Source organism: Janthinobacterium sp. GW822-FHT07A03 (genome assembly GCF_058798815.1).
In genome coordinates, this window is record NZ_JBXAKW010000009.1 from 1 (window position 1) to 55,858 (window position 55,858).

The following is a 55,858-nucleotide window of genomic DNA, read 5'->3' on the forward strand; positions in this document are numbered from 1 at the left end:
GGTTGCGGGGACAGGATTTGAACCTGTGACCTTCGGGTTATGAGCCCGACGAGCTGCCAGACTGCTCCACCCCGCACAAGAATTATAAGGGCAAACGGGTGGCTTAGGCAATAGCTATCTCAACTTAGACTGCAATAGAGCTATTAAATTGAAAAGTGCGTGAAAAAGCGCGGCCAATTGCCGGTTGGCATTGTGTCCGCCCGTCACGCCACGCCGCACGCAATCGGTGTACAGTAAGCGTTACACTAACGTCTTGTCCGATGCCATCCCTACTCCAAGCCTGCCCATGAAATTCTGCTCCGAATGCGCCCACCCTGTCAGCCTGTCCATTCCGGAAGGCGACAACCGTCCGCGCTATGTCTGCGCCAACTGCGACGCCATCCATTACCAGAACCCGAAAATGGTGGTCGGCTCGATTCCCGTCTGGGAAGAGGATGGCCAGTTGCAGGTGTTGCTGTGCAAGCGGGCCATCGAACCGCGCCTGGGCTACTGGACCCTGCCGGCCGGCTTCATGGAAAACGACGAAACGACGTCCGACGCGGCCGAGCGCGAAACGGTGGAGGAAGCGGGCGCGAATATCGAGCTGGGGCCCCTGTTTTCGCTGCTCAACGTGCAGCGCGTGCACCAGGTGCACCTGTTCTACCTGGCGCGCCTGCGCGACCTCGATTTCGCGCCGGGCATCGAAAGCCTGGACGTGCAGCTGTTTACGGAAGCGCAAATTCCCTGGGATGACCTGGCCTTCCCCACCATCCGCGCCACGCTGGAACTGTTCTTTGCCGACCGCGTGAAAATCCGCGAAGGCGGCAGCTACGGCGTCCATACGGGCGACATCACGCGCCCGATGGCGCGCGCGGATGCAGAGTAAGCCCCTATCACCTGCCACCCTTGACGCCGCATGATTCCCTGGCTCGACATCCACACCCCGTTCCCCGACGTCTCGCGCGCCCTCACCGACGAAGCGCCCGGCCTGCTGGCGGCCGGCGCCGACCTGTCGCCCGCGCGCCTGCTCGACGCCTACAAGCACGGCATCTTCCCCTGGTTTTCCGAGGGCCAGCCCATACTCTGGTGGAGCACCGATCCGCGCATGGTGCTGATGACGGCGGACTTCAAGGTGTCCGACAGCCTGGCCAAGGCGATCCGCAAGGTCGAGCGCAGCGCCGCCACGGACGGGCGCTGGCAGCTGCGCTTCGACGGCGATTTCGACGCCGTCATGCGCGCCTGCGCGGCGCCGCGCAAGGATGGCCCGGGCACCTGGATTTCCGACGAGATCATCGCCGGCTACACGGGCTTGCACAAGCTGGGCTACGCGCACTCGTCCGAGCTGTGGCTGGACGGCGAACTGGTGGGCGGCGCGTATGGCGTGTCGATCGGGCGCATGTTCTATGGCGAATCGATGTTCGCGCGCGTTTCGGATGGCTCGAAGATCGCGCTGGCGCACCTGGTGCGCTTTTTGCAGGCGCGCGGCGTGGCCATGATTGACTGCCAGCAAGAAACAAAACACCTGGCCTCGCTGGGCGCGGCGCCCATTTCGCGCGCGCGCTTCCTGGCCCATCTGCGCGTCGCTATTGAAGCAGCGCAAATCACCGACTGGCATGCTGCGCCACCGGCGTAAAAAAGCTATGATATCTCCAGGCACACTTCCATTGCCGCGGACAGACCAGACAGGACCAGCATGACGCACCTGAACGAACTACCGTTTGCCACCCTGCAGTTCTACACGACGGCCCCCTATCCGTGCAGCTACCTGGACGACCGCCAGGCCCGCTCGCAGGTGGCCACGCCCTCGCACCTGATCAACAGCGACGTGTATTCGGAACTGGTGCGCAACGGCTTTCGCCGCAGCGGCATCTTCACCTACCGCCCGTATTGCGACGGCTGCCAGGCCTGCATCCCCGTGCGCGTGGTGACCGGCGAGTTCACGCCCAACCGCAACCAGCGCCGCGCCTGGAGCCGGCATGCCGACCTGCAGGCGGGCGTGGCCACCCTGTCCTTCCTCGACGAGCACTACGAGCTGTATCTGCGCTACCAGAGCACGCGCCACGCGGGCGGCGGCATGGACCAGGACAGCCGCGACCAGTATGCGCAATTCCTGCTGCAAAGCCGGGTCAACACGCGCCTGGTGGAATTTCGCGATGCCGAAGGCACGCTGCGCATGGTCAGCATCATCGACGTGCTGGCCGATGGCCTGTCGTCCGTCTACACCTTCTTCGACCCGGACGTGCCGGGCGCCTCGTACGGCACCTACAACGTGCTGTGGCAGATCGCCCAGGCACGCGAACTGGGCCTGCCCTACATCTATCTGGGCTACTGGATAGAACAGAGTCCGAAGATGGCCTATAAAATCAACTTCAAGCCGCTGGAAGCGCGCGTCAAGGGGCAGTGGGTCGTCCTGTAAAATCGGGTAGGTCGGATTAGCGGCGGTACGCCGCGTAATCCGACGCTGCAAAGCCAACAATGGTGTCGGATTACGCTGCGCCTCGGCGGCGCCGCTAATCCGACCTACGCCTTGTTACCTGCTCTTGTCCGGAAACGCCGGACGCGGCGGCCGCACGGGCGGATTCTTCGCCAGTTCGGCCTGGATCACCTCGATCGCCTTTTCCAGCTGCGGATCGCGGCCGGCGATGACGTCGGCCGGCGTTTGCTCGACTTCGATATCGGGCGGCACGCCTTCGTTTTCCACGCCCCAGCCATTTTCGCGCGTCCAGAACGCCAGGTTCGGCGCCGTGATCGTGCCGCCATCCATCAGCACGGGGAAGCCGAGGATGCCTACCAGGCCGCCCCACGTCGCCTTGCCGATCAGCGGGCCCATGTTGTTCTTGCGGAACATCCACGGCAGCAGGTCGCCGCCCGAGCCGGCCGTCTCGTCGATCAGCATGGCGCGCGGCCCCTGGATCGAGGCGGACGGCGTCTTCATGTCGGCGCCGTAGCGCATGGTCCACCAGGCGATTTCCTTCTTCTGCAGGATCTCGATGTAGTAATCGGCCACGCTGCCGCCGCCATTGAAACGCTCGTCGACGATGATGGCCTGCCTGTCCGCCTGCGGGAAGAAATAGCGCTTGAAGTAGGTGTGGCCCAGCCCCGCCGTATTCGGCACGTACACGTACGCCACCTTGCCGTTGGTGGCCGCATTGACCTTGCGCATATTGCCTTCGATCCAGTCGCGGTTGCGCAAGGCATCTTCCGTCGGCACGGGCACCACGGTGATCGTGCGCGCGCCCTTGCCGTCGGCAGAGGGCCCCACGGTCAGGTCGATGGCCTTGCCGGCCGTGTTCTCGAAGGCGCTGTAGATATTCGTCGGCGGCGCCAGCGGGCGGCTGTCGACGGCCAGCAGGTATTCGCCCGCCTTGACGTTCAGGCCCGGCTCCGTCAGCGGCGCGCGCAGGGCCGGATTCCAGTTCAAGCCGCCATACACCTTCTTGAAGCGGTAATGGCCGTCGCTGACCTCGTAATCGGCGCCCAGGAGTCCCCCCGGCACCTTCTTGGCCTCGATGAAATCGTCGCCGCCGCCGCCGCGGTGGTGGCCCACGGCCAGTTCGCTGCACATCCATTGAATCAGGCGGTTCAGGTCCGCGCGGCTCGACAACTCGGGCAGGAAGACGGCGTACTTGTCGCGCATGGCCTTCCAGTCCACGCCATGCATGCCCGGGTCATAGAAGTAGTCGCGGTTGATGCGCCACACTTCATTGAAAATCTGCGCCCACTCGGCGCGCGGATCGGCCTTGACTTCGATGGCGTCGACCTTGATCTTGCCTTCGCCCGGCGCCAGCAGCTTGCCCGTGGCGCTCCCCATGGCCCAGTTGTCCTTTTGGCGGTACAGCAGCTTCTTGCCGTCGGCCGAGACGTCGAAATCGTCCGCTTCCGCCACCACGGTTTCCGCCTTGCGCTCCTTCAGGTCGAAGCGCTGCACGGCCTTCTTGCCATCGCTTTCGCGCAGCAGGAAGATCTGCCCGGCGGCGCCGGCGGTGAGGCTGGAGAACTGCGCGGCCGGCAGCGGCAAATCGACGATGCGCGTGGCGATGCCGTCGAAATCGATGCTGATCGGCGCCACGGGGGCCACCGTCACTTTCGGGTCGTCGCGGCCCGTCTTCGGATCGATCTTCGGCTCGTTCTTCGGCTCCGCTTCCGCCTTCGCCGTGTCTTTCCTGCTCTCCGCGCTGGCGGCCTTTTCCTCGTCGCTTTCCTTGATCAGCGGCGACGGCAAGTCGCGCCGCAGCACGGCCATCCACACGGTGCGCGTCACCAGGTTGTCTTCGTTCTGCTGCGAGAACCAGTTGTTACTGGGGCCCGCATTCGTCGAGGCGAAGAAGTACAGGTATTTGCCGCTCTTGTCGAACACGGGCTGGGCCACGTCGGACAAGCCATCGGTCACGGGCATGGACTTGTTCTGCTCGACGGAATAGATGTAGGCGCTGCGCGTGTAGGTGGGCGAATTGAGCGTGTAGGCCAGCCAGCGCGAATCGGGCGCCCACGAGGCGCGCATGCTCTTGTCGACGCCATACATCGGCTCCGTGGCTATTTTTTGCACCTTGCCGTTGCCGATATCGATCACATACATGCTCCAGCCATTGTCGGCAAACGCGATCTTCCTGCTGTCGGGCGACCAGACGGCATTGTCATAGAAGCCGCTGCCATTGAGTTTGAACTTGCGCACGGCGCCCTTGCCATCCTGCGCCCGCACATGCAGCTCGTATTCGCCCGACTCGTCCGAGAAATACGCGACCGAGCGGCCATCGGGCGACCAGATGGGCGTGCGCTCGTGGGCGCCGGCCGTCTGCGTCAGGTTGCGCACGTCGCCCTTGTCGGCGGGGATGGTGACGATCTCGCCGCGGTATTCGAAGGCGATGCGTGCGCCCGACGGCGAAATCGACGCATCGCGGATGTATTTCGCGTTCTTGACCCAGCGGGCGCGCGCCTGCCCCAGGTCGCTGGCCACGCTGATGGTGAGCTTGCGCGCCTGGCCGCTGGCGATGTCAAACGAGTGCAGATAGCCGGCCTGCTCGTAGACGATGGTGCCGTTCGCGGCCGACGCGTTGAGCACGGGGAAATCCTTGTGCTGCGTCAACTGGCGCACGGCCTTCGTCTTGACGTCGTAGGCAAACAGGTTGAATTCGCCGTTGCGGTCGGAGCGGAAGTACACGGTATCGCCTATCCACATCGGGTCGACGTCGTTCGAGCGCGTCGTCGGCTGGGGGATTTTTTCGATGGATTTGTCGCTGGACGAAAACAGCCACAGCCAGGAATTGGTGCCGCCCCGGTAGCGCTTCCACTGTTTGAAGGCGGGCATCAGCGGGTTGTAGGCGATGCGCTTGCCATCGGGCGAATACGTGGCGCGCGACGCATTCGGGATCTCCAACTGCGTTTCCACGCCGCCCGCCACGGGCACCGTGAACAGCTTCTGGAAGCGGTTGTTGAAGGCGGCGCGGGGCGACGTAAACATCACGGCCTGGCCATCGGGCGTGAACGATTGCGCCAGATCAATACCGGGGTGGAAGGTCAGGCGGCGCGGCACGCCGCCCGCCGCCGCGATCACATACACGTCGACATTGCCGTCGATGTTGGCGCTATACGCGATCAGGCTGCCGTCGGGCGAGAACACGGGATTCGATTTGTCGCCCAGGTCGGACGTCAGGCGCCGCGCGCCGCCGCCGTCGAGGTTCGACAGCCACAAATCTCCCGCATAGATGAAGGCGATGTGCCGGCTGGAGACGGCCGGTTCGCTCAGCATGCGGGTGTCCTGGGTATTGGGCAGGGCCAGGGCCGGGTGGCTCAGCAGCAGTGCGCTGGCGGCCGCGATGGCGGTCAGGATGCGTGTCTTTTTCAATCGATGTCTCGCTTATGTAGTAAAGGGAACAGGGAAGAAACAGGAAGGTCCGCGACCGGATGCAGATTATCAAGGGATCAATATTGCATTAGGCCAACAAGAACTATACACCCGTCCGCCGCGCGGAACACGGTAAAATACGGCACTTATTTCGCGCGCCGCCAGCCCTTCCCGGTCGCCCGCACACCTACTCAAAGCGCCCCATGTCTGAAAAATTCCTGTACTCCCTCGCCCGTCCCCTGCTGTTTTCGATGGATGCCGAAGCGGCCCACCATTTCACCCTGCCCGCCCTGAAACGCGCCAGCGCGCTGGGCCTGACAAAGCTGGCCGGCAAACCGGCGCTTGATCCGCGCACGGTGATGGGCATCACCTTCCCGAACCCGGTCGGCCTGGCCGCCGGCCTGGACAAGGATGGCGCCTACATCGATGCGCTGGCCGACCTGGGTTTCGGCTCGATCGAAGTGGGCACCGTCACGCCGCGCGCGCAGGCGGGCAATCCGCAACCGCGCATGTTCCGCCTGCCGCAGGCGCAAGGCATCATCAACCGCATGGGCTTCAATAATGGCGGCGTGGACGCCTTCGTGGCCAATGTGCAGGCGTCGAAGTTCTACCAGAACCACGCCGGCGTGCTGGGCCTGAACATCGGCAAGAACGCCGATACGCCCATCGAGCGGGCCGCCGACGATTACCTGCTGTGCCTGGAAAAAGTCTACCCCTACGCAAGTTACGTGACGGTGAACATCTCGTCGCCGAACACGAAAAACCTGCGCCAGCTGCAGGGCGCGTCCGAACTCGACGCCCTGCTGTCGCAACTGAAGGATGCCCAGGCGCGCCTGGCGGACAAGCACAAGCGCTACGTGCCGCTGGCCCTGAAAATCGCGCCGGACATGGATGGCGAACAGGTGAAAAGCATCGCCGAGTCGCTCACGCGCCACCAGATCGACGGCGTCATCGCCACCAACACGACCCTGTCGCGCAGCGCCGTCGAAGGCATGCCGCACGGCGCGGAAGCGGGCGGCCTGTCGGGCGCGCCCGTGTTCGAGCTATCGAACAATGTGATCCGTTTGCTGAAGGCGGAACTGGGCGACGCCCTGCCCATCATCGGCGTGGGCGGCATCATGCAGGGCAAGGATGCTTTGGCCAAGTTCGAGGCGGGCGCGCAGCTGGTGCAGCTGTACAGCGGCCTGATCTACGCCGGTCCCGCCCTGATCAAGGATTGCGCGCGCGCGCTGCGCGGCAAGCAGCCAGCATGATAGACAAGGTCAGACTCGGTTCCAGCGGCCTGGAAGTGAGCCGGATCTGCCTGGGCACGATGACCTTCGGCGAGCAGAACAGCGAAGCCGAAGCGCATAGCCAGCTCGATTACGCGCTCGAACGGGGCATCAACTTCGTCGACACGGCGGAGATGTATCCCGTGATGGCCAGCGCACAGACGCAGGGCAGCACGGAGCGCTACATCGGCAGCTGGCTGAAGAAAAGCGGCAAGCGCAGCCAGATCGTCCTGGCCAGCAAGGTGGCCGGGCCGAACTCGCGCATGCACTGGATACGCAAGGGCAAGACGGATCACGACACGGTCAACATCCGCGCTGCCGTCGAAGACAGTTTGCGCCGGCTGCAGACGGAGCATATTGACCTGTATCAATTGCACTGGCCCAGCCGCAATCTGCCCATCTTCGGCGCCAGCGTGTACAACCCGCGCAAGGAACACGCCTCGGTCGCCATCGAGGATACGCTGGCCGTGCTGGGCAAGCTGGTCGACGAGGGCAAGATCGGCCACATCGGCGTGTCGAATGAATCGTCGTGGGGCGTGTGCGAATACATCAAGCAGGCCGAGCTGAAAGGCTTGCCGCGCATCGTTTCGATCCAGAACCTGTACAACCTGACGGCGCGCCATTTCGAGACGAGCCTGCTCGACGAAACCTGCCACCGCGAGAACGTCGGCTTGCTGGCCTACAGCCCGCTGGCGTTCGGCCAGCTGACAGCGAAGTACCTCGACAATCCACAAGCCAGGGGCCGCCTGACGATCTTCCCGGCCGGCTGGAGTCCCCGCTACGTGCGCCCCGCCACCATCGAGGCGGCCAGCCAGTATGCGGCGCTGGCCCGCGCGCATGGCCTGACGCCGGCGCAGCTGGCACTGGCCTGGTGCTACTCGCGCTGGTTCGTCGCCTCGACCATCATCGGCGCCACCAGCGTGGCGCAGCTGCAGCAAAATATCGACGCGCATCACCTCACCTTGTCGCCGGAGCTGGTGGCGGCCGTCGACGCCATCCACGCCGGAGCGCCCAATCCGGGGCAGTAATTCCTGCCGTCTGGCGGCGCATGCCGCCGCCAGGCTCCCCACGCCCATCGCAGATAGTCGTATTTATACAACAGCCGGCAATTTACTGCTGTGCAGCATTGCGGCCTTGCCGTGCCCGGTCGTATGCTGGAAACGAGGCCATATGCGCTACGCGCACCATGTTGACGTCTTTCAGATATTTATTGCATATCGATAGACAGAACGATTCGTAAGCACGCCGCGTGCCCACTGTTAATCTGATTGCATCACCGGACCGCCATGGTCCGCGCAACCACAACCGAAGAGATATCGTCGATGAGTTCAAGCACCGCCCGCTCCCAGCTTCCCGCCCTCCCCGTCAAAACCGTGATCGCCGCCAGCCTGGTCGCCTGCTTCAGCCTGCCGATGCAGGCGCAAGCGCAGCAAGAGCTGCCGGCCGAAGGCGAATTGCAATCGGTGGTCGTCACCGGCACCTTCGCCAAGAACCGCCGCACCATCGATTCCGAATCGCCGATCGACATCCTCACCTCGCGCGACCTGCAAAGCACGGGTTCGGGCGAACTGGCTACCGTGCTGGCGCGCCTGCTGCCCTCGCTGAACTTCGCCCGCGCCACGGGCGCCGACGCCAGCGACGCCGTGCGTCCGGCCCAGTTGCGCGGCCTGTCGCCGGACCAGACCCTGGTGCTGGTGAACGGCAAGCGCCGCTATACCTCGGCCGTCGTCAACGTCAACGGCTCGCTGGGCCGCGGCTCGGCGCCCGTCGACCTGAACGCCATTCCCCTGGCCGCCATCGACCACGTGGAAGTGCTGCGCGACGGTGCGGCGGCCCAGTACGGCTCCGACGCGATTGCCGGCGTGATCAACATCATCCTGAAAAAAGGCGCGGCCGGCGGCGATATCGAAGTGGGCTATGGCCAGACACAGGAACGCGACGGCAAGCAGAAATCCATCAAGGGTTCGGCCGGCTTCGCCCTGGGCGATGACGGCTGGGTGCGCGTCTCGGCCGAAGTGGCGGAACGCGACCCGACCAACCGCGCCGGCGCCGACTTCCGCAATCCGCTGGAGCCGCGCTACGGCAAGGTCAACCAGCGCTACGGCGACCCGGAAAGCAAGCCGGCGACGATTTTCCTCAACAGCGAATACCGCATCAGCGACAATATCGACTGGTATGCCTTCGGCAACTATGGCAAGCGCGATACGTCGGCCGCCGCGACCTGGCGCACGGCGCTGATCCAGGATTCGGTCACCAAGGCGTACTCGCAGCGCACGCCGATCTACCCGGAAGGCTTCTTGCCGCTGCAAAACAGCACCCTGACCGACCAGTCCATCGTCACGGGCTTGCGCGGCGACGCGGCCGGCTGGCGCTGGGATGCCAGCCTCAATTACGGCAGCAACAAGTTCGAGCTGGACCTGGACAACACGGTCAACCAGTCGCTGGGCGCGAACAGCCCCACGCATTTCTATGCCGGCTCGCTGAAAAACGAACAGACGGTGTTCAACCTCGATGCGGCGCGCGAATTTCCTGTCTCTTTCTTTACGGGCCCCCTGACGGTGGCCGTCGGTGCCGAAGCGCGCCATGAAAAGTACAGCATTGGCGCCGGCGATGAAGCGTCGTACACGGGCGGAGGTTCGCAAGGCTTTGCCGGCTTCCGTCCTGCCAACGCCGGCAGCCACTCGCGCCACAACGAGTCGATCTATGTGAACCTGGAAGCGGAAGCGACGAAAAAGCTGTCGGGCGGCGTGGCCCTGCGCCATGAGCGCTACAGCGATTTCGGCAGCACCACCTCGGCCAAGGGTTCGGCCCGCTATGCGTTCACGGACGCGCTGTCCCTGCGCGGCACGGTGTCGAGCGGCTTCCGCGCGCCATCGCTGGCGCAGCAGTACTACACCATCACCACCACCAACTTCCAGGTCATCAACGGCAACAATACGGCCATCGAGACGGGCACCTTCGCCGTGAATACGCCGCAGGCGCGCGCCCTCGGTGCGCAAGACCTGAAACCGGAAAAGGCGCGCAACTACAGCCTGGGCCTGCAATTCCAGCCCAGCCGCAACTTCACGACGACGGTGGACGCCTACCGCATCGACATCGACAACCGCATCCTGTTCTCGGCCAACCTGGCGCTGAACGACAAGCTCAAGGCCCAGCTGGCGACGCAAGGCTCGACCGTGGGCGCGGCGCGCTACTTCACCAACGCCGTCGACACGCGCACGGAAGGCGTGGACATCGTCAGCACCTACCGCATCGACCTGCAGGACAAGGACCGCCTGGACCTCACCGTGGCGTACAACCACAACAAGAGCACGGTACAGAAAATCGCCGACAATCCAGCCATCCTGACGGCCAACAACCTGAAACTGATCGATCGCCAGAGCATCGACCGCATCACGGTGGCGTCGCCGAAGGACAAGTTCAGCCTTGCCGCCGACTACGGCTTCGGCATCTGGAATGCGCACGGCGTCGTGACGCGCTACGGCAGCTTCACCGTGCCGCAGAACGACGTCAAGCTGGACCAGACGTATGACCCGCAATGGGTGCTGGACGTGTCCGGTTCCGTGAAACTGGGCAAGAACTGGCGCCTGGTGGCCGGCATCGACAACGTTACCAATCGCTACCCGGCGCAAGTGACGAGCGCGGGCAACCTGAACGTCAACGGTACCCAGCCCTACAGCATCTTCGCGCCAAACGGCTTCAACGGCCGCTATTACTATGCCAAGGCTGGCTATAGCTGGTAAAGAGCGCCCTGCCATGCAAAAAGCCCGGAACGCATCGCGTTTCCGGGCTTTTTTTCATGCGTTAGCGCAAGCGCCCGCAGGCGCGGCAGGCTCAGGCGTGACGGCGGCGCGCGACAAAACCGACCAGGCCCAGGCCCAGCATCAGCATGCCGTAGGTCGCTGGCTCAGGCACGGCGGAGACCGAACTGTAGGCGCGGAAATTGCTCAGGCCGCGCGGCAGGTTGGCAATGCTGAAGAGCGTATTGGCAGCCAGCGGCGTGTCCCAATGGAACAACAGTTCGCCACGGCCATAATGCACGGCCAGGTAGTCGAAGCTGGAGTTGACGGTGAACGAACCGGACTTGCTGCTGGCCAGGTCGCCCTGGGCGGCAAAGACCAGCGAACCGGTACCGCTGGATGGCAAGCCAAACTTGCTGCTGACCAAGCTCTGGATGGCGGCCGCGCTTTGCGCGCCGGGCGGGTTGGCGCCGTCATAGACCCAGACCGAGTCCGCTGCCACGCTGCCATAAGTGACGGTATTGCCGCCCACCAGGAAGCCGCTCTTGGCGGGATCGGTGATTTCCACCCAGCTCGCCGCCTGGGCCAATGGCGCCAGGAAAGCCGAAACGCTCAGGCACAGACCCAGCAGCGCATGTTTAGTCGTGTTCATAATTTCCCCTATTGATAAATTTCAAAAATTACAATGTTGATTATATTTTTGTTATATTTCTTTGCGATTGGACAAAAGATATCATCCGGGAAATCAAAGTGCAATAAAAGAAACAAATTTTACCATTGGCATTTTTAATCGATCTCATCAGTTTCTTGCAGAGTCCGGCTATCACGGGGCGTGCCGCCATCCTTGCCGCGACCGGACGCCGTTTCAGGAAACAAGATTGTTGTAGATCAGCACATGCCAAGCGGCGGCTTAGCCCTGCGGCAATAGCAAGCCTGCAGGTATGCGTGGTCATCCTGGCACGCAATCGGCTACCATGGGCTTTCTTTCCTGATGACGGATCACCATGCCCAGCTGGCACCTGGCCGACGCCGCCGAACTGGCGGCGCGCCATCCCTACACCTTCTATAAATCGCCGCCCGAGGCCATCGCCCAAGTGCGCCCCGGCGAGGTGGTCAAGCTGATCTTCGCCTTCCACAGCGACGACCCGCAGGCGCCGGGCGCCGAGCGCATGTGGGTGCTGGTCGATACGGTGGACGCCGGCGGCCATTTCACGGGCAAGCTCGACAACATGCCCGGCTATATCGCCGATTTGCATGCCAAGGACCCCATCGCCTTCGCGGCGCGCCACATCATCAATACCCAGCACGACGATGACGATAACCTCGTCAACCGCTATGCGGGCCTGTGCTTCGTCACAAAACGCGTGCTGGAAGACGGCGCGCCCGTCGGCTATCTGTACCGCGAGGAGCCGGACAACGAAGACGACAGCGGCTGGCGCTTCACGGCCAACGACGAGAGCGACGACTACATCAACGACAGCGCCAACGTGGCCCTCGTGTCGCTGGGCGCCGTGCTCAGCGTGGACGACCGTTTCATTGCGCTGCTCGATTCTCCGGCCGGCGCGGCGTATGCCTTCGACCACAACACGCAACAATTCATGGCGGTTGACGAATGACAACAGATGAACTGAAGGAATTTTGCGCGGCCCTGCCCGGCGCGCAAGCCGTGCTGTACGGTGCGCCGTCGAACATCCTCGTGTATGAAGTGGGCGGGAAGAAATTTGCGTATTTCAAGACCAGCATGCCCGAGCAGTGGCGCTTCAGCCTGCGCGTCAGCGCGGAACGGTTTGTCGAACTGACGGACATGCCGGGCGTCAAACCGGCCCGCTACATGGGCCGCTTTCACTGGGTCACCATCGTCGACGTGGCGCGCTTTCCCGCCGATTACCTGGCGGAATTGGTGCAGGATAGCTACGCGCGCGCCGTGGCCAGCCTGACGCGCACGCAAAAGGCGGCTATCGCCTAGAGGGCTTCTTCGCCCGCCATGGCGCGGTCGATGTCTTCGCGCGTCAGGTCCGGCGCCAGCTGCAGGATGAACTCGTAGGCGTAGGCGCGCAGGTAGGCGCCGCGTCGCACGGCCAGGCGCGTCGTGTTGGTGGCGAACAGATGCGACGCTTCCACCGCCCGCAACCCCTTGTCGCGGCCATGGTCGAAGGCCATCGAGGCCACGATGCCCACGCCCAGGCCCAGCGCCACGTATTGCTTGATGACGTCGGAATCCATGGCCGTGAGGATGATGTCGGTCGTCACGCCCGCCTTGGCGAATGCATCGTCGATATGGCCGCGGCCCGTGAACCCCTTGTCATAGGTAATCAACGGATACTTGGCCAGGTCTTCCAGGCGGATCGGCGAGTGCTCGAGCAGCGGATGGCCGTCCGGCACGACGATCAGATGGCTCCAGCGGTAGCACGGGAACGACACGAGGTCGGGGAACTGGCTCAGGCCTTCCGTGGCGATGCCGATATCGGTCTTGCCCGACAGCACCCATTCCGCGATATGTTCGGGTGCGCTTTGTTGTAGCGCAATACGCACGTCGGGGAAGGCGGCGCGAAAGCCCTGTACCACTTTCGGCAACGCATAGCGCGCCTGCGTGTGCGTGGCCGCCACGGATAACGTTCCGCTGGTCTGGCCGCTGTATTCGAGGCTGGCCTGCTGCAGGTTTTCCGCCTCGATCAAGAGGCGGTCGACGATCTTCAAAATGCCCTTGCCCGGCTCCGTCAAGCCCGTCAAGCGCTTGCCGTTGCGCTCGAAAATCACCACGCCCAGCTCGTCCTCGAGTTCGCGGATCTGCCGGCTCACGCCCGGCTGCGACGTGAACAGGGCATTCGCCACTTCCGTCAGGTTATAGCCGCGGCGGGCCGCTTCGCGGATCGAACGCAGTTGTTGAAAGTTCATATATTTTCAGCCTTTAGGTTCTTGTCGGTTCGACGAACACATGTAAACGTTTCGGACGGACAACTAAAGTCTCGCCTTCCTTCAGCTGCAGATGGCTGAAGCGCTCGTTCGACATCACCGCTTCGATCAGTTCGCTGTTATCGACGCGCTGCAAGTCCAGCTGGGCCAGCGGGCCGATCGCATGGGCGCGGCTCAGTTTCACGACGATGCCTTCCGCGCCCTGCGTGTAGCGGTCGATTTCCAGGTCGTGCGGGCGCACATAGGCCGTGCCCTTGCTGTCGCTCACGCCCGCATAATCGGGCACCTCGAAGCTGGCGTCGCCCGTCGCCATCACGCCGTCATGCACGCGGCCGTGGAACAGGTTGACGTTGCCCAGGAAGCCGTAGACGAAGGGCGACGCCGGGTGGTTATAGACTTGCTCTGGGGAACCAAGTTGCTCGACGGTACCCTTGTTCATCAGCACGACCTGGTCGGCCACTTCCAGCGCCTCTTCCTGGTCATGCGTCACAAAAATGCTGGTCACGTGCAAGTCGTCGTGCAGGCGGCGCAGCCAGCGGCGCAATTCCTTGCGCACCTTGGCATCCAGGGCGCCGAACGGCTCGTCGAGCAGCAGCACGCGCGGTTCGACAGCCAGGGCGCGGGCCAGGGCGATACGCTGGCGTTGTCCGCCCGACAGTTGCGGCGGATAGCGGTCGGCCAGCCAGTCCAGCTGCACCAGCTCCAGCAAATCTTTTACCTTGCGGCGGATCTGGTCTTCCGACGGGCGCTCGCTGCGCGACTTCACACGCAGGCCGAACGCCACGTTTTCGAACACCGTCATGTGCTTGAACAGGGCGTAATGCTGGAACACGAAACCGACCTGGCGTTCGCGCACGTGGCGGTTCGACGCGTCTTCCGCGTCCAGCAGCACCTGGCCGCTGTCCGGATGTTCCAGACCGGCAATGATGCGCAGCAAGGTGGTCTTGCCGCAACCCGACGGGCCCAGCAGGGCCGTCAATTCGCCGGCGGGAAAGTCCAGCGAGATATTGTCGAGGGCGACGAAATCGCCGAAGCGCTTGTGGATGTTTTTAACTGCGATGGTCATATCAGTGCTCCGTAGAACGTAAGGCGGAATCGTCGGCGTCGCTCTCGTTCAAACGCCACTCAATAAAGGCTTTCAGGGCCAACGTCACCAGCGCCAGCAGGGCCAGCAGCGAGGCGACGGCAAATGCGGCGGCGAAGTTGTACTCGTTGTACAGAATCTCCACCTGCAAGGGCATGGTGTTGGTTTCGCCGCGGATATGGCCGGACACCACCGAGACGGCGCCGAACTCGCCCATGGCGCGGGCGTTACACAGGATCACGCCATACAGCAGACCCCATTTGATATTTGGCAAAGTCACGCGGCGGAAGGTGTTCCAGCCCGAGGCGCCCAGCACGATGGCGGCCTCTTCCTCTTCGCTGCCCTGCGACTGCATCAGCGGGATCAGTTCGCGCGCCACGAACGGGAAGGTGATGAAGATGGTGGCCAGCACGATGCCGGGCACGGCGAACAGGATCTTGATGTCGTGCGCCTGCAGCCACGGGCCGAACCAGCCCTGGGCGCCGAACATCAGCACGTAGATCAGGCCGGAAATCACGGGCGAGACGGAAAACGGCAAGTCGATCAGGGTCAGCAGGATGCTCTTGCCGCGGAAGTCGAACTTGGCGATGCACCAGGAAGCGGCCACGCCGAATACCAGGTTCAGCGGCACGGCGATGGCGGCCGTGATCAGGGTCAACTTGATGGCGGAAATCGCGTCCGGATCGATGATGGCGGCGATATACGCTTCCCAGCCCTTCTTGAACGCTTCCGCAAACACGGCCACCAGGGGCACGATCAGGAAAGCCGTCAGGAACAGCAAAGCGATGGTGATCAATACCGTGCGCACCCACAAGGGTTCCAGCACGACGGGACCGACATTCGGTTCGAAGCGGCGCGCTGTCGGCCGCGCAGTGTCCACGCCAGCGGCGGCAGTCGTATTCGTACTCATGATTTCTTCGCCTTTCCGCGCGTCCATGCTTGCAGCAGGTTAATCGTCAACAACAGCAGGAAGGACACCACCAGCATCACCACGGCGATGGCCGTGGCGCCTGCGTAATCGTATTGCTCCAGCTTGGTAATAATGAACAGCGGCGTGATTTCCGACACCATCGGCATATTGCCGGCGATAAAGATCACGGAACCGTACTCGCCCGTGGCGCGGGCAAAGGCCAGTGCAAAGCCCGTCAGCAATGAGGGCAAGATCGTCGGGAAGATGACGCGGATGAATGTTTGCAGCGAATTGGCGCCCAGGCTGGCGGCCGCTTCTTCGAGTTCCTTTTCCGCGTCTTCCAGCACCGGTTGCACGGTGCGCACGACGAAGGGCAAGCCGATGAAGGTCAGCGCCACCACCACGCCCAGCGGCGTGAACGCCACCTTGATGCCCAGCACGCCTTCGATGAACTGGCCGAACCAGCCGTTCGACGAATACAGGGCCGTCAGGGTGATACCGGCCACGGCCGTCGGCAAGGCGAACGGCAAGTCGACGAGCGCGTCGATGATGCGCTTGCCGGGAAACTTGTAGCGCACCAGCACCCAGGCCAGGATGCCGCCAAACACCACGTTCAGCAGGGCGGCGATCAGCGAGGCGCCAAACGTCAGGCGGTATGACGCCATCACGCGCTCGGACGTGACGGCGCTGAAGAAGGCGTCCCATGTCATGGTGAAGGTCTTCAGGAACACCGAGGACAGCGGGATGAGAACGATCAAGGCCAGGTAAAAGAGCGTGAAGCCCAGTGACAGCTTAAACCCCGGCATGACCCGAAACGGCGCTCCGCGCGCCTTGAGCGGCGCTGCTGATGCTGATGCTGCAGACATAGAAACCCCTTCTTATTACATTTTTGAGTTATAGAGCGCAATAATCACATGCAATCGTTATAAAAAGAACTAACCATTTCTCATTTGCTTAGATGGATTTTGCATACTTGCCGGCAGAATCTATGGACGAAAAAAAACGCACCGGCGAGGTGCGTTTTTTAGGAACAAGAGTGCCGAATAAAACGTTCAGGGCTAGGCGCGTTGCCGAAGACAGTACGAATGTACGGCGAGGCAATGCAACAACGCCATGGACGTTTTTTCGGTGCTCTTACTTGTTCGGCTGCGGCGTCAAGCGCAAGTATGGCTTGGCGGCCGTAAAGCCCTTCGGATATTTCTGCTTGATCACGTCCGGGTCTTGCACGGTCAATGGAATGATGACGTCGTCGCCATCGTTCCAGTTGCCGGGCGTGGCTACCGTGTAGCCGTCCGTCAGCTGCAGGGCGTCGATGACGCGCAGGATTTCATTGAAGTTGCGGCCCGTACTGAGCGGATACGTGAGGATCAGCCGTACTTTCTTGTTCGGGTCGATGATGAAGACGGAGCGCACGGTGGCCGTGACGGACTGTTCCGGGTGGATCATGTCGTACAGCACCGACACTTTCTTGTCGACGTCGGCGATGATGGGGAAGCCCACCACCGTGTTTTGCGTCTCTTCGATATCCTTGATCCAGCTCTTGTGCGACTCGGCCGCGTCCACGGACAGGGCGATGGCCTTCACGTTGCGCTTGTCGAATTCCGGCTTGAGCCTGGCCGTCAGGCCCAGTTCCGTCGTGCACACGGGCGTAAAATCGGCCGGGTGGGAAAACAGCACCACCCAGGAATTGCCCGCCCACTCGTGGAACTTGAGCGGGCCGATCGAGCTGTCTTGTTCAAAATCAGGGGCGACATCGCCCAGGCGTAAAGTCATCGTGATCTCCTTGAGAGGTTGTGTGGCGAGGATGTTCGTCGTATCAGGCTGCCTGACGGTGGCGCTTGTCGCTTTGCGCCAGATCAAACAGCGTTTGCAGTTGCGCCTGGCCGTAGACCCAATCGCCAAGGCGCGACTCGGCGTTGATATGGCCCAACGCACCGCCATCAATATACTTGCAATTCCAGCGCCGCGCCCACTGCGCCGCGTGTTCGGCCGTCATCCACGGATCCGTCTGGCTGGCGATCAGGATGCCGGGGCAAGGCAGCCGCTTTTGCGGCAATGCCTTCGCCACGCCAAACTTGTCGGGATCGGCCGGCCCCACCAGCAGCACGCCGGCCACGCCCTGCGGGTCGCGCGCCAGGCTGTGCGCCGTCGTCAGGCAGCCGAAGCTGTGGGCGACGATCAGGGTCGGACGCGCATCCTGCCGCCGCACCTGGTCCAGGCGCGCCGACCAGGTGGCCAGGTCGGGCGTGTTCCAGTCATCCTGCTCGACCCGCTCGAATTGCGGATACAGGCGCTGCCAGCGGCTCTGCCAATGCTCGGGACCGCTGTTATGCAAGCCCGGCACGATCAGTACCCGGTAATCGGAAAAGCTGCGCAGCGCCATGATGGTTCCTTTTAGTAACGGTCTGGCAATCGTGCCATCCGGTATTACTTAGGCTGGTAGATCTGGTCGAAGATGCCGCCGTCGGCAAAGTGCGCCTTCTGTGCCGCCGTCCAGCCGCCCGCCACCTGCTCGATGGTGAACAGGTTGACCTTGGCGAACTGCGACGCGTATTTCTTTGCCGCCTTGTCCGTTGCCGGACGGTAGTAGTTCTTGGCGATGATGTCTTGCGCTTCGTCCGTGTACAGGTAGTTCAGGTAAGCCTCGGCCACCTTGCGCGTGCCATGCTTGTCGGCAAACTTGTCGACGACGGCCACGGGCGGCTCGGCCAGGATGCTGACGGACGGCGTGATGATGTCGAACTTGGTCGGACCCAGTTCCTTGACGGCCAGATACGCCTCGTTTTCCCAGGCGATCAGCACGTCGCCGATACCGCGTTCGACGAAGGTGGTGGTGGCGCCGCGCGCGCCGGAATCGAGCACGGGCACGTTTTTATACAGTTTGCCGAGGAAATCCCTGGCCTTCGCTTCGCTGCCGCCCGGCTGGCGTAGCGCGTAGCCCCAGGCTGCCAGATGGTTCCAGCGGGCACCGCCCGAGGTTTTCGGATTCGGCGTGATGACGGACACGCCCGGCTTGATCAGGTCGTTCCAATCCTTGATGCCTTTCGGGTTGCCCTTGCGCACCAGGAAGACGATGGTCGAGGTGTAAGGCGAGCTGTTGTGCGTCAAGCGCTTTTGCCAGTCGGCGGCCAGCAGCTTGTGCTCGGCCAGCGCATCGATGTCATAGGCCAGGGCCAGCGTCACCACGTCCGCTTCCAGGCCGTCGATGACGGCGCGCGCCTGCTTGCCGGAACCGCCGTGCGATTGCTTGATCTTGACGTTGTCGCCCGTCTTGCCTTTCCATTCCTTGGCAAATGCCGTATTCACATCCTGGTACAGCTCGCGCGTCGGGTCGTACGACACGTTGAGCAGGGTGATATCGGCAGCCTGCGCCGTTTGCAGAATGGCAAACGCGCTGATGGCGGCGGCAATGATGATTTTTTTCGACAGCATCTAAGATCCCCGTATGGTTGAACTTTCAGAGCCACCAGATTACGGCGCAACGGCCGCAAAGAGAACGAAGCGTTTCGCCGTTTGATATGCGATTTTCGCATATGGACGGCGCGCAACGGGGATTTAGTGCTTAATAAAAACGGTTGAACAGCACCACAGCCCACGTGGCGAAAGCCAGGATACACGTGAGCAGCACGGCGGCGCTGCCGAAGTCCTTGGCGTTTTTCGACAGCGGATGGCGCTCGAGCGAAATGCGGTCGACCACGGCTTCGATTGCCGAATTGATCAGTTCGACGATCAGCACCAGCAGCAGCACGCCGATCAGCACCAGCTTTTCAAAGGCGGAAATGCGCAACAGCAAAGCGATCACGGTGCCGACGACGAACAAACCGAGTTCCTGGCGGAACGCGTGTTCATGGCGCCAGGCCGCCTTCAAGCCATCGAGCGAGTAGAAAAAGGCGGAAAATATCCGTTTCAAGCCGCTTTTGCTCTTGAATTCATTTACAGGTTGCATAGTTTTCCATGGTTCAAAGTCCATCCGGTTGCCAATTATGACGGGCAACATGAGAATTGTGACAATTTATTCGCTGAATATCTCGGAACATTTCACTATTTTTTCACATCATGGTATAAAGATGCATGAATACTGCATTGCACCAAATCCATCATGAAAATTGAACCGGTCGCAGCCCCGAAGACGACGATCCAGGTGATCGAACGCATGGTCGCCCTGCTCGATGCCCTGGCCAAATATTCCGACCCGGTCAGCCTGAAGGAATTGTCGAAAGTGTCCGGCCTGCACCCCTCGACGGCGCACCGCATCCTCAACGACATGGTACTGACGCGCTTTGTCGACCGCATCGAACCGGGCACCTACCGCCTGGGCATGCGCCTGCTGGAACTGGGCAATGTGGTGAAAAGCCGCCTCAGCGTGCGCGAAGCGGCGCTCGATTTCATGCGCCAGCTGCACAAGAAAACCCAGCAAACCATCAACCTGTCCGTGCGCCAGGGCGACGAGATCGTCTACATCGACCGCGCCTTTTCCGAACGCTCGGGCATGCAGGTGGTGCGCGCCATCGGCGGCCGCGGCCCGCTGCACCTGACTTCGACGGGCAAGCTGTTCCTGTCCGTGGACGAGCCGAAAGCCATCCGCGCGTATGCCACGCGCACGGGCTTGGCCGGACACAACAAGAATTCCATCACGGATCTGCAAAAGCTCGAGCGCGAGCTGAGCCTGGTGCGCGAACGCGGCTATGCGCGCGACAATGAAGAGCTGGAACTGGGCGTGCGCTGCATGGCCGCCGGCATCCGCGACGACTCGGGCAAGCTGATCGCCGGCCTGTCGATCTCCGCCCCCGCCGACCGCCTGCAGGATGAGTGGCTGGTGGACCTGGTGGAAACGGCGAACCAGATTTCCGTCACACTGGGATTCATTCCCCAGGAGTAAAGAGACAGGGCAGCAACGCTGCCCTGAATACCTTACCCGCCGGGCAAGCTCATGTTGGCAGGTTTTAAAGCCTCCAGCCACTTGCGCATGCGCCCTGCATCGGCCGTACGCGATTGTTTCCCCTTGGAATCGAGAAAGACCATGATCACGGCCCGTCCTTCGATGACGGCCTGCATCATCAGACAACGTCCCGCCTCATTGATGAAACCCGTCTTTTGCAAGCCGATTTCCCAGCCCGGATTGGCCACCAGGTGATTCGTATTGCCAAATTGCATGGGTTGGCCGCTGGCTTCGACGATGGCTTTCGGGTCCGTCGAATATTCGCGCAGCAGCGGATGGCGGAAGGCGGCCATGGCCAGCTTGCCCAGGTCGCGCGCGCTGGCCACATTCATTTTCGACAAGCCGCTGGAATCGACGTAATGCGTATCCATCATCCCCAACTGGCGCGCCTTGCTGTTCATGGCATCGACAAACGCCGGCAAGCCGCCCGGATAATTGCGGCCCAGCGCAGAGGCGGCGCGGTTTTCCGAGCTCATCAGGGCGATGTGCAGCATATTTGCGCGCGTCAATTGCGAACCCACTTTCAGGCGTGAGCTGCTGAACTTGGCGCGGTCGACGTCCTCGTCCGTAATCGTCAGCAATTCATCCATGTCCTGGCGCGCTTCGACCACCACCAGGCCCGTCATCATCTTGGTGATGGAGGCGATGGGCAGGGCGACATTCGAATTCTTTTCAAACAGCACTTCCGAGTTGTTCTGGTCCAGCACCAGCGCCACGCTCGACTTGAGGTCGAGCGGATCGCGCGTGAGGTTCAGGCCCGCCAGGTCGCCCATGGTGGGCATCGGTGCGGCCATCGGCACGGCCACGCTGCTGACTTTCTGATAGATGACCTTGCGCTTGCCGCGCACCATGACGACCCGGCGCACGCTCTTTTCGCGCGGCGCGGCCGTCGCGCCCTTGCGCAGCACGACCTTGATTTTCTTGATGTTGTGTTTCTTGGAGGCTGAGGATTTGCCGTTCGCGTCCCTGGCGTGCACGGCCGCAGCCGGCGCCAGTGCAAACAGCAGGGAAGCCAGGACACCCAGCGCAAGTTTAAACTTAGCCATTCGATAATTCCCCGTGAAGCTGTTGCCTTATTGCAGTGTAGCGAAATGCAGAGCAATCGCAAGCCAATTTAACAGTTAGGACAGTATTTATTGCAGTACTGAAATACAAACCGTTGGCGATCAGCAAACAAGCTCATCCTTGATCGGCTGTTTGCCGGTGCAGATCGCCAGCAATGTCTATTTGTCCATGAATTTAACAAAGCCGGCCAGCGGCTCGCGTTCCGTGCTCAGGCGGTTCTCGATCTTGTCCGGGTCGGCATAGCCGAGGGCCATGCCGCACACCACCATTTCGCTGGCCGGTATGCCCAGCTCGTCGCGGATGATGTCATGGTAGTGGATGAAAGCGGCTTGCGGGCAGGTATCGAGGCCCCGCGCGCGCGCCGCCAGCATGATATTTTGCAAGAACATGCCGTAATCGAGCCAGGAACCCTGTTCCAGCACCCGCTCGATGGTAAAGATCAGGCCGACGGGCGCATCGAAGAACTGGAAATTGCGTCCATGCTGGGCCGCCATGCCGGCCGTGTCGCCCCGTTCCAGGCCCAGCAGCTGATACAGGTCCAGGCCGATCTTGCGGCGGCGTTCGATGAACGGCGCCGTCCACTGGCGCGGGTAATAGGTATACGACGCCGTGCGCGCGGGCGCATCGGGCGCCTTCGGCGCGTCGTAGGCGGCCAGGATGCGGCGCGACAGCCGCAGCCGCGCCTCGCCCGACAGCACGTAGACTTTCCACGGCTGCATGTTGGCGCCCGAAGGCGCGCGCGCCGCCACTTCCAGGATGCGCGCGATCTCGTCCTGCGCCACCGGCGTGGGCAGAAAGGCGCGGATCGAACGGCGCGACAGGATGACGCTATCGACGGCTTGCTGCGCCGACGGTGTTTCAGATGCTTGCTTGCTCACTGCCCTGCTCTCCCGCTATAGCTATATCTATTTCTTGACCACGAACACCACGCCGACCACGGCCACCAGCATGCCGGCGATGCCCAGCATATTAAATGCTTCGCCAAACATCAGCCAGGCCATCACGGCCGTCGTGGGCGGCGTCAGGTACAGCAAGCCCGTCACTTTCGTCGCGTCGCTGCGGCGGATCAGGGCAAACAGCAGGAAGATGGCACCGATGGACAGCACGAGTACCGACCACAGCAAGGCGCCGATGAAATTCGCCGTCCATTGCACGTTGCTGAAATGCAGGTCCAAGCCTTCGTAATACAGGGCGAATGGCAACACCACGACGATGGAAGCGGCAAACTGCACCACCGTACCGGTGCGCAAGTCGAACTGGGGACAGTGGCGTTTTTGATACATGGTGCCGGCCGTCATCGACAGCAGGGCAAATACGCACAGCAGCACGCTTTCCACCGTCAGCCCCACGAGGTTGATCTTCGCATACACGACGAGGGCCACGCCCAGCAAGCCGAAGAACAGGCCCAGCCACTGGCGCGGGCGCACGGATTCGCCGATCAGCGGGGCGGCGCAGGCCGTCAGCACGGGCTGCATGCCGACGATCAAGGCGGACAGGCCGGCCGGCATGCCCAGCTTGATGGCGCACCAGACGCCGGCCAGGTAGCCGGCCTGCATCAGGATGCCGGCCACGGCGATCTGGCGGAACTGCCCCACGGGCCACGGCGCGCGCAACAGCAGCACGAGGGGCAGCAGGATCACCAGCACGCCCAGGAAGCGCAGCAGCAAAAAGGTCAGCGGCGGCGCGTACGGCAGGCCGAACTTGGCGACGATAAAACCTGTGCTCCATAACAACACAAAGAAGCCTGGCAAGGCCATCGGCGCCAGGGTCGTCAGGAAAGAGGCTTTGGGGGCTTTGCCGCTGGCGCCAGCCGCGGCGGGAAGATTGGACATGGTATCAACTCGGGAAACGGGGTCGGCACCGGGGCGCTGCGCCAGTGCGGGAGGCAAAGTCTAGCATGCTGCGCCGCGATCGTCCCCGCAGCCCCTGGAAACGATCGTTTAAGCTCAAACCATTGACACGTAGAAATCAAACATTTCTCTTTAGAAACAACAGCTTTTGATGCAAATCTATTCAATTGTTGCATCGCACAAGAATCGCTTGACTTCGTTTTTTTTCGCCGTAGAATAGGGTTTGTTGCGTTGCACAATTCTTGTTCAGCTTGAAAAATTTAGATTCACCTGCTTTCCCAAACGGTACACGCAGCATCAAATTAACCAGATTTCGAATTTTTTGGAGATTTATATGTTTTCAATTCCTGAGCAATTTTCGTCCGCTACCAAAGCCAACCTGGAAGCCCAATTCGCCCTGTTCTCGTCGCTGACGGGCAAAGCCTTCGAAGGCATCGAAAAGATCGTCGAACTGAACCTGACCGCTGCCAAGGCAACGCTGGAAGAATCGACCGCCGCCGCCAAGCAATTGCTGTCGGCAAAAGATCCACAAGAATTCTTCTCGCTGAGCGCTGCTCAAGCCCAGCCTAGCGCCGAGAAAGCCATCGCTTACGGCCGTCACCTGGCTGCCATCACGTCGGGCACCCAAGCCGAGTTCAGCAAAGCTGCTGAATCGCAGATCGCTGAAACCAACCGTAAAGTCCTGTCCCTGGTGGAAGAAGTCACCAAGAACGCGCCAGCCGGTTCGGAAAACGCCGTCGCCATCCTGAAAAGCGCCATCGGCAACGCCAATGCTGGCTACGAGCAGTTCTCGAAAACCAGCAAGCAAGCTGTCGAAGCGATCGAAGCGAACCTGACCTCGGCCGTGAACCAGTTCACGCAAGCGGCTGAAAAAGTCGTGCCGCGCGCTGCCGCCAAGTAATTCCTGCGCGACCGCCACGGCGGTCCGCTAAGTAATCCTCGGGGATTACTTTAGTACCAGCTCCTCCAGGCATCCATCCCGCACTTCCCCGACGGATGCCATTATGCCCCAGCCCAGCTGGGGCATTTTTTATGCGCTGTTACTTTCCCGCCCTTACTCTCCCAGATACGCCGCCTTCACGCGCGGGTCGTCGAGCATGGCCGCCGCGTTGCCGCCCATGGTGACCAGGCCGGAATCCATCACATAGCCGCGGTGCGCCGCCTGCAGGGCCAAACGGGCATTCTGTTCGACCAGCAAGATCGTGATGCCTTCGGACGACACCTTGCGGATCACCTCGAAGATTTTCTCGACCATGATGGGCGACAAGCCCATCGACGGCTCGTCGAGCAGCAGCAGCTTCGGATGGCTCATCAGGGCGCGCGCCATGGCCAGCATCTGCTGCTCGCCGCCCGACAGGGTGCCGGCCATCTGCGCCGCCCGTTCCTTCAGGCGGGGAAAGACGTCGAACCACTTGGCGATGTCATCCTCGACACCGGCCTTGTCCGTGCGCGTGTAGGCGCCCATCATGAGGTTTTCGCGGATCGACATGCGGGTAAACACGCCCCGCCCTTCCGGCACCATGGCCAGCTTCCTTTCCACCAGGTGAAACGATTTCGTGCCCTTGAGCGATTCGCCCAGGTAACTGATCGTGCCTTCGATCTTGCATGCAGGCAAGGTGCCCGTGATGGCTTTCAAGGTCGTCGTCTTGCCGGCGCCGTTCGCGCCGATCAGGGCGATCAGCTCGCCCTGGTTGACTTCCAGGTCGATGCCTTTCACGGCCTTGATGCCGCCGTAGGCCACGTGCAAGCCCGCCACTTTCAATACGGTATTACTCATGCGTGCGATCCCCCCAGATAAGCCTCGATGACGGCCGGGTTTTGTTGTATTTCGGCCGGCAAGCCTTCCGCGATGCGCTTGCCATACTCGAGCACAGTGATGCGGTCGCACAATCCCATCATCAGTTTCACGTCGTGCTCGATCAAGAGCACGGTCTTGCCTTCAGCCTTGATTTTCACCAGCAACTCGCGCAAGGCCAGCTTTTCCGTGGCATTCATGCCGGCCGCCGGCTCGTCGAGCGCCAGCAGTTGCGGATCGGTGGCCAGCGCGCGGGCGATTTCCAGGCGCCGCTGGTCGCCATACGACAAGAAGCGCGCCGTGCGGCTGGCGAACTGGGCGATGCCGACGAAGTCGAGCAGTTCCATCGCCCGCCGGCGGATGGACGCCTCTTCCTCGCGAGCCGCCTTGTGGCGGAAGATGGCGCCGAACACGCCCTGGTGCGAGCGCACATGGCGCCCCACCATGACGTTTTCCAGCGCCGTCATGTCGCCAAACAGGCGGATGTTCTGGAAGGTGCGCGCAATGCCCGCCTTGGCCACCTTGTGCGGCGCGGACGGCGAATACGGCTTGCCGGCCAGCTCGAAGGTGCCCGTGTCGGGCTGGTACAGGCCCGTGATCACGTTAAAGAAGGTCGTCTTGCCGGCGCCGTTCGGGCCGATCAAGCCATAGATCTGCCCCTGGCGGATGGTAATGCCCACGTCCGTCAACGCCTGCAGGCCGCCGAAACGTTTATTTACGCCGGCAATATTGAGGATGATCTGTTCGCTCATGGTGCTTCCTTCCCTTAAGCGGACACGACGCCGGTGGATTTGTTGGGTTGATCTACATCATGGTCGGGCCGCTCTTCGTGCTTCGGCGATGGCCACAGGCCGGCGGGACGGTTGAGCATGATCAAGACCATGGCCAGGCCGTACAGCAACTGGCGCAGCACTTCCGCCTCGATCACCACGTGGCCGAACAGCGCCTGCTGGGCCGGCTCCACCACGTGGCGCAGCACTTCGGGAATGGATGCCAGGATCACGCCGCCCAGGATCACGCCGGGAATGTGGCCGATGCCGCCCAGCACCACCATGGCCAGCACGGCGATCGATTCCGTCAAGGAAAACGATTCCGGCGAGACAAAGCCCTGGAACGAGGCAAACATGGCGCCGGCCACGCCGCCGAACGAGGCGCCCATGGAAAAGGCCAGCAATTTGACGTTGCGCGTATTGATGCCCATGGCCTTGGCGGCGATCTCGTCTTCGCGGATGGCGACCCAGGCGCGGCCCAGGCGCGAATGCTGCAGGCGCTTGGTGACGAACACGACAGCGATGCACAGGAAGAGGAACAAAAAGTAATAGGCGTTCACGGACGGCATGGAAAAGCCGCCCAGCATCACCGTGCTGTTGGTGCCCGCCTCGCCCGCCAGGTTGACGCCGAAGATGCGGATCGGGTCGATCAAATTGATGCCTTGCGGCCCATTCGTGAAATTGATCGGGTCGTTCAAATTGTTCATGAAGATGCGGATGATCTCGCCAAAGCCCAGGGTCACGATGGCCAGATAGTCGCCGCGCAACTTCAAGGTTGGCGCGCCCAGCAAGGCGCCGAACAGGCCCGCCACGGCAGCGGCCAACGGCACGATGAGCCAGATCGACAAATGGATGCCGTGCTCGCGGATTTCCGGCCCCATCAGCTGCACCAGGGTTTCGCCCAGCACCGGATACTGGTTCACCACGGATTCGAGCAGGATGGCGAACTGGGGCGACGCCAGCAAGGCCGTCAGGTAGGCGCCCACGGCGTAGAAGGCGATGTAGCCCAGGTCGAGCAGGCCGGCAAAGCCGACGACGATGTTCAAGCCGAGGGCCAGCATGATGTACAGCAAGGCCATGTCGATGATGCGCACCCATGAATTGCCGAACTGGGCGGCAAAAAACGGGAACACCATCAGCAGCGCGGCCAGGCCCAGCATGCCCGCGTAGGCTTTGATCGGATTTTTCTTAGCGTCGAAATCGAGTAGTGCCATGATTTAATCTCCCAGTGTCACATCAGGCACGGTCGGCCACGCGTTCGCCCATGATGCCGGACGGGCGCAGGGTCAGCACGATGATCAGCACGACGAAGGCAAAGATATCCTGGTAGTGGCTGCCCAGGAAGCCGCCCGTGATGTCGCCGATATAGCCGGCGCCCAGGCTCTCGATAATGCCCAGCAAGATACCGCCCAGCATGGCGCCATAGATATTGCCGATGCCGCCCAGCACGGCCGCGCAGAAGGCTTTCAAGCCGGGGATGGCACCCATGGAAAATTGAATCGAGGCATAGTTGGCGCCCCACATCACGCCCGCCACGGCCGCCAGCGCGGCGCCGATGGCAAAGGTGGCAACGATGACCTTGTCGGAATCGACGCCCATGAGTCCGGCCACGCGGGGGTTTTCCGCCGTGGCGCGCATGGCGCGGCCCATGCGCGTTTTTTCCACCAGCAATACCAATCCGCCCATCGACAGCGCGGCCAGGGCCAGCAGCAATACTTGCGTTTGCGAAATCACGGCGCCGCCTATGTTGATGGGGTCGGTCGACAGCAATTGCGGGAAGGGCAAGGGATTGCGCGTCCAGATCATCATGGCGAAGGTTTGCAGCAGGATGGAGACGCCGATGGCGGTAATCAGGGGGGCGAGGCGGGGGGCGTTGCGCAGGCGGCGGTAGGCGACCCGCTCGATGATGATGTTGACCAGAATACAGATGGGAATGGCGCCGAGAATGGCGGTGGCCAGTTTCAGATAGCCGGGCCAGTCCGGCACATAGATGCCCAGCAGCTTGAGAATGGTCAAGCCCACCATGGCGCCGATCATGAGCACGTCGCCGTGGGCGAAGTTGATCAGGTTCAACACGCCGTACACCATGGTGTAACCGAGGGCGACTAAGGCATACATGCTGCCCAACACCAAGCCGTTGATGATCTGCTGGATGAATGTATCCATGATTGCCCTATCAAATATGCATTTTTCGGGAACAACTTCCGCCGGAACATGCCGCTGATACAAAAACGGCACCGGAGGAAGAATTCCTGCAGTGCCATCCCTGGACCGTTCTCACCAGCACGGTGCACGCACTCAAAACGGGCGTGACCTTGCTTAGTCATAACGACAACATATTCAAGCTTGAGGCAATCATAACGATCTTTTGCAAAAACTAAGCTTGGAATAAAACGATCATTTCCGAATTAAATTCGGTTTTGAGGTAACTATTTCATCGATACTCAGCAACCTTGCAGACTCAGGCGACGTCGCGCTTGATGCCGTCGAGGCCTTTCGGCATCGGGAATGTGACGGCTTCCTGCACGCCATCGAGGGGGCGCACGCTCTTCACGCCGCACTCCTTCAGGCGGTCGATGACGGCTTGCACCAGCACCTCGGGCGCCGAGGCGCCAGCCGTCACACCCACGCGCAGCTTGCCTTCCAGCCAGGCGGGGTCGATCTGCGAGGCATTGTCGACCATGTAGGCGGGCGTGCCCATCTTCTCGGCCACTTCGCGCAGGCGGTTCGAATTCGAGCTGTTCGGGCTGCCCACGACGATCACCACTTCCACTTGCGGCGCCATGAATTTCACGGCTTCCTGGCGGTTCGTGGTGGCGTAGCAGATGTCGCCTTTTTTCGGCTCGGCGATGTTCGGATATTTCGCTTTCAAGGCCGCAATAATGTCGCTGGTGTCGTCAACTGACAACGTTGTTTGCGAAACATAGGCCAGGCTGTCCGGATTGGCGACCTGCAATTTCGCCACATCGTCGAGCGTTTCCACCAGATGCATGCCCATATCGGCCTGGCCCATCGTGCCTTCTACCTCGGGATGGCCGTCGTGGCCGATCATGATGATCTCGCGGCCTTCGCGGCGCATCTTGCCCACTTCCATGTGCACCTTGGTGACCAGCGGGCAAGTCGCATCAAAAATGCTCAGGCCGCGCGATTCCGCCTCGGCGCGCACGGCTTTCGACACGCCATGCGCGGAAAACACGAGCGTATTGCCCGCAGGCACGTCATCGAGGTCGTCGATGAAGATGGCGCCCTTGTTACGCAAATCGGCCACCACATAGGCGTTGTGGACGATTTCATGACGCACGTAGATCGGTGCGCCAAATTGCTGCAAGGCACGTTCGACGATTTCGATCGCCCGGTCGACGCCAGCGCAGAAACCGCGGGGCTGGGCCAGTAACAGTTCTTTATCCATCGCTATTCCTTACAGGACCGAAATGAGCTTGACTTCAAAACGCAGCGGCTGGCCAGCCAGCGGATGGTTGAAGTCGAACAGGGCCGAGTCCTCGCGCATTTCGCGCAGCACGCCGGCAAAGCGGCCGCCGCCCGGCGCCGCGAAGTCGACCAGGTCGCCGATCTTGTAGTCGGCGCCCGGCACGGAGTTTTCGTCCAGGGTCGCGCGCGAAACGGACTGCACCAGCTCGGGATTGCGCTCGCCAAAGCCTTCGCCGGCCGCCAGCTCGAAGGTCTGGTGCGTGCCTTCAGGCAAACCCAGCAAGCGCTGTTCGAGGAATGGCGCCAACTGGCCCTGTCCCAGCATCAAGGTCGCGGGATTTCCGCTGAAGGTAGTGACAATATCAGTACCGTCAACAGTAGCAAGACGATAATGCAGGGTGAGGTAAGCCGCTTCGGTGACGACTGCTGGTTGCTCGTTGGACATAGTAGTTTTCAGGTAACTGGTGCAAAACGATATTGTAAGCCACACTGGCCGCGCCTGCCCCATGGCTTCGTCAAAGAAGGCCACACTGGGGCGCGCGCCGGTGCCAAACAGGAGAACAACATGGGCATCAAGGATTGGCCGGCCGGCGAACGGCCGCGCGAACGCCTGATCGAGGATGGCGCGCAGTCGCTGTCGGACGCGGAATTGCTGGCCGTGTTCCTGCGCACGGGCGTGCGCGGCAAGAGCGCCGTGGAGCTGGCGCGCGACACGGTCGAGCACTTCGGCTCCTTGCGGGGCCTGTTTGGCGCCAGCCTCGTGAGTTTTTCCGCCGTGCATGGCATGGGCAGCGCCAAATTTGCCCAGCTGCAAGCCGTGCTGGAGCTGGCACGGCGCGCCATCATCGAGGACTTGCAGGCAGGGCAAGCCCTGAATTCGCCGCATGCGGTGAAGGACTATCTGCGCCTGACCCTGGGCCACCTGGCGCATGAAGCATTTCACGTGTTGTTTTTGGACGTCAAGAACCGCCTGATCACGACGCAGGAAATGTTTCGCGGCACCCTCACCCACACCAGCGTCTATCCGCGCGAAGTGGTGAAACAGGCGCTGCTGCACAACGCGGCCAGCGTCATGCTGGCCCACAACCACCCGTCCGGCTCGCCGGAACCGAGCGAATCGGATTTATTGCTGACGCGCGCGCTGACGCAAGCGTTGTCGCTGGTGGACGTGCGCATCCTCGACCATTTCGTCGTGGCCGGGCGGCAAGTGCATTCGTTTGCGGAACACGGCCAGATCTAGCGCAGATGCGGCCCGGCAGCGGTCAATTGTCAGTTAACCATGTGTAAACAAGGACATACGTGAAAACATCAGGCTGCTTATCTAGCAGTAAACACACTGGTTTACAAGCAGACGCCCCATAAAAACACGAGCAAGTCTAATTGTTAAATTTTTTCAATACAACATGACACAATTGTTTTTCGCAAGTCATTGATAAATCTGCTTATTTTGGATATACTCTCGTTTTTCCAATTTGGAATATCTTTAAGGAGTGCGCCATGGCACGTGTTTGCCAAGTCACTGGGAAGAAGCCGATGGTCGGCAACAATGTTTCCCATGCAAACAACAAAACCAAACGTCGTTTTTTGCCTAACTTGCAGAATCGTCGTATTTTTGTTGAATCTGAAAACCGCTGGGTCTCCCTGCGTTTGTCCAACGCCGGTCTGCGCGTCATCGATAAAGTCGGCATCGACGCCGTATTGGTCGATATGCGCGCTCGTGGCGAAAAAGTCTAATTAGCAGAATAAGGGAGCTATCATGGCAAAATCAGGCCGCGACAAAATCAAGTTAGAATCGACCGCCGGTACGGGTCACTTCTACACGACTACCAAAAACAAGCGTACGACGCCTGCGAAAATGGAGATCATGAAATTCGATCCTAAAGCACGCAAGCACGTAACGTACAAAGAAACCAAGATCAAGTAATTGATATTGTGTTCTGTAAAAAGAGCCGCTCCGATGAGCGGTTTTTTTTCGCCCTGATTTTCACACCCTCCTCCTCCCCTTGTGCCGGGACGAAAAAAAGGCCCTGGAATCCAGGGCCTTGATGTGACGCAACAGCTTAGTTATGCATAGCTGCGCAGGCGCAAGGAAAAGTCTTGCAGCGACTTGATGCCCGACGCTTCGGCGCGCGTGCACCAGTCCTGCAGCTTTTGCAGCAATTGCTCGCGCGTAAAGTGCGAACGCTCCCAGATGGCGCCCAGCTCCACGCGCATGTGGTGCATGGTTTCCAGCGCTTTGCTGTGCTGGAACAGTTCCGACAGCTGCTCATGGTGCGCATCGGCCAGCTTGCCCGGCTCGCGCTGCATCAGCTTGCGCGACGATTTCAGGAAGCGCTTTTCCAGTTCCGCCTTGTGCTTCAGGTGCTCCAGCTCTTCCTTCCAGGCATGCTTGATCGATTTCGCGTACTTGGCCATCACGTCGTAGCGGTTGGCAATGACGGACTGCAAGGTTTCGAAGTCCGCTTCCAGCTTGCCGTGAGAGAACTTCGGCGCCGGCGCCAGCTTTTTGACCTTGGCCAGGCCCAGCATTTCCAACGCGCGGATATACGCCCAGCCGATATCGATTTCATACCATTTCGACGACAGCTTGGCAGACGTGGCATACGTATGGTGATTGTTGTGCAACTCTTCGCCGCCGATCAGGATGCCGAACGGAATGATGTTGGTGGCCGCGTCGGCGCAATCGTAGTTGCGGTAGCCCCAGTAGTGGCCGATGCCGTTGATGATGCCGGCCGCCGTGATGGGGATCCACATCATTTGCACGGCCCACACGGAAATGCCGATCACGCCGAACAGCACGAAATTGATGACGAACAGCGACACCACGCCCAGCCAGCTGTATTTCGTGTACAGGTTGCGCTCGATCCAGTCCGTCGGCGTGCCGTGGCCGTACTTGGCCATGGTTTCCATGTTCTTCGATTCAGCGCGGTACAGCTCGGCGCCTTCCCAGAACACTTTCTTGATGCCGCGCGTCACGGGGCTGTGCGGATCTTCTTCCGTATCGCACTTGGCATGGTGCTTGCGGTGGATGGCGGCCCATTCCTTGGTGACCTGGCCCGTCGTCAGCCACAGCCAGAAACGGAAGAAGTGGCTGGGAATCGCATGCAATTCCAGCGCCCGGTGGGCCTGGTGGCGATGCAGGTAAATCGTGACGCTGGCGATGGTGATGTGGGTGACCACCATGGTGTATAGAAAAACTTGCCATGCGGACAGATCGGTAATACCAGTGGCCATGAACTGCAAAACGTCGTGTAAAACGGAACTCAATGTCATTACTGCTACTCCAAGTGGACAGGGCGTGCGCACGGTCGCTCCAGTGACTCTGGAGGTCCGGCAGAGTTAATTTTAGGCGTGATTGTACGCCCTAATGGGTGCTATCAGGCAAAATCGGAGGCAGGCAGCGAGGTTAAGGCTGGGTGCCGGATGGCGCGGACTCACCGTCTGCCGCGCTGGCGAGCGGGGCAGGAGGCGTACCAACAATACGCAATTCGCGTTGCGGAAACGGTACAGTGACCTTATGTTCCTGCAAGGTGCGCCAGATGGCGCGGTTCACATTCGACTTCACGCCGCCCGTGCCGTTTTCCGGATCCGCGATCCAGAAACCGATCTGCACGTCGAGGCCGTCGGCGCCGAAACGCACGAGGGTCGCCGAGGGCGGATTGCTTTGCGACACACGCGGCACCTTGGCCGTTGCCGCTTCCAGCAAGGGGAAGATGACATCGAGATCCGTTTCATAGCCCACCGACACGGCCGTCGACAGCCAGACCATGCGGTTGCTCAGCGACATGTTCTGCACGCCGCCGGAAATCAGCATTTCATTCGGCACGATGGATTCCACGCCATCGCCACCCAATAACACAGTATAGCGCGTATTGATCTGCGTGACTTTGCCCGTAAATTGACCCACCGTAATCATGTCGCCGATGGTGAGGCTGCGGTCGAGCAGGATAATGAAACCAGACACAAAGTTCGCGGCGATCTTTTGCAAGCCGAAGCCCAGCGCCACGCCGAAGGCCCCGCCGAACACGGACAGCACCGTCAGGTCGATGCCCACCAGCGACAGGCTGACCAGCACGGAAACGAGGATCAGCACGGCGCGCCCCATGCGCGACAGCACCACGCGCAGGGAAGTGTGCAGACCCTGCATTTTCATCAGGCGCTCGTCGAGCGAGGTGCCGGCCCACATGGCCAGCACCAGCAGCACGGCGACGGAAATAGCGGCTTGCAAGATGGCAGCCACGGAGACCTTGTTGCGTCCCAGCGGCACGACGATGCCTTCCAGGAAGGTATGCAATTCCGGCCACAGGCCCGTGATATACAAGGCCATGCCGGCCCACACCACCACCGTGAAAATCTTTTCCAGCAACAACATGGTGGGACTGACGTCGCCGTGACGGGCAAAAATGCGGCGCAGCACATAAAAGCCGAAGCGTACCAGCGCCATCGAGGTGCACAGGGGAATGGCAATGCTGAGCAGGTTCACCGACTGGAACTTGACCAGGAAATGTTGCGCAATGCCCAGCAGCATGGCCGCCAGCACGGGCGTCAAAATGCGGATGAAACTGTCCGTGCGCTGCAGGGTTTCCGGCGTGGCTGGCGTCGTCGCCGCTTCCGACCGTTTGTGCAGGAATACGCGCAACTGCCGCACCAGCAGCCAGCTCAGGGCCAGGCAGGCGACGATGACCAGCGCCTGCCACAAGATGGCCGGTTGACGGAAATCATTGACAAAATCAGTGATCAGGTTGAGCAGCGGGGTTTCATTCATGGCGGATGCGGTCCGGAAGGTGGGGCGAAGATGGTACGGATGGGGAGTGATCCCATGCCGCCAGGCGGGCTGGCGGCATTGAAGGCCGCCGCTGCAGGGTGCAGCGGCGGCCCGTGACAGGCTTACTCGGCTTGTTCAGCGTCAACGTCGTCGGCCGGTTTTTCATCGGCGTAGACTTTTTTCGGCATGACCTTGCGTTCGAACACGGCGGCGAAGAAGCCGTCCGTCTGGTGCAGGTGCGGCAACAATTTCAGGTAATCGCCCATTTCCAGCTCGATCTTCTGTTCGGCCAGCACCTTGCTCATCGGCACCAGGGTGAAGTCGGGGTTGGCCGCCAGGAATTGCTCGGCGATCTGATCGTTTTCTTCGTTCAGGAAGCTGCAGGTGGCGTACACCAGGCGGCCGCCGCCCTTGACCAGGCGCGCCGCACCGGCCAGGATGGCTGCCTGCTTGGCTTGCAGCTCGACGATGGAGTTCGGCTGCTGGCGCCATTTGACGTCCGGATTGCGGCGCAGGGTGCCCAGGCCGCTGCACGGGGCATCGACCAGTACACGGTCGATCTTGCCGGCCAGGCGCTTGATCTTGGCATCGCGCTCATGCGCGATCTGCACCGGATGCACGTTCGACAGGCCGCTGCGGGCCATGCGGGGCTTGAGCTTGGCCAGGCGTTTTTCCGACACGTCGAAAGCATACAGACGGCCCGTGTTGCGCATCAGCGCGCCCAATGCCAGGGTCTTGCCGCCCGCGCCGGCGCAGAAATCGACCACCATCTCGCCGCGCTTGGCGCCGACGATCTGCGACAGGATCTGGCTGCCTTCATCCTGCACTTCGATGGCGCCGCTCTGGAACAGGGGCAGGTTTTGCAACGATGGCTTCTTGATCACGCGCAAACCCAGCGGCGCAAACGGCGTCGGGGTGCTGAGGATCGGTGCTTCGGCCAGGGCCAGCATCACGTCTTCGCGCGTGGCCTTGAGCGAATTGACGCGCAAGTCCAGCGGCGCCGGCGCGTTCAGCGCATCGGCCAGCTTCATGGTTTCCGCTTCGCCGAACTGGGCGATCAGCTTGTCGAACAGCCAGGTCGGCATGTTGGCGCGCATGTTCGCCGGCATCAGGCTGCGGTCGATCTGCGTGATGCGTTCCAGCCATTCCACTTCCTCTTCCGTCAGGCCGCCCAGCGAATCGGCGCCGACAGCTTCGGCCAGGCCGAGGATGGTCAGGCGGCGCATGGTCGGGCCGCTGCCCGCTTCGGCGAAATCGGTAAAGAACGATTTGTTGCGCAGAACGGCATAAATGCCTTCGGCGATGGCGCCGCGTTCGCGCGAACCGAGGCGCGGATGGTCGCGGAAATAGCGCGACAGGGTGGTGTCGGCCGGGGCCGTGAAACGTAAAATTTCGCGCAATACTTCTTCAGCATTGGCAAGTATCGCTGGTGGCAATCTCATTGTTATTCTTCCTGTAATATTTTATTGAGGGTCCACGCGGACCTGGCCATGCTCGACTGACAGTTTATCGTCAATGAACAGGCGGATGGCGCGCGGGTAAAGCAGATGTTCCTGTACCAGCACGCGCGCCGATAAGCTGTCTTCTGTGTCGCCCGGCAAGACGGGGACTGTTACGCTCGCCACGGCCGGGCCATGATCGAGCTCGGCAGTCACGAAATGCACGGTCGCGCCGTGTTCCGTCACGCCCGCCTCGAGCGCCTGGCGGTGCGTCGCCATGCCCGGGAACAGCGGCAGCAGCGACGGGTGGATATTGAGCATGCGCCCCGCGTAATGCTCGACGAAGGGCGGCGTCAGGATGCGCATGAAACCGGCCAGCACGACCAGGTCGGGGGCGTAGCCGTCAATCACGGCTTGCAGCGCCGCATCGAACTGCTCGCGTCTGGCATAATCCTTGTTGGCAACGACTGCCGTCGCTATCCCATGTTCCGCGGCAAAAACCAGTCCCTGGGCATCGGCCCGGTTACTGATGACGGCGGCAATACGGGCTGGCCATTGCTCGGCTTGCGCCGCGCGCACGACCGCTTCCATGTTGCTGCCGCGTCCGGAAATGAGGATAACGATATTTTTCATAGCGCGCATTGTACCCGCTATGGCGATGCGAACCAAGAAAGGCCGCTATTATTGTTGCGGCGCAACATACCTGCCGGGCCGCCGCCGCTGCCCGATTGCACCGCCCGGCCAGGGCAGAAAAGGCTGGTTTGACGCCGCCGCGGCGTGAGTAGGTGCTTACTCGAACGAATAGAAGACGCGGAACGGGACTTTCTTCTCGGCCCAGTAGTCGGCCGCGTCGCGGAACACGTCGAGCAGGATCTCGCGCGCTTCCTTGTCGAATTTTTGCGTATTTGGCAATTGCTCGAGCACCACCAGGAAGCCCGTCTGCGTGCCCGCCTTGTACATGGTGTCCGTCAGGCACAGGCGCAGTGCATCGAAATTCTTCGCCAGGTTTTTCGGAAACAGGAATGCTTCTGCAATAATGCCGATGACTTGTTGTTTGGTCTGTCCAGCGTTGCAATGCGCATATAAAAAGTGCTGCCCGAGACGGATCGCCTCGTCTTGTAATTCGGTCACGCGAAAGGCACGGATGGACTGGACAAGGTTGGGCGGCACGGTTAGTAACAAACTCATTTTTCCCTCAAATCGACCTGTTATGTATGGATTTGTTCTAGCTGCTCTTCTTATTGCATCCCCGCACGCGGGTCAATGCGCACGCGGTGATTCGATCTGTATCAACTTTTATGCGATTCAGTGCGATTTTATATAAGCCATACGCGTATTAGGGTAACGTGTTGTCCTGCATGAATCAACCCGAATATGATGTCAAACGCAAGATTTGTTACAAACCGCTGGTTTCAAGTCACTTCAACATCTTGTATCGATTGAAAGTGCATGTTACAGACTGTGGGGCAAGGGGCTTGGGCTGTTACATTTTGTTGCCATGCGAAACACTTGCCACGGCCTGGCGGGATTACTATAGTCCCAAGTTGTAAAAAATACCCTGAAAGATTCTCTACATAATGAGGTTAGAAATGAACTTGCAAGCCAAATTGATGATGTCAGCCCTTTGTATCGGTGCATTGCCACTCGCCCAGGCCGCCGACTTTGAAGATTTCGGCAAGGTCGTGCGCGTCGTGCCGCAAGTGGAACAGATCAATCGTCCACGCCAGGAATGCCGTACGGAATACGTGCAAGTGCAAGCACCGCCGCAACAGCGCAGTGCTGGCGGCTCCATCGTCGGCGGTATCGCCGGCGCCCTGCTCGGCAGCCAGGTCGGTGGCGGCAATGGCCGCACGGCCGCGGCAGCTGCCGGCGCGATTGCGGGCGCCGTCGTCGGCGACCGTGTCGACAACCAGAACAATTACCAGGGCGGCGTGCAGGAACAAGCCGTCAAGCAATGCCGCCAGGTCGATCACTGGGAATCGCGCAACAATGGCTACCAGGTCACCTACGACTACCGCGGCCGCAACTACACGAGCATCATGTCCTACGATCCGGGCGAGCGCATCCGCCTGCGCGTCTCGATCGAGCCAGCTCAACAGTAAGAGCCGCAACCGGCCCGTACCATGCCAGCCCCAGCGGCTGGCATTTTTTATGGCGCTCCGGCACGGGCTATAATGCGGCACACTTTCAGGCCGCCTTATGCTTATCAAACGAAAATCCATCGAACAAGTCGAATCCTCGCGCCCTGCGCGCAAGCCCCGCTACGCCCCTGTTACCCTGTCGGAAATGGATGGCGTACGCTATCTGCATTTCGGCACGGAATGGGTGCAGGGCGCCATGCGCATCCGCAAGCCGGACTGGCCGGAACTCGAATACGCGCAGCAGATGATGGCGTGGATGTTGTGGATAGAGCAGCCGCAGCGCCTCGCCCAGTTGGGCCTGGGCACGGCCGCGCTGACCAAGTTCTGCTACCGCCAGTTCCCGCAGGCACAGGTCGAGGCCATCGAACTGAATCCATCCGTCATCACCATCTGCGCCTCGATGTTCAAGCTGCCGCCCAACGACGAGCGCCTGCACGTGCGCGAGATGGATGCGCTCGACTACGTCAACGATGAAGCCAACCACGGCACCCTGGACGCCCTGCAGGTGGACCTGTACGACGCCACGGCGCGCGGTCCCGTGCTCGATAGCGCCGATTTCTATGCCGCCTGCTGCGCCTGCCTGGCGCCGCACGGCATCATGACGGTCAACCTGTTCGGCGACCACCCCAGCTACGCAAAGAACATCAAGGCGATGAAGTTTGCGTTTGCGCAGGTGATCTGCCTGACGGAAGTCCATGATGGGAACGTGGTGGCGATCGCTTTCAAGACGAAAGTGGCGCTCGATACCGACGCGCAAGCCGCCTTGCTGGAACGGGCCAAGCAGATCGTCGCCGAGACCAAGCTGCCCGCCAAGACCTGGGTCAAGGGCATCGCCAGCACCCTGTAAGCGCCGGCACGCCCACGCAGGCCGGCAGCCATGAAAGGCGCCGGCCATGCCCGCTTCACTTCCAAACACGCCGCTGGAACTGCCGCAACTGCTGGCCTGGCTGCAGGAAGACGGCATGCTTGACGCCGCGCAAGCGGCCGCCATCGCCACCCAGGCCGCCCTGCTGCCGGCGCCCGCCTTGCATCCGCTGTGCAGCATCGCCCACGGCGCCCTCACGCTCGATACCCTGTGCGACTGGCTGGCGCAACGCGCAAGCTTGCCGTATCTGCGCATCGATCCCCTGCACATCGATTTCAGCCAGGTGGCCGACGTCATGACGGCCGGCTATGCGGCCCGCTTCAACATCCTGCCCGTGGAAAGCACGCCACAACGCATCGTCATCGCCACGGCCCAGCCCTACGCGCTCGCTTGGCAGGCGCAGCTGGGAAACCTGGCGCCGCGCAAGCTGAGCCTCGTCATCGCCAACCCGCTGCACATCGCCGATGCCATCGCACAATTCTTCAGCCTGGCAACTTCCGTCAAGGTGGCCCGGCAAGCGTCCACGCAAGACCTGGCGCTGCGCCACAATTTCGAGCAGCTGGTGGAACTGGGGCGCAACAAGAGCAGCCTCGACGCCAACGACCAGCATGTGGTGCGCATCGTCGACTGGCTGTGGCAATACGCGTTTGCCCAGCGCGCGTCCGACATCCACCTGGAACCGAAGCGCGACGCGGGCCTCGTGCGCCTGCGCATCGATGGCCGCCTGCACCAGGCTTATCAATTGCCGCCCGTGGTGCTGCTGGCCATGACAGCGCGCATCAAGTTGCTCGGGCGCATGGACGTGGTGGAAAAGCGCCGCCCGCAGGATGGCCGCATCAAGACGCGCAATGCGCAGGGCCAGGAAATCGAGCTGCGCCTGTCGACCTTGCCCACGGCCTTCGGCGAAAAGCTCGTCATGCGCATCTTCGACCCGGAAGTGGCCGTCAAGAGCCTGGCGGAGCTGGGCTTTCCGCCCGCGGACGCCGAACGCTGGCGCCAATTAACGGCACGCACGCACGGCATCGTGCTGGTGACGGGCCCCACCGGCTCGGGCAAGACCAGCACCCTGTACAGCACCCTGAAGGCGCTGGCCGGCAGCGAAGTCAATGTGTGCACGGTGGAAGACCCCATCGAAATGGTCGAGCCGGCCTTCAACCAGATGCAGGTGCAAACCCAGGCCGGCATTGAGCTGTCGTTTGCCGATGGCGTGCGGGCGCTGATGCGGCAAGATCCCGACATCATCATGGTGGGAGAAATCCGCGACCTGGCCACGGCCGAGATGGCCATCCAGGCGGCGCTGACGGGGCACCTGGTGCTGTCGACCCTGCACACCAACGATGCGCCCTCGGCCGTCATGCGCCTGCTGGAACTGGGCCTCCCCTCCTATCTGCTGGAAGCCTGCCTGATCGGCGTGCTGGCGCAGCGCCTGCTGCGCTGCCTGTGCCCGGACTGCAAACAGCCGGGCGGCGCCCCGGACGATGCTGCCTGGCAGCGCCTGACGGGCGGCCAGCTGGAACGGCCCCACGCCATGTACCGCCCCGTCGGCTGCGCCATGTGCCGCCACAGCGGCTACCTGGGGCGGGCAGGTATTTATGAACTGCTGAGCGTGACGGAAACGTTCGGCCAGCTGGTCAAGGCGGGCGCCGACCTGCATGCCTTGCGCCGCCAGAGCATCCTCGACGGCATGACGCCGCTGCGCATCGCCGGCGCGCGCAAGATCATCGATGGCACGACCAGCATCGACGAAGTGCTGAAGCTCACGGCAGCCCTGCATTGAGCCATATTCATTTTCGTGCAGGAATGCTTTGCATTCTTTTTCAACTGATATATAATGCGGCCTCTTTCGGGTCGTTAGCTCAGCTGGTAGAGCAGCGGACTTTTAATCCGTTGGTCGCAGGTTCGAATCCCGCACGGCCTACCACGAATGCGCAGTACTAAAAAGCCTGTCCTCACGGATAGGCTTTTTTCGTTTCCGGCCCCGCGGTTATACTGGCGCTTCGTCTTGCCAGCCCTGAAAGAAACGCATGAAACTTGCCGCCGCCCTCCTCCTGGCCACCACCTGCCTGTCCGCCCAGGCGCAAGCGCCCATCGTGCTCGACGGCCAGTACAGCGCGCGCACGGACGAGATGAGCCTGGAAATTATCGGCAACCGCGTCTGTTTCGCGCCGGACAAGGCGCAGTGGGGCCGTTTGCCCCGCCCTGCCGCCACGCACGATGCGTGGTTTTGTTTCAGCAACGATGCCGAGGCGCGCCGGCTGCTGCGCGTGCCCGCGCGCCAGGCCGACAATTGCGGCTGGCAAGCCCGCGCGCGCATCGTCATTGACACGTATCAACCGTACGTCGAGCAAGGCGACGGCAACGACATGGCGCGCCTGGCGTCCGTGGTCAAGGTGGCGCAGCCGAACGCCATCGCCTGCGAGTAATCAGTTCAGTTCGATCAGTCCAGTTCATACTCCTGCAGATAACGGGCGAACAAGTCGCCATCGGCCAGCGGACACGCAAACCCCGCGCCCCAGTCGGCCAGCAGCAGCAGCTCCTTCAAGGGCAACAGCAACAGCTCGGGCATGCCGTCGCTGCACCACAGGTCGCACACTATACCCTGCTCGTCCAGGCCGGCAAACAATGTTTCCGTCTTGTCGCCGCCAAAGGCCAGCACGTTCTTGCATTCCACGCGGTAACTGCTGTAGCCCGTGCAGACGGCGTCGTACGGCGGCAAGGCATGGTCCAGCGCCAGGCGCAGCCGGTCGGCCGTGAGACCCAGCGCGCGCAGTGGCGACGGTGGCGCCTCGGGGACGAACATGTCCGTCCAGCCGGCGCCGCTGCGGTGCGCATCGGCGAACGCCTGCTGCTCGCCCATCTGCGTCAAACAGTGCTGCAAGTTATCCAGCGGCAGCAGTTCGATCATGCAGAAATCGTCTTCGTGATAGTAGGCTTCCCGCATGCGTCAATTCTCCAGCAAGTCTTGCAGCTGCGCATTGCGTCGCGCCGTCAGCAGGCCGGCCCAGGTCTCGCCCGTCACGGATGGATAACGCACGGCGCCGAAATTCATCCAGGCATCGCGGTACGCGAGCCACAGGCGCTGGGTGGCGCGGATGCCATCCTTGCCCACGGCGCCAGCATGGGTTTCCGCCGGCTTTTTCATCAGCTTGCCGTAGATGGCGTTGAGCTCCTTGTCGAGCGCTGCCGCCTGTTCCTTGGACATGCTTGCCGGCAACTTGCCCCCTTCGTACTCGCGCAGATCGTGCGCCAGCAAATCGAGCTCGGCCGTGCGGGCCGCGATGCTCAGGGCGGCGCGTGTCGTGCCGCTCAAGTCCGTTTCATAGTCCGCGCGCGCGTCGGCAAACTTACTTGCCGCCGCCTGCAGTTTTTGCAGCGATGCTTGCGCCACGGCAGGCATGCTTGCGCTGACCTTGCCTGTCGCCTGCGCACGCACTCTTTGTTTCTGCCGCGCATCGATGGCGCTGCACACGCCCATCATGTAGCCGCTGGTGATGTCGTCGCACAAGTCGATCATGCCGCGCCCGCTGGCGTTGATCTGCTGCAAGTGTTCGATGCGGCCCTGCATCTCGGCCGGCGCCGCGTCGATACTGCACGCATACTTGAGCGCCAGCAGCGGGTCTTTCTGCACGCCCTGTCCATTCTGGTACAGCATCATCAACACGGCGCTGTTCTGCGTTGCCATCGCGCAATGACGCGCGGGACGCCAGTCGGCGGGCTTGGGCGAAGACATACTCTTGGTATCGTAATACAGGTCTGTCGCCTGGCATTGCTGCAGCGATGCCACGGCGGACGGCGCCGGCAGGTCGGCCGGCGGCGGCGCCGCATCCTTGACCTTCAGACAGCCCGCATACCAGGCCGTGCTTTCCGCGTGACCCACGCCCATGGCGCTGGTGTTCGGGTAGGGTGCAGACGCAGCAGCAAAAACCGGGGCAGCCAGCAGACAGCTCGCGCCCAGCAAGGCCGTTTTCAATAAGGGTAGACAAATTTTCATGTTGAATCGGCACCAGCGTGAGTAAAGCGGCAAGTTTAACTGATCGGATACGCGCTGCCCGCCCGATACGCGCCCCTCCCGCCTGGTAAGTAACGGTTCATGGCCTTGGCAGTGGCCGAATCGATGGGCAATAATGTTGCCCGCTGTACTTTTTTCACTACCCGGACCACGCCCATGACCTCACCCCGTCTTCGCCGTTCCCTCGGCTCCCTGCTGATCGCAGCAGCCTGCGCCTCGCTGGCCCACGCCGCCGATACCAACAAGGCCACGACCCCAGTTGCCGCCACGCAAACGCAAGCCAGACACGCCATCACGCATGAAGACGTGTGGCTGATGAAACGGGTGGGCGCGCCCGTCGCCAGCCCGGACGGGCGATGGGCCGTGTTTTCCGTGGTCGACAGCGCCTACGACAGCAAGGAGCAATGGTCGGATCTGTGGATCAAGTCGCTGCTTGACGACAGCCCCGCGCGCCGCCTGACGTATTCCAAGGGCGGCGAAGGCGCCGTGGCCTGGTCGCCGGACAGCCGCCAGCTGGTCTTCGTTGCCAAGCGCGACGGCGATGAAGCGGGACAGATTTACCGCCTCGACGTGGCCGCCGGCGGCGAAGCGCAGCGCCTGACCTCGCTCACCCTGGGCGCGCGCATGCCGAAATGGAGCCCGGACGGCAAGCAATTGCTGTTCATCAGCGACATCTATCCTGGCAACAAGACGGAAGCCGACGTCAAGCAAAGCGCGAAAGAGCGCAAGGAGCGCAAAGTCAGCGCCCGTTCGTATGAAACGACGGCGCCCCGCTATTTCGACAAATGGCTGACGGACAAGCAGGTACGCCTGTTCATCGTCGACGCGCAGCCGGAGTCGAAAGGTGAAAACACGCCGCGCGACATCCTGTCGGGCACGCAACTGGTGGCGCTGCCGGGCTTTGGCGGCGGCCAGGGTGACGAGGGGCAATCCTTGGACGCCATCTGGACGCCGGACGGCAAGGCCGTCGTCTTCAACGCGGCCACCAACCGCGACGCGGCGCAGCGCGAAGCCGTGGTTTCGCAACTGTATCTGCTGCCCGTGGCGGGCGGCGAAGCGCAGCGTTTGACGCAGGACAAACATAGCTACGGCTCCCTGAAATTTGCGGCCGACGGCAAGACCCTGTTCGCCCTCAGCGACGCGCAAACGCCCGGTAAAGTGTATGACGTGAAACGCCTGGCCAGCTTCGCCTGGCCGATGAGCACCCCTGCGCCAACGATATTGACAGCCAAGCTGGACCGTTCGATTTCCCGCTTCGTGCTGCCCGAGGGCGGCAAGCGCGTCATCTTCAGCTATGAACATGCGGGGCTGGAAAAGCTGTACTCGATCGACGCCAAAGGCGGCGAGGTCCGAGAAGAACCATCCTTGCCGACGGGCACCATCAATTCGCTGAGCAGCGGCGGCAAGGCCCTGGTGGGCGTGTGGGAGTCCGCCATCAACCCGCCGGAAATCTATGCGTTCAACGGCAAGCAGCCGAAACGGCTGACGGCCTTCAACACGGACAAGGCAGACAAGATCGACTGGCAGGCGCCCGAGCACTTCTGGTTCACGACGGCCGACGGCCGCCGGATCCACAATATGCTCGTCAAGCCCGCGAATTTCGACCCGAACAAGATGTATCCGCTGTTTACCGTCATCCACGGCGGCGCCGCCAGCATGTGGCGCGACCAGTTCGTGCTGCGCTGGAACTATCACTTGCTGGCCAAGCCAGGCTATGTTGTCTTGCTGACCGACTACAAGGGTTCCACCGGCTATGGCGAGGAATTCTCGCGCTCGATCCAGTTCGACCCGTTGAAGGGCCCGGGCGATGAAGTCAACCAGGGCGTCGATGAAGCCATCAAGAAATACCCATTTATCGACAGCACGAAACTGGCCGCCGGCGGCGCCAGCTATGGCGGCCACCTGGCCAATTGGCTGCAAGCGACCACCACGCGCTACAAGGCCATCGTCTCGCACGCGGGCGAAATGGACCTGATCATGCAGTGGGGCACCAGCGATGGCGGTTTCGGCCGTGAAACGAATGCGGGCGGCCCCGTCTGGTCGAACTTGCCCGTGTGGCGCGATCAAAGCCCGGTGATGCAAGCAGGCAACCACGAAAAAGGCACGGGTTTCACCACCCCCATCCTGATCACCGTGGGCGAACTCGATTACCGCGTGCCGGCCAACAATGCGCTGATGAACTTTGCTGTCCAGCAACGCCTGAACGTGCCGGCGAAATTGCTGGTGTTTCCGGACGAAAACCACTGGATTTTAAAAGGCGAGAACAGCCGCTTCTTCTACAGCGAAGTCGAGGGCTGGCTGGCAAAGTATTTGAAATAATCGCGCTGTACGCTTCTTGAAAAGCCAGGTTCCGCTCACGCGGGCCTGGCTTTTTTTCATGCGGGCTGGACAGCGGCCACGGCCGCCTTCTGGCGGGCGATCGCCAGCACCATCAGCGCGGCCACGAGGCAGGCGGCGCCAGCCGCGAACAGCGCCGGGTTGTAGGTCAGCATCAGGGTGCGAATGCGGCCCGCGCCATACGCGGCCACGGCGGCACCCAGCTGGTGGCCGGCAAAGATCCAGCCAAACACCATGCCCGCCCGCTCCCGGCCAAACGTGGCGCCCACCAGTTTCACGGTCGGCGGCACGGTGGCGATCCAGTCCAGGCCGTAAAACATGGCAAACAGGGACAGGCCATACAGGGTGAATTCCGAATACGGCAGCCAGAACAGGGACAGCCCCCGCAAGCCGTAGTACCAGAACAGCAGTTTGCGGTTGTCATAGCGGTCCGACAGCCAGCCGGACAGGATCGTGCCGAACAGGTCGAACGCCCCCATCATGGCCAGCACGGAGGCGGCCGGCACGGCGGACAAGCCCGAGTCGCCGCACAGGGAAATGAAGTGCGTCTGGATCAGGCCGTTGGTGCTCAGGCCGCAGATGAAGAAGGTGCCGAACAGTATCCAGAAGGTGCGGTTGGAAGCCACGCTGCGCAGGATCAAAAAAGGCGTGGCGAACGTCATGCTTGCCGCCGGCACCGCCGCCAGGGGCGTGGCCGGGTCCGCGCCGTAAGGCCGCAAGGCCACGTCCTGCGGCCGGTTGCGCATGCACAGGAAGGCCAGCACGGCAACGATGGCGCAGCTGGCAAACACGGGCATGACGGCCGTGCGCCAGCCGAAGTGCTCGATCAGCCAGGCGCCCACGGGCAGGAACAGCAGCTGGCCCGTGGCCGAGCTGGCCGTCAGCACGCCCACCACCAGGCCCCGGTGCGTCTCGAACCAGCGGTTCGCCACCACGGCGCTCAAGACCAGCGCCGTCATGCCCGAGCCCAGCCCCAGCAGGATGCCCCACAGGGCCACCAGGTGCCAGAACTGCGTCATGCGCGTGGCCAGCAGCATGCCGGCAGCGATCAGGCCCAGGGCCACGCAGATGACATTGCGCAAGCCGAAGCGTTCCATCAGGATGGCGGCAAACGGCCCCATCAGGCCAAACAGCACGAAACGCACGGCCAAGGCCGAGGAAATCTGCTCGGCATCCCAGCCGAACTCGCGGCTCAAGGGCTGCATCAGCGCGCCTGGCAAGCCCAGCGCGGCAGACGATGTCAAGGCGGTGAGGAAAGTGATGGCGACGATGACCCAGGCAAAGTGGATGCCGCGCCGCTCCAGCCATTGCGAAAAGGGAAGAGAAAGCATGCTGTCCTCATGAGAAAAAGTGGATGCCGGTCACTACCAGCCGGCGGGATTTTTCTCATGTTATATTATGATCGTAATTTATACAATCAAAAAACTGGAGCGGCACTGCTGCGTCCCGCTCCAGTCCTGGCTTTAACGCTGCGCAGAATGTGGCTTACTTGACCTTCAAGCCATTCTTCACATCCGTCACGCCTTCCACGCTACGGGCCAGGTCGGCGGCTTTTTTCACTTGCGCCTGGGAAGGCACGAAGCCGCTGAGCATGACGACGCCGTTGACCGTTTCCACGTGCACGTCGAGCGCTTTCAAGTCGTTGTCCTTGACGAGGTCCGCCTTGATCTTGGTAGTGATGACGGAATCTTCCACGGCCACCTTGGTGCTGCTGGCTGCATTGCGCGTCACGCAGGCGGCCTTGGCCGTCGCATCCATGGCGTCGCAATTCTCCTTCGTGGTGGCGGGCGGATTCTGCGCCACGTTGGTGCCGGCCCGGGCGCCCGTGTTGGCATCCGCCAGCGCAGCCGTTTTCGCTGCCTTGGCATCGTTCATGCACGTGGTCTTGTCGGCGCCCGTGCGGTCGCCGCACTTGGCCTTGGCCAAGTCATACTCGGCATTGGCGACGTCCTTGCGGGCCTTGCCCAGCTCGCGCGGCGTGTTGCGGAACTGCACCACGGCGTCCGAATCGGCCTTGGCGCGCGCCACCCTGGCTTCTTCCACGCAGACCTTTTTCGCGTTGCCGCTCTGGCTGTCGCAGGCGGCCTTGGCCTGCTTGTAGTCGGCCGATGCCTTGTCCGTCAAACTCTTGTACGAGGCATCCTGCGCATACGCGGGCGCGGCGGCAAGCAGGGCGCTGGCACTGGCGGCCAGCATGAGTGCGATCATTTTGTTCATGATGGTTCCTCTCTGGTTAGTTGATGCCCAGATTAGACCCCTGCCGCGCGCAAAGCTCCGTGCGACAGCACACGCTGACAGTCCATTCGCCTAAAAATCACCGTTTATTTGTCGCCGCTCAAACCCATCCGCCACAATACTTGCGCCTGTTCAAATGGTGAAACGGCCCCATCAAATGCGCCTGCGCCTGCGCCATCGGCCAGCGCCAGCCATGCCTGCGTGGCGTGCGAACCGCCCGCAGCCTCGCCTGCCGCGCGCACGCCGCGCATCCAGGCCAGCACATCCTGATACTGGCCGGGGTGGCGTCCATGCATCCAGGCCAGGGCCACCAGGTCCGCATACCCCTCTTCGCGGCGCGTCTCGCGCAGTTCCTGCGCCAGCGGTGTTAACTTGCCGCGCTGCCTGCTGCGCGGCTCGACAAAGCCGCGCGGCAAGGCATGCCAGTCGCCCTGCGCATAGCGCTGGCAATGGCCGATCTCATGCGCCGTCATCGCTTCCATCATCAGGCCCTGGCGCGCGGGCGGCACGCCCTGCAAGACACTGTCCGCCTGCGCATTGCCGCGCAAGGACAGCACCAGCTTGCAGCGCCCCGCTTCGTAACCCAGCGCCAGCGGCACGGCGCCGGGCGCATCCTGCGGCTGCACGATGATATCGATGGGCAAACCTTGCGCACGCGCAAACGCGATGACGGGCTGGCCCGCCTGCAGCCAACGGGTTTCCAGTTCGGTGAGCTGGGCGGCAGCCACGGCAGGCAAAGGAGAGAAAGCGATGAGCAAGCTCATCAGCAAGAACGGATTCAACATGGGATCGGCGGGAAGAAAAGAGGATTTACCACTGCAGAGTAAGCGGTGGATATATTTCCACAAGGAAAAACTGGCAACTTTTCACAAATAAAGACGAAAAAAAACCGGCGCAGAAGCGCCGGCTGTTCACTCTGACAATACAGCGTCGGAGTTATTTCTTCGCCGCCTTGTCCAGCGCGCGGGCCGTGACGAATTCCGGGCGGATATCGTTGGGCACGGCCTTCATCTTGTCGAGCGCCACCTGCACCTCAGGGCGAATGACCACGTACTTGCTCATCATCGCTTGCGCGCGCGCATAGTCGCCCGTCGCCTCGATGGTCAGAAATTCGCGGTCCAGGTCGATCACGGCCTGCTTGATCTTGCCGAAATCGACACCGAACTTGCCGTCGCCCAACGAGACAAAACCGCCCTTGTCGAGGATGTAATTCATCTGGATGGCCATGCCGCGCGCATGCGAATCCGTCAGGCCGAAATGCAGCGTGCGGAAACCGGAGGCGAGGAAGGTGTTGTACAGCTTGCGCTCGGCCGCCTCGCCCTGGCCCAGGGTGTCGTTGAGTTGCCCCTTGTCCATCATGTAGCGCAGCGCAAACAGGCCCGTGATGTCGGCCTTGGCTTCTTCGATGGTGGAATACGCTTCCTTCAGGTCCTGGCGCGGCGTCGATGGCTTGCCGTCGACCACGGTCGCGTGCGGGCCCAGGCCATGCATGATTTCATGCGCGAGGATGTGCGTGAAGAAGGAATTGAAATCCACGTCCTGCTGCGCTTCGGGCGTGAGCACCAGTTTCGAGATCGGCGTCAGGGTGGCCTTGAACTTGGCTTCCTGCACGTTTTTCAGCATCACGCGCTTCGAGCCGCGCGCGCTGATGATGCGTTCGTCATTGGGCAAGTTGTAGGCGGCTGTCTGCACGGCCATGTTGCCGTCGCCGGCGCCATACACCTGGTTGACCACCACCATCGGCGCCAGCGCGCCCACTTTCGGATTGCGGTACCGGGCGTCGAGCGGCAGGTTGTCTTCCAGCTCCTGCATGTGCTTGGCGAAGAAATTGAGCTTTTGCGTCTCCGCCTGGTCGCGGATGTTCACGTAGGCTTCGAACGCGGCCTTGTAGCCGAACAGTTCGTCGTTGTACGTTTCATACGGGCCGATGGTGATGTCGACGGGCGAATCGAGGTCCATCCAGGCGAAGTCGGACGGTAAATAGTCGTTGTCGAGGAAAGCCTTGGCGCGCAGGGTCAGAAATTTCTTCAGCGATGCATTGTCCGTGGCGGCCGCCGCTTCATCGAGCAATTTGGCCAGCTGTTTCAACTCCACCTTGTACTCGTCCGAATACTTGACGGTCTGGTATTTGCCATCCTTGCCCGCGCGGATGGTGGTAAAAAACCATTGCGCCTGCTGCTTGTCGTCCGCCGGCAAGCCGTTCATCCATGTTTCCAGGCTGGCCTTGGTGGCGCCCTGCGGATAGAAGTTGCCCGCTTCCGGCTTGTGCTCAGGAATGGCGATGCCCGCATAGCTGGCCGGCATGAACGAGGCGTGCGCGTCGAGCACGGACCATGGCCCCTTGTTGATCCAGAAATAGTTCAGGCGGGCCTGGCCCAGGGCCGACTTGTCCTTCTTCAAGGCTGCCCACAGCGCTTCATTGCCGGACCAGCGCTGGCGCAGCTGCAGCACGTCGACCAGCTTGGCCGCTTCGACCAGCTTGGCGATGGCCTGGCGGTCGCCCGCGGACAAGTGGGTGACGTCGGCCCTCAGCGCGACGGGTGCGTAACGGGCGCTCATGGCCGTCAGTTGCTGTGCGGTGGCCGGGGTGGCTGGCGCGGCCGCTGGCGTTGTTGCGCAGGCGCTGCCGACGGCGGCGGCCATCAGCAGGGGAATCAGGAGTTTTTTCATGGGGGTCTCGGTTGGATTTTTCTCAGACGCGGCTGGCGCGGATGGCGCGCTACCGCTTTCTTGCTCAGCCTGCGATTGTCCCACCTGCCCCCATGGCATGGCAAGCGGCTTACCAGACCTTGTACACCTGCCCCGTCTGCGCCCCTTCCACGCTGCGGCTGTAGGCCAGGGCGACGCGACTGGCGGCGGCCGGCTCGAAGCCGTAGAAGAAGGGGCCGTACGCTTCCAGCGATTCGGCCAGCACCGTGGGGCTGACGACATTGATGCGCACGCCGCGCTGCAACTCGATGGCGGCGCCCCGCACGAAGCCTTCCACGGCCGCGTTGGTCATGGTGGCGGCCGTGCCGAAGCGGATCGGCTGGTCGGCCACGATGCCGCTGGTGAGCGTAATCGAGCCGCCGTCGTTCAGGTATTCCTGCGCTACCAGCGCCACGTTGACCTGGCCCATCAGCTTGCTTTCCAGGCCCACTTGGAATTGCTCAGGAGTAAATTCGTTCAATGGGCCGAAATGCAGCTTGCCGGCCGTCACGACGACGGCATCGACCTTGCCGATGCGCTTGAACAGGGCGCGCACTTGCGCGATGTCGCCCATGTCGGCCTGGTGCGTGCCGCTGCGGCTGCCCACTTCGATGATTTCATGGCGTTGCGCCAGTTGGGCGGCGACGGCCGTGCCGATGGTGCCGCTGGCGCCGATGATGACGATTTTCATGATGCTGTCCTTGTCTGCTGTTGAACGATGGAGCCAGTATGCGCCGCTTACAAAAAGGAATAAATACGCTAGAATTTACAAGATTACTAATCTGTAGTTTGCAATCGGGATGCCATGGATAAATTGCGCAGCATGGAGATTTTTGTCGCCGTCGTCGATGCGGGCAGTTTCACGGCTGCCGCCGAGGCATTCCAGATTTCGCCCGTGATGGTGGGCAAGCACATCAAATACCTGGAAGAGCGGCTGGGCGCGCGGCTGCTGGCGCGCACCACGCGGCGGCAAAGCCTGACGGAAATCGGCCAGCAGTATGCGGAACAGTGCCGCCAGATCCTGGCCAGCATCCATGCGGCCGAACGGGGGGCGGAAGCCATGCGCGCGGCGCCGCGCGGCAAGCTGAAGATCACGGCGCCCGTGTCCTTCGGCAGCGAGTGCATCGCGCCGCTGATGGCCGATTACCTCGATGCGTATCCGGAAGTGAGCCTGGAATTGAACCTGAACGACAGGACGGTGGACCTGGTGGAGGAAGGATTCGATGCGGCCATCCGCATCGGCAAGCTGGAAGATTCCGCCATGGTGGCGCGCGTGCTGCGGCCGTATGCGATGGTGATCTGCGCCGCGCCCGCCTACCTGGCCAGACACGGCACGCCGCGCACGCCGGCCGACCTGGCACGCCACGAATGCCTGGACTTCATGCAGTGGACGCGCCACGTGCGCTGGCGCCTGGCCAGGAGCGGCGACGACGATGGCAGCCCCGTGCGCGAAAGCCGCTTCCGCTCGAACAATGGGCAGGCGCTGCGCGTGGCGGCGCTGCACGGCTTCGGCATCGTCATGCAGGCGGAAATCCTGATGGCCGGTGATATCGCCGCCGGCAGGCTGGTGCCGCTGCTGGCCGACTACGTGCCGGCGCCCCGCCCCATGCACCTCGTGTACGCGCGCGACCGCCAGCCCACGCCGAAGCTGACGACCTTCATCGATTTTCTGCTGGAACGCTACGGGCCGGCGGCGACACCGCCACCGGCCACGCTCACGTAACCGTCGTACTTAGTTGGCCTTTGCGGCGGGCGCCGATGCCAGCCTGGCCAGCTCGCCGTCCGGCTGCCAGCCGGCGCCCAGCGAACGGGCCACGGCGACCGTCGCCAGCAGGCGCTGGGTCTTGATCTGCGCGGCGGCGCGGTCCGCTGCCAGCGAACTGCGCTGGGCATCGGTGACGTCGAGGTAGGTCGAGATGCCGCGCTCGTAGCGCGTGCGCGCCACCAGGTAGGCGCGCGCCGCCGCTGCCTGCGACAGGGCCTGGGCATCGCCCTGCAACTGGCGCTGCTCCACGTCGGACAACGCATCTTCCACTTCGCGCAAGGCCGTCAGCAGCTTCGTTTCGTGGTTCGCCACGGCTTCCGCATAGCGCGCCTTGGACAGGTCCAGATTCGCCTGGTTGCGGCCGCCGTCGAAGATCGGCAGGGACAGGGCCAGCGGACCAAAGCTGAACTGGCGCGAACCGCCCTGCGCCAGGTCGCGCAGTTTTTCCGAGGCGTAGCCGAAATTGCCCGTCAATTGCAGCGACGGGTAAAACGCGCCTTCGGCCACGCCCACCTGCGCATTCGCCGCGCGCAGGCCCGCCACGCTGGACACGAGGTCCGGACGGTGCGCCAGCAGGCTGGCGGGCAAGCCGACAGGGATGGCGGGCGGCAGCGGCAGGCTGGAAGGCTCGGCGGCCACCGGCAATTGCAGCGCCGACGGCGGCTTGCCCGTCAGGGTGGCCAGGCTGTTTTCAAGCTGGTTGCGCTGGCGCTTGACTTCGTGCAGGTCGGCCTGCGCGTTCGACAGTTCGACCTTCGCGCGCGCCAGGTCCAGCTCATTCGTCAGCCCTGCATTGAAGCGCGCCTCGACCAGCTGCGCCGACTCGCGGCGCGTGTCCAGGGCGCCATTCAGGATCGCCATTTCCGCGTCCAGTCCGCGCAGCTGCCAGTAATTGCTGGCCACTTGCGCCGACAGCATCAGCAGCACGCCGTCGCGGTCGGCCTGCGCCGCCAGCGCCTGCGAATCGGCCGCTTCGACCATGCGTTTCACGCGGCCCAGCAAATCGACTTCATACGACAGCGAGCCGCCCACGGAGAAGTTATTCCCGCTGATCGAGCGGTTGCCCAGGGCCAGGCCCTGCGAGGTGTTGGCCGAGGTGCGCGAGTTCGAGATGCCCGTGCTGACGTTGACACTCGGGTCCTGGTTGGCGCGCGCCGTGCCGCTTTGCGCCAGCGCCTGCAGCAGGCGCTCGCCGGCCGCTTTTACGCTGGGATTGTCCTGCAATGCGCTTTGCTCGAGGCGGTCCAGGGTGGCGTCGCCGTAGATGCTCCACCACTCTTTGGGCAGCTGCGCGGCGTCGGCCGCGGCCGCGCCGTGGCGGAACACACCGTTGTCGATGCCGGCCACGTTTGCCGGTGCCGTAAAATCCTGGCCCACGGTGCCGCAGGCGGACAGCGCCACGGCAAGGGAGGTGGCCAGCGCGATTTTCGTCAATACTGTTTGCATGATGTATACCTTCTTGTTCTTGAGGTGCTGCACGTGCGCGCTGTGCGCGGTCAATGACCGCTGCCACCGCCACCGGGAGCTTTGAGTTTGTCGGCCAGCCACAGGGGCACGATACAGGCCAGCAGGATGGCGCCGATCAGGAAGAAGCCATCGTTGTAGGCCATCACATACGCTTCGCGGCGCACGATGCCGTCAATCGCCTGCAAGGCCTGGTTGCCGGCCGTGACGGCGTCATAGCCCTTGGCCATGAACGACGACGTCAGCTGGTCGATGCGCAGCTGAGTGGCGCTGGAATACGCATTGATCGCCTCGCCCAGGCGCTGCGAATGGAAGTGTTCGCGGGTGCTCAGGGCCGTGGCCAGCAGGGCGATGCCGATCGAGCCGCCCAGGTTGCGCGTCATGTTGAACAGGCTCGAGGCGGACGGCATGTCCTTCGGCGCGATGCCCTTCATGGCGAAGTTCGACAGGGTCAGCATGACGAAGGGCTGGCCCAGCGCGCGCACCACCTGCGACCACAAGAGCTGGTCGTAGCCGGTGGACGCGTCCATGTAGGCATTCATCATGCACGAGCCGCCGAACAGCAAGAGGCCGAACGAGCACAGGATGCGGTTGTCCACTACGGATGACAGCTTGGCGACAAACGGCATGATGAACAGCTGCGGCAAGCCCACCCACATGATGACTTCACCGATCTGCATCGGCGAATAGCCGGCGATCTGGCCCAGGAACAGGGGCAGCAAAAAGGCCGAGCCGTACAGGCCCATGCCCGTCACGGCCGACAGGACGGTGGCGACCAAAAAGTTACGCTGGCCGTACAGGCCCAGGTTGACGAACGGCTCGGCGCGCGTGGCGCTGGTGACGACCCAGCCCAGGATGCCCGTCAGGGCCAGCGCGGCGAAGGTGATGATGAAACCGGAGTCGAACCAGTCCTTCGAATTGCCCTCTTCCAGGAAGATCGTCAGGCAGCCCAGGCCCAGGGCCATGAAGAAGATGCCCAGCCAGTCAGCCTTCCAGAACATCTCGAGCTTCATCGGCTCCTTGTCCAGGCCATAGATCATGCCGGCGATCAGCAGCACGCCCGGCACCCAGTTGATGTAGAAGATCGAGGGCCAGCCATACAGCTCGGAGAGGTAGCCGCCCAGGGTCGGGCCCATGGCCGGCGCCAGCGTGGCCGTCAGGCCGAAGATGGCCATGCCGACGGCGCGCTTCGACGGCGGCAGCTTGAGCATCACCAGGGTAAACGCCATCGGGATCAGCGCGCCGCCCGTGAACCCCTGCAGCATGCGGAAGACGATCATGCTTTCCAGGTTCCAGGCCGTGCCGCACAGGGTGGAGAACAGCAGGAAGAAAGCGGTGGTGCCGATCATGTAGGTGCGCAGACCGAACACGCGCGCCAGCAGCGCGGTGAGGGGAATGACGATAATTTCCGCCACCAGGTAGGCCGTGGAAATCCACGAGCCCTCTTCCTGGGTGGCCGACAGCGAGCCAAGGATATCCTTGAGCGAGGAGTTGGTGATCTGGATGTCGAGCACCGCCATGAAGGCGCCCAGCATGCCGGCGGCGACCGCCAGCCAGGTGCGCCCGGAGACTTTCTCGCTAATCACGGGAAACGCCGGCGTTGCCGCCGGTGTGGTGGAAGGGCTGCTCATGGAAGCTTAGCGGGCGGCGGTCTGCGCGGCAGGAGCGGCTGCCGCGGCGGCGTGGCGCGGAGCCTCGGCCTTGTCCGACGCCGGCTGGTTCACTTCCACTTCGGCGATCACGGACATGCCCGGCACCAGGCGGCCATTCATGGCCTTGATGTCTTCCGGCTGGAAGACGATCTTCACGGGCACGCGCTGGACGATCTTGGTGAAGTTGCCGGTGGCGTTATCGGCCGGCAGCAGGGCAAATTGCGCGCCCGAGGCAGGGGCGAAGCTGTCCACGGTACCCACCAGTTTCTTGCCCGGCATGGCGTCGATGGTCACGTGCACGCTCTGGCCGCGGTGCAGGTCGGCCAGCTGGGTTTCCTTGAAGTTGGCGGTGACCCAGACGTTGTCCTGCACGATGGCCGTCAACTGCTGGCCAGGCTGCACGCGCATGCCTGTTTCCACGTTGCGCTTGCCGATGCGGCCGGCGACGGGGGCCAGGATGCGGTTGTATTGCAGCTGCTGTTCCGCGTCCTTCAATTGCACGCGCAGCACGGCCACTTGCGCCTTGGCCACGTCGCGCGCAGCTTGCGCCGCGCCGATCTGCGCCTTGGCGGCCGAAGCGCTGTCGCGGCGGGCAGCCAGGTCGGCCACGGCGCTCGAGCGGGCCGCGTTGGCCGCGTCGAGTTCCGCTTTCGAGACGGCTTTCATCTGGCTCGTGTACAGCTGGCCGTAACGCTCGGCATCCTGTTTCGCGCGCAGCAATTGCGCATCGGCTTGCGCCACTTGCGCCTGGGCGGCGCTCGCCTGCGCCTGCACTTGCGCGATCTGCGCGTCCGCTTGCAGCACCTGCTGCTCGGCGCTGGCGATCTGCGCGGCGATCTGCTCGGTTTTCACGCGCTGGTCGAAGGGATCGAGTTCGGCGATCACGTCGCCCTCTTTCACGATTTGATTGT

53 protein-coding genes and 2 tRNA genes (1 of these 55 cut by a window edge) are annotated in these 55,858 nt (G+C 62.1%); 20 read left to right on the top strand and 35 right to left on the bottom strand.

The genetic code is table 11. The annotated features are described in order from the left end of the window. Window positions 1-2: 2 nt before the first annotated feature. A tRNA-Met gene (locus tag AC1RJW_RS23360) sits at window positions 3-76 on the bottom strand. Window positions 77-286: 210 nt separating this feature from the next. Here AC1RJW_RS23360 and AC1RJW_RS23365 point away from each other — a divergent pair. The 3 genes from AC1RJW_RS23365 to AC1RJW_RS23375 are packed head-to-tail and all read left to right on the top strand — an operon-like array spanning window position 287 to window position 2,395. Further along, entirely contained in the window at window positions 287-865 is a 579-nt protein-coding gene (locus AC1RJW_RS23365) for an NUDIX hydrolase (RefSeq protein ID WP_034747557.1), read from the top strand. A gap of 30 nt (window positions 866-895) precedes the next feature. After that, window positions 896-1,612: a leucyl/phenylalanyl-tRNA--protein transferase gene (gene aat / locus AC1RJW_RS23370; RefSeq protein ID WP_493047088.1), complete on the top strand. Its 717-nt coding sequence runs from the start codon at window positions 896-898 to the stop codon at window positions 1,610-1,612. A gap of 60 nt (window positions 1,613-1,672) precedes the next feature. Beyond that, window positions 1,673-2,395 carry an arginyltransferase gene (locus AC1RJW_RS23375; protein WP_493047089.1) on the top strand — a complete coding sequence of 241 codons (723 nt, stop codon included), beginning with the start codon at window positions 1,673-1,675 and terminating at the stop codon, window positions 2,393-2,395. A 114-nt stretch (window positions 2,396-2,509) separates the two neighbouring features. Here AC1RJW_RS23375 and AC1RJW_RS23380 read toward each other — a convergent pair whose 3' ends face one another. Next, a complete protein-coding gene (locus AC1RJW_RS23380; RefSeq protein ID WP_493047090.1) occupies window positions 2,510-5,821 on the bottom strand; it encodes a S41 family peptidase in 3,312 nt (1,103 codons plus the stop codon). A gap of 203 nt (window positions 5,822-6,024) precedes the next feature. Between AC1RJW_RS23380 and AC1RJW_RS23385 the strand changes: the two genes are divergently transcribed. The 3 genes from AC1RJW_RS23385 to AC1RJW_RS23395 all read left to right on the top strand — a co-directional run bounded on the left by AC1RJW_RS23385 (window position 6,025) and on the right by AC1RJW_RS23395 (window position 10,835). Then, window positions 6,025-7,074 carry a quinone-dependent dihydroorotate dehydrogenase gene (locus AC1RJW_RS23385; RefSeq protein WP_493047091.1) on the top strand — a complete coding sequence of 350 codons (1,050 nt, stop codon included), beginning with the start codon at window positions 6,025-6,027 and terminating at the stop codon, window positions 7,072-7,074. After that, complete coding sequence (locus tag AC1RJW_RS23390; RefSeq protein WP_493047304.1) at window positions 7,074-8,120, top strand: aldo/keto reductase; 1,047 nt, start codon at window positions 7,074-7,076, stop codon at window positions 8,118-8,120. The genes AC1RJW_RS23385 and AC1RJW_RS23390 overlap by 1 nt, the downstream gene beginning before the upstream one ends. A 294-nt stretch (window positions 8,121-8,414) precedes the next feature. Continuing rightward, the gene (locus AC1RJW_RS23395; protein ID WP_493047092.1) at window positions 8,415-10,835 is read left to right on the top strand and encodes a TonB-dependent receptor plug domain-containing protein; all 2,421 of its coding nucleotides are present in this window, start codon (window positions 8,415-8,417) and stop codon (window positions 10,833-10,835) included. Window positions 10,836-10,926: 91 nt separating this feature from the next. On the opposite strand, the gene AC1RJW_RS23400 is transcribed toward AC1RJW_RS23395, so the two are convergent. Beyond that, window positions 10,927-11,484: a PEP-CTERM sorting domain-containing protein gene (locus AC1RJW_RS23400; protein ID WP_493047093.1), complete on the bottom strand. Its 558-nt coding sequence runs from the start codon at window positions 11,482-11,484 to the stop codon at window positions 10,927-10,929. A 352-nt stretch (window positions 11,485-11,836) separates the two neighbouring features. Here AC1RJW_RS23400 and AC1RJW_RS23405 point away from each other — a divergent pair, with 352 nt between their 5' ends. Further along, complete coding sequence (locus AC1RJW_RS23405; RefSeq protein WP_493047094.1) at window positions 11,837-12,448, top strand: immunity protein Imm33 domain-containing protein; 612 nt, start codon at window positions 11,837-11,839, stop codon at window positions 12,446-12,448. Beyond that, a complete protein-coding gene (locus tag AC1RJW_RS23410; protein ID WP_493047095.1) occupies window positions 12,445-12,798 on the top strand; it encodes an MmcQ/YjbR family DNA-binding protein in 354 nt (117 codons plus the stop codon). Before AC1RJW_RS23405 ends, AC1RJW_RS23410 begins: the two co-directional genes overlap by 4 nt. Here the strand turns inward: AC1RJW_RS23410 and AC1RJW_RS23415 are convergent. The 8 genes from AC1RJW_RS23415 to AC1RJW_RS23450 all read right to left on the bottom strand — a co-directional run bounded on the left by AC1RJW_RS23415 (window position 12,795) and on the right by AC1RJW_RS23450 (window position 19,685). Continuing rightward, window positions 12,795-13,727: a CysB family HTH-type transcriptional regulator gene (locus AC1RJW_RS23415; protein ID WP_070224514.1), complete on the bottom strand. Its 933-nt coding sequence runs from the start codon at window positions 13,725-13,727 to the stop codon at window positions 12,795-12,797. The genes AC1RJW_RS23410 and AC1RJW_RS23415 overlap by 4 nt on opposite strands. A gap of 13 nt (window positions 13,728-13,740) precedes the next feature. Then, complete coding sequence (locus AC1RJW_RS23420) at window positions 13,741-14,811, bottom strand: sulfate/molybdate ABC transporter ATP-binding protein (protein ID WP_071075790.1); 1,071 nt, start codon at window positions 14,809-14,811, stop codon at window positions 13,741-13,743. Between the two features lies 1 nt (window position 14,812). Further along, window positions 14,813-15,739, bottom strand: coding sequence for a sulfate ABC transporter permease subunit CysW (cysW, locus tag AC1RJW_RS23425; RefSeq protein ID WP_492401901.1), 927 nt, complete (start codon window positions 15,737-15,739; stop codon window positions 14,813-14,815). Further along, entirely contained in the window at window positions 15,736-16,545 is an 810-nt protein-coding gene (cysT, locus tag AC1RJW_RS23430; protein ID WP_070224513.1) for a sulfate ABC transporter permease subunit CysT, read from the bottom strand. Before cysT ends, cysW begins: the two co-directional genes overlap by 4 nt. Window positions 16,546-16,873: 328 nt before the next feature. Continuing rightward, window positions 16,874-17,512 carry a peroxiredoxin gene (locus AC1RJW_RS23435; protein WP_493047096.1) on the bottom strand — a complete coding sequence of 213 codons (639 nt, stop codon included), beginning with the start codon at window positions 17,510-17,512 and terminating at the stop codon, window positions 16,874-16,876. 43 nt (window positions 17,513-17,555) lie between these two features. Further along, entirely contained in the window at window positions 17,556-18,122 is a 567-nt protein-coding gene (locus AC1RJW_RS23440) for an RBBP9/YdeN family alpha/beta hydrolase (protein WP_326456402.1), read from the bottom strand. Window positions 18,123-18,166: 44 nt separating this feature from the next. Beyond that, window positions 18,167-19,171 (bottom strand): sulfate ABC transporter substrate-binding protein, encoded by a 1,005-nt coding sequence (locus tag AC1RJW_RS23445; protein ID WP_493047097.1) that lies wholly within the window; start codon window positions 19,169-19,171, stop codon window positions 18,167-18,169. 130 nt (window positions 19,172-19,301) lie between these two features. After that, complete coding sequence (locus AC1RJW_RS23450; protein WP_035821531.1) at window positions 19,302-19,685, bottom strand: diacylglycerol kinase; 384 nt, start codon at window positions 19,683-19,685, stop codon at window positions 19,302-19,304. Between the two features lie 153 nt (window positions 19,686-19,838). On the opposite strand from AC1RJW_RS23450, the gene AC1RJW_RS23455 reads away from it, so the two are divergent. Continuing rightward, window positions 19,839-20,618: an IclR family transcriptional regulator gene (locus AC1RJW_RS23455; protein WP_152250343.1), complete on the top strand. Its 780-nt coding sequence runs from the start codon at window positions 19,839-19,841 to the stop codon at window positions 20,616-20,618. 32 nt (window positions 20,619-20,650) lie between these two features. Here the strand turns inward: AC1RJW_RS23455 and pbpG are convergent, their stop codons facing one another. The 3 genes from pbpG to AC1RJW_RS23470 all read right to left on the bottom strand — a co-directional run bounded on the left by pbpG (window position 20,651) and on the right by AC1RJW_RS23470 (window position 23,575). Then, on the bottom strand, window positions 20,651-21,724 hold the full coding sequence (pbpG, locus tag AC1RJW_RS23460) for a D-alanyl-D-alanine endopeptidase (RefSeq protein ID WP_493047098.1): 1,074 nt from the start codon (window positions 21,722-21,724) through the stop codon (window positions 20,651-20,653). Between the two features lie 177 nt (window positions 21,725-21,901). Next, window positions 21,902-22,621 carry a nitroreductase gene (locus AC1RJW_RS23465; protein WP_493047099.1) on the bottom strand — a complete coding sequence of 240 codons (720 nt, stop codon included), beginning with the start codon at window positions 22,619-22,621 and terminating at the stop codon, window positions 21,902-21,904. Between the two features lie 27 nt (window positions 22,622-22,648). Beyond that, window positions 22,649-23,575, bottom strand: coding sequence for a DMT family transporter (locus AC1RJW_RS23470; protein ID WP_230539758.1), 927 nt, complete (start codon window positions 23,573-23,575; stop codon window positions 22,649-22,651). A 352-nt stretch (window positions 23,576-23,927) separates the two neighbouring features. On the opposite strand from AC1RJW_RS23470, the gene AC1RJW_RS23475 reads away from it, so the two are divergent. After that, the gene (locus AC1RJW_RS23475) at window positions 23,928-24,494 is read left to right on the top strand and encodes a phasin family protein (RefSeq protein WP_034747490.1); all 567 of its coding nucleotides are present in this window, start codon (window positions 23,928-23,930) and stop codon (window positions 24,492-24,494) included. A gap of 153 nt (window positions 24,495-24,647) precedes the next feature. Here the strand turns inward: AC1RJW_RS23475 and AC1RJW_RS23480 are convergent, their stop codons facing one another. The 6 genes from AC1RJW_RS23480 to AC1RJW_RS23505 form a co-directional block, all read right to left on the bottom strand. Further along, on the bottom strand, window positions 24,648-25,370 hold the full coding sequence (locus tag AC1RJW_RS23480) for an ABC transporter ATP-binding protein (protein ID WP_493047100.1): 723 nt from the start codon (window positions 25,368-25,370) through the stop codon (window positions 24,648-24,650). Next, on the bottom strand, window positions 25,367-26,140 hold the full coding sequence (locus tag AC1RJW_RS23485) for an ABC transporter ATP-binding protein (RefSeq protein ID WP_475414719.1): 774 nt from the start codon (window positions 26,138-26,140) through the stop codon (window positions 25,367-25,369). The genes AC1RJW_RS23480 and AC1RJW_RS23485 overlap by 4 nt, the downstream gene beginning before the upstream one ends. Window positions 26,141-26,154: 14 nt before the next feature. Continuing rightward, entirely contained in the window at window positions 26,155-27,372 is a 1,218-nt protein-coding gene (locus AC1RJW_RS23490; RefSeq protein ID WP_493047101.1) for an ABC transporter permease subunit, read from the bottom strand. A gap of 22 nt (window positions 27,373-27,394) precedes the next feature. Continuing rightward, window positions 27,395-28,324 carry a branched-chain amino acid ABC transporter permease gene (locus tag AC1RJW_RS23495; protein WP_034747477.1) on the bottom strand — a complete coding sequence of 310 codons (930 nt, stop codon included), beginning with the start codon at window positions 28,322-28,324 and terminating at the stop codon, window positions 27,395-27,397. A 295-nt stretch (window positions 28,325-28,619) separates the two neighbouring features. Beyond that, the gene (gene ispH, locus AC1RJW_RS23500; RefSeq protein WP_436494174.1) at window positions 28,620-29,567 is read right to left on the bottom strand and encodes a 4-hydroxy-3-methylbut-2-enyl diphosphate reductase; all 948 of its coding nucleotides are present in this window, start codon (window positions 29,565-29,567) and stop codon (window positions 28,620-28,622) included. A gap of 9 nt (window positions 29,568-29,576) precedes the next feature. After that, complete coding sequence (locus AC1RJW_RS23505) at window positions 29,577-30,032, bottom strand: FKBP-type peptidyl-prolyl cis-trans isomerase (RefSeq protein WP_070224501.1); 456 nt, start codon at window positions 30,030-30,032, stop codon at window positions 29,577-29,579. A 120-nt stretch (window positions 30,033-30,152) separates the two neighbouring features. On the opposite strand from AC1RJW_RS23505, the gene radC reads away from it, so the two are divergent. The 3 genes from radC (at window position 30,153) to rpmG (ending at window position 31,511) form a co-directional block, all read left to right on the top strand. Beyond that, window positions 30,153-30,827 (top strand): RadC family protein, encoded by a 675-nt coding sequence (radC, locus tag AC1RJW_RS23510; RefSeq protein ID WP_493047102.1) that lies wholly within the window; start codon window positions 30,153-30,155, stop codon window positions 30,825-30,827. Between the two features lie 257 nt (window positions 30,828-31,084). Next, the gene (gene rpmB / locus AC1RJW_RS23515) at window positions 31,085-31,321 is read left to right on the top strand and encodes a 50S ribosomal protein L28 (RefSeq protein ID WP_010400928.1); all 237 of its coding nucleotides are present in this window, start codon (window positions 31,085-31,087) and stop codon (window positions 31,319-31,321) included. A gap of 22 nt (window positions 31,322-31,343) precedes the next feature. Further along, window positions 31,344-31,511 carry a 50S ribosomal protein L33 gene (gene rpmG / locus AC1RJW_RS23520; protein ID WP_010400929.1) on the top strand — a complete coding sequence of 56 codons (168 nt, stop codon included), beginning with the start codon at window positions 31,344-31,346 and terminating at the stop codon, window positions 31,509-31,511. Window positions 31,512-31,651: 140 nt separating this feature from the next. On the opposite strand, the gene AC1RJW_RS23525 is transcribed toward rpmG, so the two are convergent. The 5 genes from AC1RJW_RS23525 to AC1RJW_RS23545 all read right to left on the bottom strand — a co-directional run bounded on the left by AC1RJW_RS23525 (window position 31,652) and on the right by AC1RJW_RS23545 (window position 36,979). Then, window positions 31,652-32,860 (bottom strand): DesA family fatty acid desaturase, encoded by a 1,209-nt coding sequence (locus AC1RJW_RS23525; protein ID WP_493047103.1) that lies wholly within the window; start codon window positions 32,858-32,860, stop codon window positions 31,652-31,654. Window positions 32,861-32,993: 133 nt separating this feature from the next. Beyond that, window positions 32,994-34,352 (bottom strand): mechanosensitive ion channel family protein, encoded by a 1,359-nt coding sequence (locus AC1RJW_RS23530; RefSeq protein ID WP_493047104.1) that lies wholly within the window; start codon window positions 34,350-34,352, stop codon window positions 32,994-32,996. A 122-nt stretch (window positions 34,353-34,474) separates the two neighbouring features. Next, complete coding sequence (locus AC1RJW_RS23535; RefSeq protein ID WP_493047105.1) at window positions 34,475-35,794, bottom strand: RsmB/NOP family class I SAM-dependent RNA methyltransferase; 1,320 nt, start codon at window positions 35,792-35,794, stop codon at window positions 34,475-34,477. 21 nt (window positions 35,795-35,815) lie between these two features. After that, window positions 35,816-36,424, bottom strand: coding sequence for a phosphoribosylglycinamide formyltransferase (gene purN / locus AC1RJW_RS23540; RefSeq protein ID WP_493047106.1), 609 nt, complete (start codon window positions 36,422-36,424; stop codon window positions 35,816-35,818). 156 nt (window positions 36,425-36,580) lie between these two features. Beyond that, entirely contained in the window at window positions 36,581-36,979 is a 399-nt protein-coding gene (locus AC1RJW_RS23545; RefSeq protein ID WP_152257506.1) for a barstar family protein, read from the bottom strand. A 401-nt stretch (window positions 36,980-37,380) separates the two neighbouring features. Between AC1RJW_RS23545 and AC1RJW_RS23550 the strand changes: the two genes are divergently transcribed. From AC1RJW_RS23550 to AC1RJW_RS23570, 5 genes are all read left to right on the top strand, one after another. Next, window positions 37,381-37,893: a glycine zipper 2TM domain-containing protein gene (locus AC1RJW_RS23550; protein WP_034747447.1), complete on the top strand. Its 513-nt coding sequence runs from the start codon at window positions 37,381-37,383 to the stop codon at window positions 37,891-37,893. Window positions 37,894-37,990: 97 nt separating this feature from the next. Continuing rightward, window positions 37,991-38,779 carry a class I SAM-dependent methyltransferase gene (locus AC1RJW_RS23555; RefSeq protein WP_493047107.1) on the top strand — a complete coding sequence of 263 codons (789 nt, stop codon included), beginning with the start codon at window positions 37,991-37,993 and terminating at the stop codon, window positions 38,777-38,779. Window positions 38,780-38,825: 46 nt separating this feature from the next. Next, window positions 38,826-40,574 (top strand): GspE/PulE family protein, encoded by a 1,749-nt coding sequence (locus AC1RJW_RS23560; RefSeq protein WP_493047108.1) that lies wholly within the window; start codon window positions 38,826-38,828, stop codon window positions 40,572-40,574. 68 nt (window positions 40,575-40,642) lie between these two features. After that, window positions 40,643-40,718 (top strand) — tRNA-Lys (locus AC1RJW_RS23565). Window positions 40,719-40,821: 103 nt separating this feature from the next. Further along, the gene (locus AC1RJW_RS23570; RefSeq protein WP_493047109.1) at window positions 40,822-41,220 is read left to right on the top strand and encodes a hypothetical protein; all 399 of its coding nucleotides are present in this window, start codon (window positions 40,822-40,824) and stop codon (window positions 41,218-41,220) included. 14 nt (window positions 41,221-41,234) lie between these two features. Here the strand turns inward: AC1RJW_RS23570 and AC1RJW_RS23575 are convergent, their stop codons facing one another. Then, window positions 41,235-41,738, bottom strand: coding sequence for a hypothetical protein (locus tag AC1RJW_RS23575; protein ID WP_493047110.1), 504 nt, complete (start codon window positions 41,736-41,738; stop codon window positions 41,235-41,237). 3 nt (window positions 41,739-41,741) lie between these two features. Beyond that, complete coding sequence (locus AC1RJW_RS23580; RefSeq protein ID WP_493047111.1) at window positions 41,742-42,788, bottom strand: lysozyme inhibitor LprI family protein; 1,047 nt, start codon at window positions 42,786-42,788, stop codon at window positions 41,742-41,744. A gap of 174 nt (window positions 42,789-42,962) precedes the next feature. Between AC1RJW_RS23580 and AC1RJW_RS23585 the strand changes: the two genes are divergently transcribed. After that, the gene (locus AC1RJW_RS23585) at window positions 42,963-45,125 is read left to right on the top strand and encodes a prolyl oligopeptidase family serine peptidase (protein ID WP_493047112.1); all 2,163 of its coding nucleotides are present in this window, start codon (window positions 42,963-42,965) and stop codon (window positions 45,123-45,125) included. Between the two features lie 56 nt (window positions 45,126-45,181). On the opposite strand, the gene AC1RJW_RS23590 is transcribed toward AC1RJW_RS23585, so the two are convergent. The 5 genes from AC1RJW_RS23590 to AC1RJW_RS23610 form a co-directional block, all read right to left on the bottom strand. Further along, complete coding sequence (locus tag AC1RJW_RS23590; RefSeq protein WP_493047113.1) at window positions 45,182-46,474, bottom strand: MFS transporter; 1,293 nt, start codon at window positions 46,472-46,474, stop codon at window positions 45,182-45,184. A 154-nt stretch (window positions 46,475-46,628) separates the two neighbouring features. Then, complete coding sequence (locus tag AC1RJW_RS23595; RefSeq protein WP_493047114.1) at window positions 46,629-47,360, bottom strand: BON domain-containing protein; 732 nt, start codon at window positions 47,358-47,360, stop codon at window positions 46,629-46,631. 104 nt (window positions 47,361-47,464) lie between these two features. Next, on the bottom strand, window positions 47,465-48,163 hold the full coding sequence (locus AC1RJW_RS23600) for a hypothetical protein (RefSeq protein ID WP_493047115.1): 699 nt from the start codon (window positions 48,161-48,163) through the stop codon (window positions 47,465-47,467). 151 nt (window positions 48,164-48,314) lie between these two features. Continuing rightward, window positions 48,315-50,048, bottom strand: a complete 1,734-nt coding sequence (locus tag AC1RJW_RS23605) for a dipeptidyl-peptidase 3 family protein (protein WP_493047116.1) — start codon at window positions 50,046-50,048, stop codon at window positions 48,315-48,317. A gap of 109 nt (window positions 50,049-50,157) precedes the next feature. After that, window positions 50,158-50,757, bottom strand: coding sequence for a short chain dehydrogenase (locus tag AC1RJW_RS23610; protein WP_493047117.1), 600 nt, complete (start codon window positions 50,755-50,757; stop codon window positions 50,158-50,160). A gap of 114 nt (window positions 50,758-50,871) precedes the next feature. Between AC1RJW_RS23610 and AC1RJW_RS23615 the strand changes: the two genes are divergently transcribed. Then, complete coding sequence (locus AC1RJW_RS23615) at window positions 50,872-51,789, top strand: LysR family transcriptional regulator (protein WP_230539778.1); 918 nt, start codon at window positions 50,872-50,874, stop codon at window positions 51,787-51,789. 9 nt (window positions 51,790-51,798) lie between these two features. On the opposite strand, the gene AC1RJW_RS23620 is transcribed toward AC1RJW_RS23615, so the two are convergent. The 3 genes in view from AC1RJW_RS23620 to AC1RJW_RS23630 are tightly spaced (at most 50 nt apart) and all read right to left on the bottom strand, a layout consistent with a single transcriptional unit that may run on beyond the window. Further along, a complete protein-coding gene (locus tag AC1RJW_RS23620; RefSeq protein ID WP_493047118.1) occupies window positions 51,799-53,277 on the bottom strand; it encodes an efflux transporter outer membrane subunit in 1,479 nt (492 codons plus the stop codon). Between the two features lie 50 nt (window positions 53,278-53,327). Then, window positions 53,328-54,926, bottom strand: coding sequence for a DHA2 family efflux MFS transporter permease subunit (locus AC1RJW_RS23625; protein ID WP_493047119.1), 1,599 nt, complete (start codon window positions 54,924-54,926; stop codon window positions 53,328-53,330). 6 nt (window positions 54,927-54,932) lie between these two features. Continuing rightward, window positions 54,933-55,858 carry the 3' portion of an HlyD family secretion protein gene (locus AC1RJW_RS23630; RefSeq protein WP_493047120.1) on the bottom strand. 283 nt of this gene lie beyond the right edge of the window, so the window shows 926 of its 1,209 coding nt (coding positions 284-1,209); the start codon falls outside the window, past its right edge; its stop codon occupies window positions 54,933-54,935.

Bases quoted from the DNA above. Each gene is read 5' to 3' on its own strand.
- AC1RJW_RS23365 (WP_034747557.1), top strand. From the start codon at position 287: ATGAAATTCTGCTCCGAATGCGCCCACCCTGTCAGCCTGTCCATTCCG.
- aat (WP_493047088.1), top strand. From the start codon at position 896: ATGATTCCCTGGCTCGACATCCACACCCCGTTCCCCGACGTCTCGCGC.
- AC1RJW_RS23375 (WP_493047089.1), top strand. From the start codon at position 1,673: ATGACGCACCTGAACGAACTACCGTTTGCCACCCTGCAGTTCTACACG.
- AC1RJW_RS23385 (WP_493047091.1), top strand. From the start codon at position 6,025: ATGTCTGAAAAATTCCTGTACTCCCTCGCCCGTCCCCTGCTGTTTTCG.
- AC1RJW_RS23395 (WP_493047092.1), top strand. From the start codon at position 8,415: ATGAGTTCAAGCACCGCCCGCTCCCAGCTTCCCGCCCTCCCCGTCAAA.
- AC1RJW_RS23400 (WP_493047093.1), bottom strand. From the start codon at position 11,484: ATGAACACGACTAAACATGCGCTGCTGGGTCTGTGCCTGAGCGTTTCG.
- AC1RJW_RS23405 (WP_493047094.1), top strand. From the start codon at position 11,837: ATGCCCAGCTGGCACCTGGCCGACGCCGCCGAACTGGCGGCGCGCCAT.
- AC1RJW_RS23410 (WP_493047095.1), top strand. From the start codon at position 12,445: ATGACAACAGATGAACTGAAGGAATTTTGCGCGGCCCTGCCCGGCGCG.
- AC1RJW_RS23415 (WP_070224514.1), bottom strand. From the start codon at position 13,727: ATGAACTTTCAACAACTGCGTTCGATCCGCGAAGCGGCCCGCCGCGGC.
- AC1RJW_RS23420 (WP_071075790.1), bottom strand. From the start codon at position 14,811: ATGACCATCGCAGTTAAAAACATCCACAAGCGCTTCGGCGATTTCGTC.
- cysW (WP_492401901.1), bottom strand. From the start codon at position 15,739: ATGAGTACGAATACGACTGCCGCCGCTGGCGTGGACACTGCGCGGCCG.
- cysT (WP_070224513.1), bottom strand. From the start codon at position 16,545: ATGCCGGGGTTTAAGCTGTCACTGGGCTTCACGCTCTTTTACCTGGCC.
- AC1RJW_RS23435 (WP_493047096.1), bottom strand. From the start codon at position 17,512: ATGACTTTACGCCTGGGCGATGTCGCCCCTGATTTTGAACAAGACAGC.
- AC1RJW_RS23440 (WP_326456402.1), bottom strand. From the start codon at position 18,122: ATGGCGCTGCGCAGCTTTTCCGATTACCGGGTACTGATCGTGCCGGGC.
- AC1RJW_RS23445 (WP_493047097.1), bottom strand. From the start codon at position 19,171: ATGCTGTCGAAAAAAATCATCATTGCCGCCGCCATCAGCGCGTTTGCC.
- AC1RJW_RS23450 (WP_035821531.1), bottom strand. From the start codon at position 19,685: ATGCAACCTGTAAATGAATTCAAGAGCAAAAGCGGCTTGAAACGGATA.
- AC1RJW_RS23455 (WP_152250343.1), top strand. From the start codon at position 19,839: ATGAAAATTGAACCGGTCGCAGCCCCGAAGACGACGATCCAGGTGATC.
- pbpG (WP_493047098.1), bottom strand. From the start codon at position 21,724: ATGGCTAAGTTTAAACTTGCGCTGGGTGTCCTGGCTTCCCTGCTGTTT.
- AC1RJW_RS23470 (WP_230539758.1), bottom strand. From the start codon at position 23,575: ATGTCCAATCTTCCCGCCGCGGCTGGCGCCAGCGGCAAAGCCCCCAAA.
- AC1RJW_RS23475 (WP_034747490.1), top strand. From the start codon at position 23,928: ATGTTTTCAATTCCTGAGCAATTTTCGTCCGCTACCAAAGCCAACCTG.
- AC1RJW_RS23480 (WP_493047100.1), bottom strand. From the start codon at position 25,370: ATGAGTAATACCGTATTGAAAGTGGCGGGCTTGCACGTGGCCTACGGC.
- AC1RJW_RS23485 (WP_475414719.1), bottom strand. From the start codon at position 26,140: ATGAGCGAACAGATCATCCTCAATATTGCCGGCGTAAATAAACGTTTC.
- AC1RJW_RS23490 (WP_493047101.1), bottom strand. From the start codon at position 27,372: ATGGCACTACTCGATTTCGACGCTAAGAAAAATCCGATCAAAGCCTAC.
- AC1RJW_RS23495 (WP_034747477.1), bottom strand. From the start codon at position 28,324: ATGGATACATTCATCCAGCAGATCATCAACGGCTTGGTGTTGGGCAGC.
- ispH (WP_436494174.1), bottom strand. From the start codon at position 29,567: ATGGATAAAGAACTGTTACTGGCCCAGCCCCGCGGTTTCTGCGCTGGC.
- AC1RJW_RS23505 (WP_070224501.1), bottom strand. From the start codon at position 30,032: ATGTCCAACGAGCAACCAGCAGTCGTCACCGAAGCGGCTTACCTCACC.
- radC (WP_493047102.1), top strand. From the start codon at position 30,153: ATGGGCATCAAGGATTGGCCGGCCGGCGAACGGCCGCGCGAACGCCTG.
- rpmB (WP_010400928.1), top strand. From the start codon at position 31,085: ATGGCACGTGTTTGCCAAGTCACTGGGAAGAAGCCGATGGTCGGCAAC.
- rpmG (WP_010400929.1), top strand. From the start codon at position 31,344: ATGGCAAAATCAGGCCGCGACAAAATCAAGTTAGAATCGACCGCCGGT.
- AC1RJW_RS23525 (WP_493047103.1), bottom strand. From the start codon at position 32,860: ATGACATTGAGTTCCGTTTTACACGACGTTTTGCAGTTCATGGCCACT.
- AC1RJW_RS23530 (WP_493047104.1), bottom strand. From the start codon at position 34,352: ATGAATGAAACCCCGCTGCTCAACCTGATCACTGATTTTGTCAATGAT.
- AC1RJW_RS23535 (WP_493047105.1), bottom strand. From the start codon at position 35,794: ATGAGATTGCCACCAGCGATACTTGCCAATGCTGAAGAAGTATTGCGC.
- purN (WP_493047106.1), bottom strand. From the start codon at position 36,424: ATGAAAAATATCGTTATCCTCATTTCCGGACGCGGCAGCAACATGGAA.
- AC1RJW_RS23545 (WP_152257506.1), bottom strand. From the start codon at position 36,979: ATGAGTTTGTTACTAACCGTGCCGCCCAACCTTGTCCAGTCCATCCGT.
- AC1RJW_RS23550 (WP_034747447.1), top strand. From the start codon at position 37,381: ATGAACTTGCAAGCCAAATTGATGATGTCAGCCCTTTGTATCGGTGCA.
- AC1RJW_RS23555 (WP_493047107.1), top strand. From the start codon at position 37,991: ATGCTTATCAAACGAAAATCCATCGAACAAGTCGAATCCTCGCGCCCT.
- AC1RJW_RS23560 (WP_493047108.1), top strand. From the start codon at position 38,826: ATGCCCGCTTCACTTCCAAACACGCCGCTGGAACTGCCGCAACTGCTG.
- AC1RJW_RS23570 (WP_493047109.1), top strand. From the start codon at position 40,822: ATGAAACTTGCCGCCGCCCTCCTCCTGGCCACCACCTGCCTGTCCGCC.
- AC1RJW_RS23575 (WP_493047110.1), bottom strand. From the start codon at position 41,738: ATGCGGGAAGCCTACTATCACGAAGACGATTTCTGCATGATCGAACTG.
- AC1RJW_RS23580 (WP_493047111.1), bottom strand. From the start codon at position 42,788: ATGAAAATTTGTCTACCCTTATTGAAAACGGCCTTGCTGGGCGCGAGC.
- AC1RJW_RS23585 (WP_493047112.1), top strand. From the start codon at position 42,963: ATGACCTCACCCCGTCTTCGCCGTTCCCTCGGCTCCCTGCTGATCGCA.
- AC1RJW_RS23590 (WP_493047113.1), bottom strand. From the start codon at position 46,474: ATGCTTTCTCTTCCCTTTTCGCAATGGCTGGAGCGGCGCGGCATCCAC.
- AC1RJW_RS23595 (WP_493047114.1), bottom strand. From the start codon at position 47,360: ATGAACAAAATGATCGCACTCATGCTGGCCGCCAGTGCCAGCGCCCTG.
- AC1RJW_RS23600 (WP_493047115.1), bottom strand. From the start codon at position 48,163: ATGTTGAATCCGTTCTTGCTGATGAGCTTGCTCATCGCTTTCTCTCCT.
- AC1RJW_RS23605 (WP_493047116.1), bottom strand. From the start codon at position 50,048: ATGAAAAAACTCCTGATTCCCCTGCTGATGGCCGCCGCCGTCGGCAGC.
- AC1RJW_RS23610 (WP_493047117.1), bottom strand. From the start codon at position 50,757: ATGAAAATCGTCATCATCGGCGCCAGCGGCACCATCGGCACGGCCGTC.
- AC1RJW_RS23615 (WP_230539778.1), top strand. From the start codon at position 50,872: ATGGATAAATTGCGCAGCATGGAGATTTTTGTCGCCGTCGTCGATGCG.
- AC1RJW_RS23620 (WP_493047118.1), bottom strand. From the start codon at position 53,277: ATGCAAACAGTATTGACGAAAATCGCGCTGGCCACCTCCCTTGCCGTG.
- AC1RJW_RS23625 (WP_493047119.1), bottom strand. From the start codon at position 54,926: ATGAGCAGCCCTTCCACCACACCGGCGGCAACGCCGGCGTTTCCCGTG.